The following is a 50,093-nucleotide window of genomic DNA, read 5'->3' on the forward strand; positions in this document are numbered from 1 at the left end:
ATTAAACACGTCCTTTTCCTAGTCTTCTTATTATAAGGAATTCCGTTTTGACGTGTACACTTTTTATACTAAGCCCATAGCCGGCATGAAATCGAGAATGCACCCAGCGAAATCGAGAATCGACACAACCAAATCTTGAATACCCCCAGCGAAATCGAGAATGACCGCCTTCAACATCACACCACCACAACAAAAAAGGATTGCCTCATCATAGAGACAATCCATTTTACGCATTACTCGATTTCTTTTTGTTCGCCTGTTTGGAACCATTCTTCGACGTTCCATACTTTTGTTGCTAATCCTTCATAGAAGTCGGGTTCATGGCTAACAAGGACGATGGTGCCTTTATATTCAGTCATCGCACGTTTTAATTCTTCTTTAGCGTGGATGTCTAAATGGTTAGTTGGCTCATCAAATAGTAACCAGTTGCTTTCTTCCATCATTAATTTGCAGAGTCGCACTTTCGCTTGTTCTCCACCACTAAGGCTGCTCATTGGACGTGAAATATGATCGTTTTTCAAGCCAGTACGTGCAAGTGCTGCACGAACTGCGCTTTGCTCCATACTCGGATACGTTTTCCATACTTCTTCGATCGGCGTTTCATTCCCAGCTTTCACTTCTTGCTCGAAGTAAGAAGTCACTAAGTAATCACCACGAATAACGCTGCCACCAAGAGCAGGGACTTTACCTAAAATGGTTTTTAGTAAGGTCGATTTACCCACACCGTTCATTCCAACTAGCGCGATTTTTTCGCCGCGTTCAATTGAAAACGAGAGTGGAGGAAGTAAAGGCTTATCATAGCCGATAACTAAATGATCGGCTTCCACTACGTAACGACTTGGACTACGTGTCTCTTTAAATCCAAACTGAGGTTTTGCAGCTGTTTCTGGACGGTCAATTCGTTCGATACGATCCAATTGTTTCTGACGAGATTTAGCACGACCAGTTGTCGAGTAACGTGCTTTGTTTTTGGCAATGAAATCTTCTTGTTTTTTAATAAAATCTTGTTGCTTTTCATATGCATCGATATGTTGGCGTTTATTAATTTCAGCAAGTTCTAAAAACTTCTCGTATGTTGCTGTGTAACGTGACAGCTTAGAGAATTCCAACTGAAAGATAACATCAACATTTCCGTTCATGAATTCCGTATCATGTGAAATCAATAGGAAAGCGTGTGGGTAGTTCTTTAAATAATTGGATAACCAATTAATATGCTCTTCATCTAAATAGTTAGTAGGCTCATCGAGTAACATAACTTTTGGTTTTTCTAAAAGCAGTTTTGCTAATAAAACCTTCGTACGTTGACCTCCTGAAAGAGCGGAAACTTCACGATCTAATCCAACAGCGTCTAAACCAAGACCACGTGCAATTTCTTCTACTTTCATATCAAGAGAATAGAAATCACCTGCATCTAATGCATCTTGAATATCAGCCATTTGTTCAAGCAATTCTTCTAATTCTTCAGGTGTGGCGTCACCCATTTTACTTGTGATAACATTCATTTCTTCTTCTTTTTTATAAAGAGGTAAGAACGCATCACGTAATGTATCGCGCATAGAGCGGCCTGGTTCTAAGCGAGTATGTTGGTCTAAATATCCATAATGCGTTCCGGGTAGCCATTCTACTCGACCTGAATCATGAATGATTTCTCCTGTAATAATGCTCATTAATGTTGATTTACCAACGCCGTTGGCACCAACTAAACCTACGTGTTCCCCTTCAACAAGGCGGAAAGAAACGTCTTTAAAAAGGGTGCGATCACCAAATGTGTGTCCTAAATTATCTACTGTTAATAATGCCATGTTTCCATTCCTCCAATAAAAAGCTCGCGGGCATGTTACAGCGCCGCGAGCTTGTTGTTTAGTTCTGCGAGTTGTACTTCCATATCTGCTAATCGTTGCTCGGCTTTTTCAAGCATGGCCGGATGTCCCGTAGACTCCAATTTTTCCATGTCGCCTTGCAATCGTATATAATCCATTTTAAGTTCTGCGATTTGTGCTTGAATTTCTGATGCATTCATTTAGGAGGAACTCCCCTTTTTTCTACATTGTATCACAATTTATGCGTTTCTTGTCACCTCTGAAGACCCTTCTTGAATGATTTTTTCAATTAAACGCAACATGTTTTGATTATTGCTACTTAACTTTAAGGAAAGCTGCTTTTTGACGGCTTTTCCACTTCGATTATGATGAAGGATAAATTCCATCACCGCTTGTTGCAAATGAGACTGTTTTAACTTTCGTCCCAATCCAAGATGGACAAATCCATTATGTTCACGAGGAAAACCGTGCAGTCCTTCTTTTTCGTTTTGTGCAATGACTATACATGGTTTTCCAATGACCGCCACGTAGTAAGGTGTATAGCGTGCATCGCAAATAACCATGTCGCACTCACTTATACTTTGCAAGAAATCATCCGTTTCGATAATGCGGGTCTGTTTTCGTCCGAGTGCCATCATTTTTAATTCATCTCGTTTATGGCGATAGTTAGAATGAAGTAAAACAGTAACAGCTAATGGGATTTGTAAATGCAGGAGATGTCGAAGTGTTCGGTAGGATAAATTGTCTTCATCTTCTTCTGTAAAGGCAACAACGATATGTGGCAACGGTAATGCCTGTGAAGGGCGTAAACCGAGTTGTGCGTAAGGCTCCAATTCATCTGGGACAATAAAACCACTATGACCTGTGACGTAATTAGAAGGCAATGCTTCGCGTTCCTCACGGTAAAGGGTTTGAATGACGCGAGAAGCTTCTTTTCCACCTTCGCCAAAATCATCAAAGTGAATGGTTGTTGGAATCACTTTTTTGAACGTTTTACTTTCTTCAAGATCCGTATCAAGTCCATCTGTAATCAACACATCTGCTTGAACATCTTCTAATAGTGATTCTAAATCGGAGTGCTTACTAAATAACAACGGTTCAATCCCTTTGAGACGTAAAGACTCGACTACCGAAGTGTGTTTTTGATTCACTAGGAAAAGTATATGATGAGATGCTAAAAATTTGGCAAGTTGAATACATCGACTTAAAGGGTAGCCAGAGTGACCTACATAAAAAAGAATTGTTATTCGTTGGAACGGTTTGTCCATTAAAATCCCACCTTTCATGTACTTCTTAAGGTATGGGAAGCTCGAGGGATGTATGAATAAATATTCAGAAATTGTCTCGGCATATGGTAAACTTTAATCATTCGTTTTGACTTGAAAGGGTGACTGAGTTGGAAAAAAGATCTGCTATTGTAATTGGAGCAACGGGGCTAACAGGTAGCCATTTAGTGAAGTGGTTGTGTGAAAGTGAAGCATACATAGCAGTTCATGTCATCGCAAGAAAGGCATTATCCTATGAGCATCCGAAATTAGATGTGCTCGTTAAAGATTTTGATACCATTGAAGAAAACGATCTTGAGGTTGCTCATGACTTTTTCTGTTGTTTAGGAACGACCATTAAAACAGCAGGTTCAAAGGAAGCGTTTGAAAAAGTGGATTTAACCTACCCAGTCCAATTAGCATGCATGGCTAAGAATAAAGGCGTTAGCCATTTCTTAGTTATTTCAGCGATGGGAGCAAATCCAAATTCAACTGTTTACTACAATCGAGTTAAAGGTGAGATGGAAAAACAGCTGATTGATTTAAAATTAAAGAAATTATCGATTTTCAGACCTTCTTTATTAACGGGAGACCGAAAAGAGTTTAGACTAGGGGAACGTATTGGTGAAAGTCTTATGCAAATCGTTAATCCACTGCTCTTCGGTCCTTTGAAGAAATACCGATCCATTGAATCTCAACAAGTAGCGTTTGCTATGATGCAAAAGGCGATATTCGGCAATAATAAACCGGTGTCCATTTATCAATCCGATGAAATTGCAGCAGTTAAAGCGATACTTCCAAAAGAAGAAAAACCCATTCCAAGGGAACAATTATTTAATTGGGAGAAACGTGAAGGTGTATTCGTTGAAGAGGATTTAATTACTGAAGTAGTGGATAAACCATTAAAAAATGAGGAGTGATTCCATGCTTGATTCGCTATTATTTGATTTAATGTTTGTCATCTTTTTAGGAATCGCTTCCCAGTGGGTCGCATGGCGAACTAGAATGCCGGCGATTGTTCTTATGTCGATTGCGGGTCTATTAGTAGGACCCGTGTTCGGATGGATAAATCCAGAGGCAAGTTTCGGCGAGTTATTCGGTCCGATCATTTCCTTAGCAGTTGCTATTATATTATTTGAAGGAAGTTTAAATTTAGATTTTCGTGAAGTAAGAGGGTTTAATAAACCGTTGTTGAGAATCGTTACGTTAGGTGCATTTATTGCCTGGATTGCAGGTTCGCTAGCAGCCCATTATTTAGCCGGTCTTTCACTTGCAGTTTCCTTTGTAATCGGTGGATTATTCATTGTAACGGGTCCTACCGTTATTTTACCGTTACTTAGACAAGCGAAGCTAAAGCCAAGACCAGCGGCGATTTTAAAATGGGAAGGTATCGTTGTCGATCCTTTTGGTGCATTATTAGCTGTTTTTGCATTTGAATTTATACAATTTATAAACAAAGATGTCACACTTCAAGCCTTGTTAACGTTCTTTGCCGCCTCCATTTTTGCTGCTTTACTTGGGGTACTCGCAGGTAAAGGATTAGGTTGGATGTTTGGAAAAGGAAATGTCCCAGAGTTCTTAAAGTCGCCGATGGTGTTTGCTGTCGTGCTATTTACGTTTGTCATATCGGATGAGATTATGCACGAAACGGGATTGCTCGCAGTAACCGCTATGGGGATGACGATGGCAAATTTACATATTGCCTCTATTCAAGACATGAGACATTTTAAAGAAAACATTACAGTTTTATTAGTATCGAGTATTTTTGTCATGTTGACAGCGTCTCTGCAACCAGAAACTCTACTCCGTATATTTGATTGGAGAATTATTTCATTTGTAGCAGCTATGTTGTTTGTTGTACGTCCTTTATCTATTTGGCTTTCAACGATTGGAACCGATCTCACCAATAAAGAAAAGGCATTGATTGGATGGATTGCTCCTAGAGGAATCGTTGCGCTTACAGTGTCTGGGTATTTTGCAAATGTTTTATTGGAAAAAGGCTATGAAGATGCTGAATTATTAACCGCACTTACTTTTGCACTTGTTTTCTCTACAGTTGTAGCACATGGTTTCACCATTGGATGGCTTGCGAAGAAATTAAATTTAGCTTCTTCGGAAAGTCCAGGTGTATTAATCGTTGGTGGAAATCGTTTTACAACTGAACTAGCTAAATCTTTAAAAGAACTAAATCATCAAGTGCTCATCATGGATAATTCATTTTTCCATTTAAGTGAAGCTAGAAAAGCTGGTATTCCTTCGCAAATGGGGGAAATTCTTTCTGAGCAAACCGAATACAATGTGGATTTAACTCCATATCCAATTTTAATTGCGGCGACAGAAGTGGATTCTTACAACGCATTAGTATGCTCAAACTTTGTTCCCGAACTTGGTCGCAATTCTTTATTCCAAACCGCATTACACAAAGGGGATGTAAGTGATATTAATCAATCACTTGGCGGTAGTATTTTATTTAATCCAAACGAAACCATTTATAAATTGAATGACCGAATTGAAAGAGGTCAAATTATTCGTAAGACCCCAATAACTGAGCAATATACGTATACACAATACTTAAAAGAACGAGAAGAAGATACGCTTCTTTTGTATTTGATGAGAGAAAATGGAACACTTGAATTTTATTCAGTCAATAATGAATTACAAGCAGGTCCTGGTGATACGGTTATTAGCTTAACGCGACCGACAAAAGAATTAGTCAAATTACAAGAGCGTATTGAAGCAGACCGTTCTAAACAGGCTCAGTCAAAAGAATGAACTTGGGTTGAATAACACGTCGTGCATAGGTCAACGTGGTTCGTTTTGATACAATAGAAGTAAGAACGACGTTTGACTAGGAGGATGCCAAATGAAAATTTTGCTTATTGATGGAACAATCATTGGTTCGAAAACGGGAGCTATACTCGAGCAAGTGAAAGTATATATCCAAGAATTGAATGGAGCGCTTGAACTAGAAGTGCTAAAACTAGCGGATTATAAACACCAATTTGTAGATGGCCGACCGCTTGGGGAATATAATGCGGATATGCAAAAGCTTGTCCATAAAATTGAGGAAGCGGATGGTTATATTTTAGCAACCCCAATATTCCAGGGGTCGATTCCTGGTGTTTTGAAAAATGCCTTTGACATGCTTCATCCGCGTGCGATGAGATACAAACCCGTATCGATTGTCGCAAATGGTGGAACATATCAACATCATTTGGTCATTGAAAATCAATTGAAACCAATATTAGATTATTTTAGATGCTTAGTGACACCAAATTACGTGTACACGCATACGAGTCATTTCGGTGAAGGCAATGTCATTGTGGATGAAGATGTGCACGATCGATTACGTGAGTTAGCGCGCGTTTTCGTTCACTATGCAGAAATGGGTAAAATCTTATCTAAAGAAACCATTGATCTTCCTTAATGGCAGTTTTAAAAACCACTTCGTTCATAAGAATGAAGTGGTTTTGTGTTTTAACAGCAATAAGGGGAAACTTAAAATCTTTCTTTTGAAAAACCTTTCTACCCTGGATTGATAGGCTATAGCTATTCTTCTTTGTAATATGTAATATGTAATTTAAAGTCTATTTATTAATCATTGGAGAACCTATGAATCCTTTTATCCCTAATACAACTTTTCGTTTAACTATGTATATCTTGGTTTTGAGTGTAGTCTGCGCAAGTTTCTTTATTTTCCCTACTTTTTTTACCGACTTATACAACCCTATCAGTCCGAGCCATACCAGTATACATTTGGTTATTGAAATAGTTTCTATTTTCATTGCGATGAGCATTGCCATTCATAGCTGGATTACATATAAAGAAGGAAAAATGCATTTCCCTATCATACTTGCTGCTGCTTTCTTCTCCGTTGGAATTTTGGATACCTTTCATGCTTTGACATTTCAAGGTATGCCATTGTTTGTAATTGAAAGCACTCCTATGACTTCCACTTGGCTGTGGATCTTCGCTCGACTAACAGAGAGTTCAATTTTGGCAGTTGTGGTCTTCATGCCAAAGTTGTTTATGCGTCTCGATCGAAATATAGCATTTTTGGTTTCCACCATATATTCCATATTATTAATAGGTATTGTCTTCTCTTTTTATAAGGAATTGCCGGTGCTTATTGTGAATGGTGCTCCGACATTAACAAAAATCATACTGGAAATTATTACTGCTTTACTCCATCTTCTGGTTATTTTTCACTTACTTAGAAATGCCAAAAAATCAAATGATATTCTTATTCGTTACTTTTATATCATTGGTGCTTCTTCAATTGTACTGTCATCCGTATTTTTCATTCAATACAAGTCGCTAGATACTTATTTACATACGGCAGGACACTTATATAAAATAATTGGGTATTCCATGTTTTTCATCGTCTTATTCATCGTCAGTGTTAAGGCACCGTTTCTCAATATTACTCGGTTACATGACCGAAACCGAATGATGTTCAATATGCTTGAACTCGGGATCATTGAAACAGACGCAAGAGGGGCCATTCAATATGTCAATTTATCTGCTAGGGAGTTATTACGGATACCTTCAAGTTTAGATGAGACATTAATGATGAATCAATTTGAAAGCAAAGCGACAAAAGGCCAAAAATATGAAGAAATTCAAACCTATACTGGTGAGGGAATCCCTGTTGAAATTGACCGCTTTCCTTTGATAGAAAACAAACAAATTATCGGCTATTTTTATACATTACGAGATTTACGTGAATCTATAGAAAATGAGCGTTTAGCAAAAGAGAAGTTAGTTACCGATTTTGAAATTGAAACAGCTGCTGCTGTTCAAAAGGATTTCAATTCCGAGATCTCCTCAGGTGAGCAAGTAGGTTTTGTTTCTTTCCCTTTCAAACGATTAAATGGTGATTTTTATAATATTTTAAAACAAGGAAGCAAAACGATGGTGACGATTGCCGATATTAGTGGGAAAGGCATTCCGGCTGCTATCCAAACATCCTTAATGATTGGTGCAATTGAACATGTGAATTTACATCAAGAAAAACCTGATCAATTTGTAGCCTTTATTAATCGAATGTTTTCTAAATATAGTAAGTCTGAACACTTTATGACTTTATTTACGATGATTTATGATGAAGACACACACGTTCTTCAATATTGCTCAGCAGGTCATGAACCTTCACTTGTTTACAATAAAGAACGAAATGAATTTGATTTCCTAGAAACAAAGGGAGCAGCAATTGGCTTCTTTCAAGATGCCGTGTATGAGACAAAGACGATTCAACTTTCAAAAGATGATATAGTCGTTCTTTATACAGATGGCTTAATAGAAGATCGTCGAAGACTTGAAGATGACTTATTCGAAGACTTGATGAATGCGATTCGCAATATAGACTTAACGTTACCTGCAGATACCATATCAAAACATTTGATTACTGAGGTAGAAAAAAATCGCCTAGGTGATATTCACGATGATCGCACAATTGTCGTGTTAAAATCATGAAATGTCGATAATGTAAATTTCAGTCCTATTGGAATCCTTTAGACCGAGCATATAGATTCAACCCTAAAAATCAGTCATTCACACATGGTGAATAGACTGATTTTTGTTTTATAACAGTGAATTAGTTTACGGAAGGTTTTCCGTCCTCTATATTTTAAGAGCCAGTCTCAACGGATTCTTGCGAACATTTTAGAATCAATCGAACTTCCGTTATAATGAAACACATAAGAAAGGGGCGGCCGTATGTCAAAGTCAGTCGTATTAGCAGAAAAACCTTCCGTAGCGAGAGATATTGCACGTGTGCTCGGATGCCATAAAAAAGGAAATGGATTTTTAGAAGGAAATCAATATATTGTAACTTGGGCACTAGGTCATTTAGTGACACACGCAGACCCTGAGCAATACAACAATAGCTTTAAAGAGTGGAAACTTGAGGATTTACCAATCATTCCTCAACCATTCAAACTCGTTCCAATCAAACAAACAATGAAACAATATAACGCTGTGAAATCTCAACTTTCAAGAGCGGATGTAAAAGAGGTTATTATCGCAACTGATGCTGGGAGAGAAGGCGAACTTGTTGCACGCTGGATTCTAGAGAAAGCTAAATGTCATAAACCAGTGAAGCGATTATGGATTTCTTCTGTAACGGACCAAGCGATTCAAAAAGGATTTAGAGAATTGAAAGATGGAAAAGCATATGAGCACTTATATCATGCAGCAGTTGCTCGAGCAGAAGCAGATTGGGTTGTAGGAATTAATGCCACTCGTGCTTTAACCGTTAAATACAATGCACAGCTTTCTACTGGACGTGTACAAACGCCAACACTTGCAATGATTGCTGAGCGTGAGAATCAAATCCGTGACTTTAAACCGAAAACCTATTATGGGCTACAAGCTCTAACCGGTGAAGCAACCTATACATGGGCGTTCGGACAAAACAACCAAACGCAGGTGTTTAATAAAGAACAAGTAGATCAGGTGTTTCAAAAACTGACAAATACACATGACGGTAAAATAATTGGGATTCAAACCACCCCCAAAAAACAACCAGCACCACCTTTATTCGATTTAACTGAACTCCAAAAAGAAGGACACCGAAGATTTGGTTGGTCAGCAAAAGAAACGTTAAATACATTGCAAGCACTATACGAACGTCATAAGGTCGTCACATATCCGCGAACAGATTCCAAACATCTATCAAGTGATATGAAGTCGACACTAAAAGAGCGGATAAAAGCAGTTGAAGTCCAACCATACCGTGCTGTCGTAAATTCCATATTGCGTTTACCTCAAATTGCTCCGCAAAAAGGAGTAATAGATGATGCACGTGTAAGTGATCATCACGCGATTATCCCAACTGAAGTGACACCTGTTCTTCAAAACTTATCGGACAAAGAACGCAAATTATACGATTTAATCGTAAAACGCTTTTTAGCTGTCTTTCTTGGTCCATTTAGCTATGATCAAACTGTCATTACATTAGAAGTGAATGGTGAAAAATTCACGGCAAAGGGTAAAACCGTGCGAGATGAAGGTTGGAAGCGGGTGTATCAACAGGAAGATGAAGAAGAAGTTGAAAGCACTTTACCCCCTGTTCAAAAAGGTGATTCAATTGAGATTCGTGCGATTACCATGACGCAGGGTGATACAAAACCCCCTGCTCGATTCAATGAAGGAACATTGTTAGCGGCGATGGAAAATCCGACTGCGTTTATGTCAGGCGAGTCAAAAGAAATCATTCAAGCTATTGGTGAAACGGGTGGGCTAGGAACCGTTGCAACGCGTGCTGATATCATTGAGAAGCTATTTAATTCTTTTGTTATTGAGAAAAAAGGCAAAGATATCTTTACCACTTCAAAAGGTAAACAATTATTGCAACTGGTTCCTGAAGACTTAAAATCACCTTCACTAACTGGTGAATGGGAACAGCGATTGACGAAAATTGCAAAAGGAACATTAAAGAAAGATGTGTTCGTGAAAGATATGATTACATTTTCCAAAACGGTAGTGGGTCAAATTAAACAAAGCGATCAAAAGTTTAAACATGATAATGTTACTGGCAAAACGTGTCCAGAATGCGGGAAGAACTTATTAGAAGTGAATGGGAAACGCGGAAAAATGCTTGTTTGCCAAGATCGTTCTTGTGGCTATAAAAAACAAGTAGCTGTTCAAACAAATGCACGATGCCCGGTTTGTCATAAACGCCTCGAAATGCGTGGCGAAGGCGAAGGAAAACTATTTGTTTGTAAATGCGGACACCGCGAAAAGCTCTCAGCTTTTGAAAAACGTCGTGAATCTTCTGGCGGTGCAAAAGCAAATAAACGTGACGTCCAAAAGTATTTAAAACAACAAGATGAGCCTGAAAATACAGCGATGGCTGAAGCCTTAAAGAAATTAATGCAAAAGAATGATTAATAAAGTTAACTTTTATTTTTTCTTAATTAGGTATAAAGACTCTGGTATATCACTTTTTGACTAAGGACTTAAGAATGTTTGAGAAGTCTGACAATGGTGGTATACTAACCCATAATATAACAGTGGAAACGGGGTGAATTGCATGAATTTAAGCGCAACCATAGGCTCTAGCATTATAGATCGAGATGTTGCAAATGATTACAGAAAAAAGTTGAATCTACGCCGCGAAGTTAGTGATACCTATAAAAAACATTCGGATTTTTATCAGTCTAAAACACCAACATTTTCAGAACTAGAAGATTTATTATTAGGGAAGATGGAATTAGACGGTGATACAGAAGAAGTAGCTGATGCTGTTCGTGTGTATCAAGAAATTGAACAACAACCGAAACATACACTAGCCTTTGGTAACGCGCCAATTCAAGCAATCTCGGGTGCCACTCCAGAAGAAACAATAGAATTATTAGAGCATGTGAAACGCGCTGCTCTAGCTTCTTCGGAACCTTCAGTGGAAGATTTACGTTTAGCAGCAAGTGCGTCAACTCGAATTCAAGAAGCTCAAGCGCAAGTGGAGTTAAATGAAATTGCAGAGTCTCAAATAGAATTCGAAGCACAAAGACAAACAGAAATTCAATATGAAGCAACAAATAAATCGATGCAAATTGATTTTCAAGAACCACAAAATACGTTAGTCGAACAACAAAAACATAAACAACTTCGATTGTTTGAAGAAGCGATTTCAAAATACTCATTCCATGTTCAAATGAAGCAACAAGGATTCCAAATCCAGCAACCAAGCTTTTACCGTATTGCTTAGGAGTTGAATAAAGATTGGCGAAAGCTAATAAAACAACAAAAACGAATGCTATCCGATTGTTAGATCAACAATCAGTTCCGTATTCGTTGCATGAATACAACGTAGTAGATGGTCAAATAGATGGCGTTTCAGTTGCAAATAAAATCGGACAACCTGTTGAAATGGTCTTCAAAACATTAGTAGCTTCGGCTGGACCTGGTAAGGTTTATGTATTCTTAATACCAGTAGATAAGGAATTAGATTTAAAAGCAGCTGCTAAGAGTGCAGGGGAAAAGAAAGTGGAACTAATACCGGTGAAGGATTTACTTGGATTGACTGGTTATATTCGTGGCGGATGCTCTCCTCTAGGAATGAAAAAATTATTCCCTACTTTCATCGATCAATCTGCAAAAAATTTAGATGAAATGATCGTGAGTGCCGGAAAAATTGGTATGCAAATTCAGTTGAAACCGACGGATTTAATTGCCAATACAAAAGGGGAATTTGCATTAATTTCCCGTTCTTTATAATAGCCTATCCAAAACTTTAATACTTGTTATAATAGATAAATGAGTAATGCCATTCATGTCATACATGGATGGTTTTTTTTACGGATAAATAATGGAAGAGCACTACAAGATCTCAGAAGAGACTTCAACTTACTCATCGTAAGTATAAGCTAGAAAGAAGGCAGTTCACATGAAAGTTATATATTGGAGGTGGCTATTTTTCATAGCCGGTCTAATCATTCTTGCATTTGGCATTTCATTAACTATCAAAGGACAACTTTTAGGAATTGGCCCATGGGATGTTTTGCACGTGGGACTTTATTTAAACGTAGGTTTAACAATAGGCTGTTGGTCCATTATTTCGGGATTAGTGATTGTTATTGGAACTGCGATAGGTACGAAGAGGTTCCCTAAAATAGGAACATGGCTCAATATGATTCTGATAGGATTGTTTATCGATTTCTTTAATTGGTTACTACCTGATTTGGCCAGTTATTTTGGACAAACCATCTTTTTTGTTGCAGGTGTTTTGATCATGGGATTAGGTGTAGGGATATATGTAGCACCCAATATGGGGGCAGGACCACGTGATAGTATCATGATCCTCATTGTTGAAAAGACCGGATGGACTGTAAAAAGAGTACGTACTGGAATTGAAATCGTAGTTGCGATTGTTGGTTGGATGTTAGGTGGTCCAATAGGATTCGGAACAGTAATCATCGCTATTACACTCGGACAAATTGTCCACATGACGTTACCGATGGCAAAAAGTTGGTTGTATCGATTCGCGAAGGAAATCGAAATTTAGATAGAAAAGTGTGCACACAGTGCATGCTTTTTTTCGTGGGATGAAATCATAGATTGTAGTGAGAGGAATATGGCAAGTGCAGTAGATTATATATATCGTGAGCGAGGGAAGGGTATGGAGCTAGCGGTAGAAAATTTGACGATAGAAAGCAATAATATGCGTAATGTAAAATCTGAACATGTTTTCGCCACCTCTTTCATATAGTAGAAACATCTGATATTAGAAAGGGTGGATACATTGAACGGAACAATCACACACCAATTTGGACGGGCTTATACCGGTCAAGGCGTCAAACACATTTATAATGAATTAATTGGAGAAGCTCGAAAAGTTTATTTTATAAAATCTCCACCTACATTTCGGTTGTCTGAACTATTTCGACAAGTAGGCTTTCATTATTTAAAAAGAGGTTATGATATCGAGTGGTTTCATGATCCTTTACATGCGGATGTTTTAGAAGCTGTATATGTTAAAGGAAACCGAACGCTATTTATACAAGCAGCACATCCTTTATCATTTGAACCCAAATATTACGGCAGCACCCATCAAGTGATTTCATTTTATGAATCTTATGATGATGCTAAGTTAAAAGAACATGGTGGGTTTTTAAGAGAAAAGACCATTCATAGTGAGCAATGGCTAGCTAAAATGTTGCAAACTATGACAAAAGCCAAGGAAATTCATGATGAATGGGAACAGCCATATATTGTAGGGATGGATTGGCAAGCATTCGATCAACAAGCAGAGGAACTATTTGAAAACGTCTTTTCGTCGTTTAATTTTAATAAAGAGGCTCTAAAAACGCATCGTTTAATGGGAACAATCACGCCTGAGGGAGCAAAAGATCATTTTGCCTCATTAACTAAGGGGGTAAAAAGACGCATATTCATCAAAGGCTATCCAGGTAGTGGTAAATCAACCATGATGAAGCGGTTTGCAGCAAAAGCAGAAAGTGTAGGTCTAAATACACAGTTAGGGTGGTGTGGTCTTGATTGTAACAGCATTGATTATGTGTATCTACCAGAGCTTCAGACCATCCTTTTTGATAGCACAAGTCCGCATGAATACGAGCCTGAACGTTCGGGTGACGAAATATTCGATGTTAGAAAGTTCCGTGAGTTGAATGAAGAAGAGCAGATATTTGTTAATCAAATAAAAGAGCGCTATCAGGAAGAAATAAGGGTTGCAACGGAGTATTTACAGGTATTTTCAACGGACGAAGAGACTATAAGAGAGACTATGGACATGTGTGTAAATAACTATAAATGGCGAGAAATAGAAGATTCTGTATATCAAATGATAGAGAATATTACCATATAAAAATGATAGATTTACCGCATTTTTCAGAATATTCTAAAGTGTTAAGCTTGAACCCGACGAAGATTTACTGTTTTAAAATCGGAGGGGGAAAATAAATTGAACAAGAAAAAAATTCTTTCTATTGTTTCAACTGGTGCACTTGCAGCTTCATTATTTGCACCTTTCGCATCTGCTCCTGCAGAAGCAGCAAGTCCATATTCAAACTTTAATACAGCCAAATACGGAGATCGTGTTGATATCGATCAGTATTTAAATGATTTATCAACAAGTGATAGCTTCCAAAAACAAGCAGACCAAATCATTAAAGCACAAGCTGATGAATTACCTGCTGCGGATGAGGAAGCTTCAGAAGAAAGTCCGTTTACGTTTGATGGAGGTACAAAATTATTCCTTGACCGTAACTTAAGCTTTAAAGAATTTACTTTACGAAGTGTAGGAGACAACGTTGAAATTTGGGTTGCTAAGGATTTGGCATACGGTCCAGATAATCCAAAACCAGCGGATATTGTTACACAGGAACAAGCTGATAAATTACGTGATGAATTTGATTCGAATATTTATCCTGTTGCCACTGATTTCTTTGGGACACCAGATGCATTAGATGGATCAAAATCACCTTTACCGGGAATGGTAGGTCTTCCGGAGGGTTATTATGAAGGATCAGACAAAATCATTATGCTAGTAGATAATGTTCAAGATGAAGGTTGGAACAATCCTGATTATCCATTCTTCGTAGCTGGATTCTTCTGGCAAACACTTGAAAACTATACAGACCGTAATATTGTAACGATTGATACAAATTCATGGGAGACTCGCTTAGAAAGCACATTCTTTGGTACAACAATCCATGAACTTCAACATTTAATTCAAGCCGATAATGATGGTTCTGAAGAAACTTGGTTAAATGAAGGAATGTCTACATTCTCTGAATTCTTAGGTGGATACGGACACGGAGAAGGCTCGATTAACTTCTATTTGGATCATCCAGAAAATTCATTAGTAAACTGGGATGAGCATGGATTAGCGGAAACTGGACCAGAAACGATTGCAGATTATGGGCAAGTATACTTGTTCACTCTTTATATGTATGACAAGTTCGGCAAAGATTTTATTCGTGAACTAGCAGTAGACGGTACATCTCAAGGTATGGCATCAGTAGACGAACATTTAAAATCATTCGGCACTGGTAAAACGTTTACAGATGTATACCAAAACTTCATGACTGCTCTTGCTTTAGACGATGACAAAGTAAGCAGTGATTACAAGTTTGATAGCATTGATCTTCGTGAAATGCCGATTAATGCTGCTGGAGACAAACGTGGGAAAACGGTTGATTTCGAGAAAGCATTAACATTTGAAAAAGAGGGCGTACCTGCATGGGGTGGCGACTTTAAAGAATTAGATTTCGGTAAAGATGTACGTGCGTTGAAATTTGATGGAGTAGATTTCTTACCGTTGCAATGGGCAACTGTTGCTAATCCATTAGATGCTTCTGAGCAAGTACTGCACGCAAATAATGGTGATGAAGCGGATCAAGCTTTAATCTTTGGTGCAACAGTTCCAACTGAAAATCCTACTTTAACATTCGATCATTACTATGATATTGAAGAGCAATGGGATTTCGCTACGGTTCAAGTTTCTACTGATAATGGCGAAACATGGACTTCTCTAGCTAATGAAAATACACGTTCAGATGTTGTTGAAGAAGGACATCCTACGATCAAAGAGAATTTACCTGGATTTACTGGACATAAATTAGATTGGTCTACAGAGTCATTCGACTTATCAGCTTATGCCGGTCAAGACGTTTTAGTATCATTCCGTAACTTAACGGACTGGGGCTACAATGATACTGGTTGGTTTATTAAAGATATTAACCTTGGAGATTTCTCTTCTGATGGTTCATCGACAGATGAGTTCCAATCATTAGGTCAACTTAAAGGTGAGTACGTTGATTTCACAGTGACGTTAATTCAAACACGTGCTAACGGTCAACAAAAAGTAATGCATATTGATCCATTCAATGTAACGGATAAAGAAGCGTTACAAGTACGTAACTTCTTAACACAAGGTAATGTGAAAATGATTACTTCATATGCAGCAGAACCTGGTCAAAATACAGCACAAGATTACACGTATGAAGTAGTTTTAAAATCAAACAATAAAAAGAAAAAATAGTTGATTGATTGTTATTGACTAAGAGCGGGCTCATTTCGAGCTCGCTCTTTTGTGCGTATAGATTCGTCGTATGTTAATATACTATGTATCACGACAATCGAAAGGAAGATGATTTTGTCTAACGTACTAGATGCTTTTTTACAAGAAAACTTACAAGAACTGCGTGACCAAGGTTTATATAACGAAGTGGATCCAGTAGAAGGTCCTAACGGAGCGAAAATTCAAATTCGAGGAAAAGAGTTAATCAATTTATCCTCAAACAATTACTTGGGCCTTGCAACAAACGAAGACTTAAAACGCATAGCGAAAGAAGCTATTGATAAATATGGCGTAGGTGCAGGTGCAGTACGCTCAATTAATGGAACACTTGACTTACATGTGAAATTAGAAGAAAAGTTAGCAGAGTTTAAAGGAACTGAAGCGGCTATTTCGTACCAATCTGGTTTCAACTGTAATATGGCAGCTATTTCTGCAGTTATGGATAAAAACGATGCGATTCTTTCGGATCAATTAAACCACGCTTCAATCATTGACGGCTGTCGTCTATCGAAAGCTAAAATTATTGCGTTCAAACATTCCGACATGGAAGATTTACGAGCGAAAGCAAAAGAAGCGCAAGAATCTGGTCTGTACAATAAAGTCATGGTCATCACTGACGGAGTATTTTCAATGGATGGGGATATTGCAAAACTTCCTGAAATCGTTGAAATTGCAAAAGAGTTTGATTTAATTACTTATGTTGATGATGCTCATGGTTCAGGTGTTACTGGTAAAGGTAAGGGAACCGTTAAACACTTCGGTTTAGAAAAAGATATCGACTTCCAAATGGGTACACTTTCAAAAGCTGTTGGAGTAGTCGGCGGTTACGTAGCTGGTAAACAATCGTTAATCGATTGGTTAAAAGTTCGCTCGCGTCCATTTTTATTCTCTACAGCAGTCCCACCAGGTGATGTAGCAGCGATTACAGCAGCTCTTCAGATGATTATTGATTCAACTGAGCTTCACGACAAACTTTGGGATAATGGAGATTATCTAAAAGCAGGACTTAAAAAGTTAGGTTTCGATATTGGGGCTTCTGAAACACCAATTACACCATGTATCATTGGTGACGAAAAATTAACTCAACAATTCTCGAAACGATTATTTGAAGAAGGTGTTTATGCGAAAGCCATCGTCTTCCCGACGGTTCAAAAAGGGACAGGCCGTGTTCGTAATATGCCAACTGCCGTTCACACGAAAGAAATGTTAGACGAAGCCATCGCGATTTACGAAAAAGTAGGAAAAGAACTAGGCGTAATTCAATAAAACCATTTCCAAAAGCATTAGGGAGTCTCTAAACGGTGACTCCTTGATGCTTTTTTGTATGTTTGAGGTTACGTGAGAAGCCTCAGTTAGAAATATTGGCATCTTGGTTAGAAGAATGGCAATCTCAGTTAGAAAAACAGCGAACTCAGTTCGAATTATCGCCATCTTAGTTGTAATTGTTATTCAAGGTGGCTCAGTGAACGTAGCTGCTCCCAACAAACAACGACTGCCAAGCACAGCGGGCAGTCCATATTAAGGTTTTGAATGGCCCCGCTCCGCGGGTGTTTCTGTTGGTGTGCAGACGCTCAGTTAGAAATATTGGGTTCTTGGTTAGAAGAATGGCAATCTCAGTTAGAAAAACAGCGATCTCAATTAGAATTATCGCCATCTCAGTTGTAATTGTTCTCACACCGAACAAAAAAAGCGATTAGCCATAATCAGCTAATCGCTTCTTAAAATGAATAGGATGAATCGTTGTAGCTGACACTTATATAATCAGATGCGCCCAACAGAATGGACGACAATAAACTTTTGGATCCCACGTGAATGGGTAATTGCCTGTTGTGCTTCTTTTTCAAATAATTCTTGTTGTCCTTTTTCCTTTGCATATAAGGCATGTAATGCATGAATCATCCATTCGACGCCTACATTTTCTTCGTGTCGTGCGGCTTCTTCGAAATTTCCTTGTTTAGCAGCAATCAGAGCAGCGTAATAGGATTTTAAGGGTTCAGAATCGATCCGTTGTGCATACGTATCTGCGGCATCTATATTTTTTAGATGCAATGCTAAAAGAGTTTTATATACATTTTGCATGTAAGGCTGTTTGTGCTTTTCGATTATGGCACGTAAACTTTCTTCGATTTCGACTTCATTGCCATGAGCCAATGCCAATGGGTAAGCAAAAATTGGTTTCTTTTTATTTGCTTGGATAAACTTCTCAATGCTTTTTAGATTGTTTGAGCGATAAATTGTATATAAGGTAGGGAGTAAATTGAATCCCAAGAAAAAAATGAAGACTGTCAGTATGATCACCGGTAGTGGGAATTGAAGCGAAAACAATAAAGTAGCTAAAATGAAAGTTAATACGAAAGTGACACTGGTTCTGTAAATGTTCATTTAATGTAACGCCCTTTTTAATTTTAAGTATAGCAAACCAGCAATAGAAAAGAATCGAGTTATTTTGAAAATTAATGAATCAGATAAATCGTTGTGTATTTACAATGAACACTTTATAATGAGTGGTGGTTAAAAGCTTTTATATCAACGTTTTATTGGAATAATATGTACTCTGTAAAAACACAAATGTTTTATTCACAAGGAGAGATTTCATTTGAAGAGAATTATGATAACTGGGGCTTTAGGACAAATTGGTTCGGAGCTAATCGTTAAACTACGTGACATTTATGGTACTGAAAATGTATTGGCTACTGATATTCGTAAGACAGATTCTCCTGTCGTAAATGACGGACCTTTTGAATTATTGGATGTAATGGATTTAGAAAATATGCGAAAACTTGCGAAGGATTTCGGTGCGGATACGATGATGCATATGGCTGCATTGTTATCTGCTACAGCTGAAGCGAAGCCTTTGCTAGCTTGGAACCTGAATATGGGGGGGCTTGTTAATGCGTTAGAAACATCTCGTGAACTTGGTCTTCAATTCTTTACTCCAAGCTCAATCGGTGCATTTGGTCCTTCTACGCCAAAAGATAATACACCTCAAGATACTTTGCAACGTCCAACAACGATGTACGGCGTTAATAAAGTAGCTGGAGAATTACTATGTGATTACTACTTCCAAAAATTTGGAGTGGATACACGTGGCGTTCGATTCCCTGGATTGATTTCCTACGTAACACCACCAGGTGGAGGAACGACGGATTACGCAGTGGATATTTACTACAAAGCGTTAGATGAAGGTAAATATACGTCATATATTGAAAAAGGTACATACATGGATATGATGTACATGCCGGATGCTCTTCAAGCGATAGTCGATTTAATGGAAGCGGATGCTAGCAAGCTTGAGCATCGAAATGCCTTCAACGTAACCGCGATGAGCTTCGAGCCTGAACAAATTGCGGCATCGATTCGCAAACATATACCTAATTTTGAAATGAATTATGAAGTGGACCCAATTCGCCAAACGATTGCCAATAGCTGGCCAGATTCCATTGATGCAAGTGCTGCAAAAGCTGAATGGGGATTTAAAGCGCAATATGACTTAGATGAAATGACGAAAGATATGCTAGAAAAATTAGCAGCAAAAATAAAGTAAGTATTACTAAGCAAAGCATGCACCTTGATGGAGCATGCTTTGTTTTTTTATTAAGCAGTAAATATTAACAGGTGGAGAAATTATAAAGTAGTCGTCTAGAAAGTTTTTGTTAAGATTATTGATCTTTACATGCTTTTGTCGATTGTAATGGAGGCGGCGACTCCAGCGGAATCAGCAAGAACTGAAGACCCTGGACTGAGCTTCGCGAGGGAAGCGGCTGAAGTCTTGCCCGCGGAAAGCGTCCGCAGCAATGAAAATCGACCATTACATTTTAGATAGAGAAAGAGGGTGTTCCAAGAGTCAACTTACATGACTCTTAGACACCCTCTTTTAACTTGTGGATGAAACAATAATTAAAACAATAAATGAGCAACACCAGCGATAATTGGTAATGCGATAACTGTACGTAGGATAAAAATAATCACTAAGTCAAAGAAATTAACGGGGATTTTAGATCCTAATAGCAATCCACCGACTTCAGACATGTAAATTAATTGTGTAACCGATACAGCTGCAATAACGAATCGAGTCAATTCTGATTCAATCATTTCGCTACCTAAAATGGCTGGAAGGAACATATCGGCAAACCCAACAACAATCGTTTGAGCTGCTTCAGCTGCTTCAGGAATTCCGAGTACCATTAATAATGGCTCAAACGGTTTTCCTAACCACACGAATACATCTGTGTAAGTAGCAAGGATAAGCGCAATTGTACCAAATGCCATAACGACAGGTGCAACACCCATCCACATGTCTAAAACATTTTTAAGACCATCTTTTACGAATTCAACAATTGAACGGTTTTTATTTGCCTTCGTTAAAGCATTTTCTAAACCATGAGATACCACATTGTAACCTTCAGGAAGTGCTTCTTCAGTCTCGTCGTATGGACGACCATCGATATATTCATCAGGCTTACGAGACAATGGGAAGATACGTGGCATAATAAATGCTAATACAATCCCCGCAAACACAACAGTAGCGTAGAACGGAAGGAAGTAACTTCCTAAACCAACTTCTTCAATAACAACGATTGAGAATGTGATCGACACAACGGAGAAGGTTGTTCCGATAATCGCTGCTTCTTTTTTTGTATAAAAGCCTTCTTCATACTGCTTGCTTGTTAATAAAACCCCAATTGTTCCGTCTCCAATCCATGAAGCTAATGCATCGATTGAAGAACGACCTGGTAATTTGAAAAGGGGACGCATGATTTTAACCATCATCGTACCGAAGAATTCAAGTAACCCAAAGTTTAATAACAGTGGTAAAAGTAATCCAGCGAACAAGAAGATTGTAAATAAGAATGATAGTAATCCAGTAGGTGATAATAATAAACCACCAGTATCTTCACTTCGAACCATTTCAGGACCAATATTTGCGACAACCATGACCGCAAAGACCGCGCCAATGATTCGAACAATTGTCCAGAACCAATTCACTTGAAATAGCTTTTCAAAGAATGTTTGATCTTCTGGATTTGCATCTTTTTTAAATAAATAAAGAATCGAGCCAAGTGCCGCAAGAATCATGACGATAGTTACTGTCCAAGGCATAATCGATTCAACTTTACCTGCAACCAAGTTCGCTAAAATGGCAACTGGAATCTTCCATTCACCATCATATTTGAATGGAATCATGAATAAGAATATTCCGATAATTGAAGGTACTAAGAATAATAACCATGTAGATAGTGAAAACTTCTTCAAATCTGACGCCTCCTAATATGTATAATTATTCAGTTTGTTAATTCTCAAATAATGATACTTGTCGAAATAGAAAATGTCCACACTTCTTTATAAACAGAATTTGGTGCATGAACAAGAAAAAACCTGAAAATACCATTAAAAAAGGTATTTTCAGGAGTTCATTAAAATTCACTTTCGAAATCATCGTGCCAACGATAGTTGAAAAATCGTTCGTACGTCAACCAGTTCTCAGCTTCAGGTTCTCCCTCAGCCAAGCGTTTCTCCATTTCAGCTAACATCCATGCCGTTTGTGAAATATGTGCACGCATAGCACCTAACTTTTGTTCACGTGTGTCCCTAATATCATGAATAACATCAGGTTCTCCTAAGTCATCCTTCGTATTGTTTGCAAAAGCGACTGCATATAATTTTGGACGATCGGCTTCTTTTATTCGACGTACAGCACGAACGACAGCACGAGCAGTTGCCTCGTGATCAGGGTGAACTGCATAATTCGGATAGAATGTAATGACTAAAGATGGGTTCGTTTCATCGATTAGCTTTGTCATCATTTGAACCATTTCCTCGTCATCTTCAAACTCAACCGTCTTATCTCGTAATCCCATCATACGTAAATCGGTCAAACCCATTGCTTTTGCTGCGTCGACTAATTCTTGTTTTCTAATATGAGGAAGTGATTCTCGTGTAGCAAATGGCGGATTTCCTAGATTACGGCCCATTTCACCAAGCGTTAGGCACGCATACGTTACTGGAATGCCTTGCTGTATATAATTAGCGATTGTCCCTGATACACCAAATGCTTCATCATCCGGGTGTGGGAAAACAACTAAAACATGTCTTTCGTGTGGAAGTGTCATTTTGGTTCCTCCTTCTTAATACGTAAATGGGGTTTCGCTAATTTGTAGAGCTACTGCTAATTTACCTGTAGAGTCATGACCAGCCATTAATAATCGACCATGCTCATCCAATTCGTAGTGAGTAATTCCTTGCGCGTACACCCATCCGTGAGGTAATTTAAGTCCCACTCGGTGAGGATTGTCTCCCACAACTTTTCCTAATTCATAACGAACGACAATATTGCGAATAAAAGCACCTGCATTAAAAACGGTTTCGTCAAAATGTGACGCATAAGCACCGTTTGTCGTTTCGAGGTGTATATAAACATCTTTATCAGCAAAGGAATTCAACAATTCCTGCAATTTTTCGACTTGTACAATTTCCATTAATAAATTCCTCCTACTCACTTTCAAAGTCCTAACACTAAGTATAGTAAATTCGAATGATGAAAGCGATTAGCTTGCTTGAGAAAATCAATTGGGAAATTTTTCGTAACTCGAAATGGAAATATGATATTATCGAACTATCAGATTTTTTCGAATTGATTAGTAGATACAGATTCAAATGAACTTCAGGAGGATACATATATGAAAGGTTTTCTAAAATGGGTGATTCAATTCATCGTTGCTCTCATCAGTATTTTACTGATCAGTGGGGCTCCATTATTAATTGCGGGCTTTCAAAAAGGAGAATTTCTTTGGAGGGAGTATTTTGAGGCATTAAAATTTCATGTCGTCACAATTATGAATATCCGTGAATTATCGATCGAATATTCAACGGGCCGAGTTTTTAAGGAAGTTGCTGTCTTTCCTAAAATTATTGAATACATAACGTATTCACTTCAACTCTTATTTTTGGCACTAGGAGCAGCTATCCTGATCGCTTTACTTGGAACATTTATTACGATGATGTTTAAAGAAAGAGCGAGATCTCGAGTGAAACTGATTTTTTATTTTTTAGAGTCGTTACCGGATATTTTAATTATCACATTGGCTCAATTAGTGGTCGTTATCATTTTTCAAAAGACCGGATTCCTTGTCTCAAAAATTGCCGTAATGGGTGACGAAAGAATCTATTGGCTACCCGTTTTATGTTTGATGATTTTACCGATGATTCAACTGTATCGGTTAAGCATGATTACTTTCGAGTCAGAAGAAAGACAGTCATATGTTGAACTTGCTAAGTCATTAGGATTTAGTAAATCATTTATCCTATTCATGCACATTTTCCGAAATGCGATTATCAGTGTCTTTTTCCAGTCGAAAAAGACGATGTGGTTCATGTTATCCAATCTCTTTATTCTCGAATTAATGTTTAATATCCCAGGAATTATGTTATTTATGTACGAAAATATAAGCGGAGTTCTTTTCCTCATTACTGTATTGAGTTTCTTTGTACCGATTTTCATTTTATACAGTATTGGTGAATGGTATTTCATACGCCGACTTAGAAGAGGGGAGGCAGTATGATGAAGTCAGTTTGGAGACAGCCTTTATTTATCCTTGGATTTGGCATCATCTCGTTCTTTTTAGTAGGTAGTTTTCTATTTGAATGGATTTTCGGATCCATTCCTAAACAAACCTTTTTTATCGAAGAAAATGGTCGTGCAGTAGAAGCACCACCAATCTCACCATATTGGAAGCATCCACTTGGCACTGACGAATTTGGCTATGACATGTTCGCGAAAATTATGATTGGTGCAAAGTATACGATTCTCGGTGCGATGGCCGTGGCCGCTTTACGCATGTTCATTGCCGTTCCACTTGGCTACATGATTGGAACGTATTTACAGCGTCAACGCTCTTGGATTAACGGAATCATTGATCCGATTCACTATGTTCCTATGACGATCTTTGCAGTCCTATTACTATCACCTGTTCTTTGGATGCCTATGGAGGGATTTACTACTACTGTTTTTGAACGTGTTGTTATCCAGGTGGTCATCATGGCAGTAATTACTGTGCCAATTGTCGCTTCGTTGATTGGGAATGAAGCCAACTTGTTGTATCAACAAGAATACATATTAGCAGCAAGAACGTTAGGGGCTAGTCGTCGCAGAATCATTATTCGCCACTTGGTACCCCAAATGCGTGAGAAAATGGCTGTTCTATATGGCCAACAAGTTGTGGAATCGCTCATTGTTTTTGCCCATTTAGGATTACTCAAGTTATTTTTAGGAGGAACATTGGTAAGTTATGATCCAATGTTCGCTGATCCGCCCAAGTCAATTGCTTATGAATGGGCAGGGCTTTTTGGAAATTCATTCCGCTATTTGCAAGGAGCTCCCTGGCTTCCATTATCACCTGCGATTAGTTTTGCGCTCGTCATACTCGCAATTGCCGCAATGATTGAAGGGTATACGAGAGCAACGAATGGTCAAGTCAACATTAAGAGACGGAAAAAAATGAAGTACGTTTCAGAAGAAGTGGTCGAATGGAACCAACAACAACTAAAAGAAAAATTAGTATTGCTTCAGTCGGATAAAAACAAATAGGGTAGGTAAAGAGGAAACCGAAGTTTGGTTTCCTTTTTTGACGGAGTGGTGAGGGCGGGAAATTGTATAACGCCATAAAAATGATCTTTTGCGCCAAATTAGTCAATCCTTGCGCTAAATTATAATTTCGAAACGAAGCTTCCAACGCCGTAAAAAAACACACCATCATTTTTGATGGTGTGTCTCATTCATTCTTCTATATTTCAGATGTTGTGATATCAGGTGCACCAAAACGATTTTTCGCTCCGTGCATAACTGGTCCAACATATTCGTTTAATTTCCAACCGTTTGCAATTGCAGCTGAAACGAATTTTTTCGCTTCTAATACGGATTCGTCAACTGCTAGTCCATTCGCTAGGTTCGCTGTAATAGCTGCAGCAAATGTACAACCCGCTCCATGGTTATAAGAAGTGTCCGTCTTTTCCGATTCTAACAATGTGAATGTTGAACCGTTGTAGAATAAGTCAACTGCTTTCTCATGCTTCAGTTGTTTTCCGCCTTTAATGACCACGTTTTTAGCACCAGCCGCATGAATTTTTTCAGCTGCACGCTTCATGTCATCAATTGTAGTTAAATTTCCTAGTCCAGAAAGTTGACCCGCTTCAAACAAGTTTGGAGTAACAACTAATGCTCTAGGTAAAAGAGTTTGAACCATCGCTTCTACGTTTTCAGGGAATAACGCTTCGTCTTCACCTTTACATACAAGAACCGGATCGATGACAACTTTTTCTAAACCTGAACGATCGATAGCATCTGCTGCCGCTTTAATAATCTCAACAGTAGGAAGCATGCCCGTTTTAATTGCGTCCACATTCGTAGATAACGCAGTCTTCAATTGAGCTTGTAAAGTTTCAACTGGAATAGGGTGGATACCATGACTCCAGCCTTTATCAGGATCCATTGTTACGATAACTGTAAGAGCATTCATTCCATATGTGCCATGCTCTTGGAATGTTTTTAAATCAGCTTGTATACCTGCACCACCAGATGTATCAGACCCAGCGATTGTTAGTGTTTTTTTCAAAGTCATTTTAGTCCCTCTTTTCATGTTAGTTCTAGTTCTATACTATCAAAAGTAGGCAGAATTTCAATTAAGGTAGCTTTTCCGCTTTTATTAATTTAAATACCATAAATCCGATTCCAACAACCAGTACGATGGAAACTGTACCGAACATCCATTGTCCTTGCGTGAATAATCCATAAGCAAAGAAAGCTAAAAATAAACTCATCAATATCATGCCTAGCGTGAAACAACCAAATCCAAGTGATTTTGCTCGCTCTGGAACTTGGCTTTCTTCTTTTGTCGATTGTTGCACATTCCTTACTTTCTCACGCCACTGATAATCCGACACGATTCTTCACCTCTTTTTGTATCCTATCACGCACGTCTGAGTTGTTCAATTTGAAACTTTCTATTATGGTAAACGTACTAGATTCATAGCGAATATAAGAGAATGGGGGAGAATCATGTCTAAAGAAAAGCAAATCGAAGAAATTGAATTCCTTCTTAAAGAACTGAAAGCGCAGGATGAATCTGCAGTGACTATCGACAGTGTAAGACCCCAGTCTTCGGGGTTTTGGAAAGTTGGCTCAATGTTATTGTCGATTTGGACACGCAAGTTTTTATGGATCGCTGCGATTTTACTGGCTTTAATCGTTAGTATTCCCTTCTTAACGATGTGGATGTTAAAAGGCAGTACATTCACGGAAAATAAAGGCGCATTCCTCGAACAAATACAATCATTAAATGAGCTTGCGACAGCTGAAGCTTATACAAAAGTAATCGTTGAACGACAAGATAATCAGTTGTTTGGACAAGAAATTGGAATTGACTTGCCTGGTACAAAACGTCAATTGCTGGTTGTCATTCCTGGGTCAATAAAAGCTGGGATCGACTTCTCTCAAGTAGAAGCGAATGATGTGACATTAAATGAGGAAGCAAAGACTGCTACCATTGTTCTACCGAAAGCTGAATTCCTTGGAGGACCCGAGATTTTATTTGACCAAGTTGAAGTCTTTTCATACGAAGGGGCGTTTCGACAAAAAGCAAATATCGAAGAAGCTTACGAGTTAGCTGAAGAAGCAGAAAAACTTATGATAGAAGAAACGTCTGCACAGGGAGTTCTGAAACTTGCTGAAGAAAATGCCGCAAGATCCGTGGCGGATATGTTTTCATTAGTAGATTATCAAGTAACAGTTGAGTTTGAGGAGTGAACAGCTTGTCTAAATTGATCTTTCAAAATGATTGGCAGGAAGTACTCGCTGATGAATTTGAAAAACCTTATTATCTAAATCTGCGGGAAGAGTTAAAAGATGAATATGAAAACGAAACTGTTTTTCCTGACATGGATCATATATGGAATGCCTTTCATCAAACGTCCTTTCAAGATGTAAAAGTTGTCATTTTGGGACAAGATCCTTATCACGGTAAGGGTCAAGCGCATGGGCTTAGTTTCTCGGTACAAAATGGAGTGAAACATCCACCAAGTTTACGAAACATCTTGAAAGAATTACATGATGACTTAGGATGTGAGATTCCACTACATGGCAATCTGACAAAGTGGGCAAATCAAGGGGTTTTATTATTAAACACGGTCTTAACCGTCCGACAAGGACAAGCCCATTCTCATAAAGGAATCGGATGGGAGACGTTCACGGACACAGTGATTCAAAGGTTGTCTGATCGAGAGGTCCCTGTGATTTTTGTGTTATGGGGAAGACCTGCTCAGAAAAAACAAGGACTTATTGACACCTCACGGCATGTCATTATCGAAAACGTCCACCCAAGCCCATTAAGTGCACATCGAGGATTTTTTGGAAGCAAACCTTTTTCGGCAATAAATGAACATTTAGTAAACTCGGGTTTAACCCCAATCGACTTTTGCTTAAATGAAAATTCATGGTAAAGTGATAAGAGAAAAAGGAGTGTGAGTTCACTTTGAGCGTGAATTGTTTTCAATGTCGTCATTTTTACGTCACGTGGGACACACGCCATCCTAGAGGTTGTCGAGCTTATCAATTTAAAACAAAAGAATTGCCGTCAATCGTTGTGAAGCGATCTTCTGGCATGGAATGTATGAATTTTCAACCGAAACCAAGGGAGGCAGGTAAGTCATGATCCCACTTAGTCGAATTATTTCTGAAATAGAAAAGCACGCTTCGTCAGCCAATAATCAAGACGACTCAGTTGCCCGAGAGGCTTTAGTCGCCATTCGAGCGTTATGTGATGTTGCATTAAGTGAAAGTCCTAAAGTAGTCCAATACCAATCGACTCGTCAAATAGATGTGCCTATGATTCGTCAAACTGAATCGCCATCACTTAGACCTGCGGAACCGTTAAAAGAAGACGGTGCAAACGGTGATTCGTTATTTGATTTTTAGTTGAAAGAAAGAAAGGAATGTAGTCATGCCATTTTTTATTATTGCTGGTGCTATAAATGCTTTTTTAGCAGTAGCGTTTGGAGCTTTTGGAGCTCATGCGTTAAAAGAAAAACTTTCCGAGAAGTACTTAGCCATTTGGGAAACAGCCGTTCAATATCAAATGTATCATGCGATTGGCTTAATCGTTATTGGGATTCTAATGAGTCCAAGCATTATCGGCCATGTATCACAACTTAGCTGGGCAGGATATTTAATGCTTGCTGGAATTGTGATTTTTTCTGGCTCTTTATATGTTTTGAGTTTAAGTGGAATCGGCATTTTAGGAGCGATTACGCCAATTGGTGGTGTAGCGTTTTTGATCGCGTGGGTTTTAGTTATTGTTGCTGTTGTTAAACATATGGGTTAATTAGGGGATGTTCTCATTTAGAGAGCATCTTTTTTTAATGCCGAAAATTACAGTAAAGCAAAAAGGAGAGATTGCGTTCGGAAATTGAACGGAATCTCTCCTTTATTCATTGGATGTATTTACGCCACTCTTAAACCTAAGATTTTCAGTAGACTCGTTAGGGTTTGACTTGAATTATAAGTAATTAATTTCCTCGTCGAATGTAACGTAATCTAAGTAAATCATCAGCATTAAGTATCGTTTGCCTGTTTTCGGATCGCTGACAATAACATGATCACGACCAGCAGCTTCGATAATGCCTGTAATAACTTTTGAATTCCACTCGCGGTTATTTTCAAAGGTGAAATATAAGGTCGCAAGCTTACCTTTATTCAGTCGAAGAATGTTCTCAATGTAAGATTCTTCCGCAGCAGCTTGTGGTGGTCTTCCTCCTGCAGGGATTTGTGGTGGGGTTTGCTGCATTTGTTGAGCATACGCCGGGTTCCAATAATATTGTACCAAGTGATCATCCTTTCAAATTTAAATTCTCGGGCAATCTTGAGCTGTTGGTGAATAGAAACAGTGTGCCTTAAAACGCCCAACATTCCATTGGTTATACCATTGTGGGGGACATTCGCCAGGGGGTTCAAAAAACCATAAAGATCGAGTACCAGGGTGGAAGCGTTCACCAGCAACAACCCTGCGTGCCAATGCTATATCAGTTTCCCGAGCGCGTTGATAGAAGTAGGGTTTGGTAGTGGCTTCAAAACCACCTGGACTTTGAAACACCATATCTTGAATGTCGCGTATAGCTTTAAAGTCCAAACAGTCCGATCGTACACGATTGACACCCACATTACCGACTAACAACATGCCTAACTTTCCTTCACCTTCCGCTTCAGCCCTCATTAGGCGGGCAAGTGTTTGAATGTCCTTTTCAGTTGCGCGAACAACTGCCACAGCACAACCTCCTCCATTTCAACATATGAAATACATTTAAAAATAGAACAAAAAAAAGACTACGCATGCGATGCGTAGCCCACTTGTTTAAACATTTAAAAATTCAGTTGTTTTATTCGAATCTAACAAAGTTCCAACGAAAAATGAACCGAATTCAGCAAAGCGAGCACTTACTTCATCAAAACGCATTTCGTAAATCAATTTTTTAAATTGAAGTACATCATCTGCGAATAAAGTAACGCCCCACTCAAAGTCATCAAATCCAATTGAACCACTGATTACTTGTTTTACTTTACCTGCATAACCGCGACCAATCATACCATGACTGCGCATCATTGACTTACGATCATCCATTGCAAGCATGTACCAGTTATCATCTCCGTCACGACGCTTGTCCATTGGGTAGAAACAAACATACTGCGTACGAGGAAGTTCTGGGTACAAACGTGAGCGAACATGAGGATTCTGATAAGGATCTTCATTTGATTCGCCAGCTAAGTAATTTGAAAGCTCAACTACTGACACATAAGAATAAGCAGGAATTGTATATTCTGCAATCGCCAACTTGTTGAATTTCGCTTCATGCTGCTGCAACTCATCCATTGTTTCACGTAAAGTCATCAACATGAAATCAGCTTTTTGACCAACGATCGAGTAAAAAGCATGGCTTCCTGTTTTTGCTTCATGCACAACATTTAATTCTTCAATAAATCCTAAAAACTCATTTATTGCGGCTGTACGTTCTTCAGTGGATATTTGCTTCCAAGACGTCCAATCCATTGTACGGAAATCATGTAACGCGTACCAACCATCTAAAGTTTGTGCTGCTTCATTCATGTATGGGACACTCCTTCTCAATAAAAAATCTCAAGACAAGTGTAGCATAAAACCCTTTGGGATTCCTACAATGTCACCATTCAGACATGACGAAGTATGACAAATTCGTGTATGCTTAAAGAAAAGCGGAAATCGCCGTTTTAGCCTGACACTGGCGCTGGAAGGTCCGATGCGAAAGCCTGCTTTCGTCTGAGGACCTGAAGCTTAAGTGCAGGCTGGCGATTGGAGCTAGACAATCAGAAAAGCGGAGAAGCCTAAGAAAGCTCGACACCGGCGCTGGAAGAAACGACTCGAAAGCTTGCTTTCGAACGAGTTTCTGAAGCTTAGGTGCGAGCTAGGCTTCGCAGCTAGACAATAAGAAAAGCGTAAAGCACCGTTTTAGCCTAACGCTGGCGCTGGAAGGTCCGATGCGAAAGCCTGCTTTCGAGAGAGAAGAAGGAAGGCTAAAATCGTGCCATCGTGGCACAACGCCTTCATGACCCACTTCCTGTGGGCCTAAGCTTAAGTGCAGGCTGGCGCTTGGAGCTAGACAATCAGAAAAGCGGAGAAGCCTAAGAAAGCTCGACACCGGCGCTGGAAGAAACGACTCGAAAGCTTGCTTTCGAACGAGACCTCGCTTATTAGACAATACTAAATCACAGCTAGTAATGAATATAAAAAAACCTAAAGATACTTCTTGAAAGGATAGATGCCACATGACAAACTTTATGGATGAAATTAAACAAGCCATTTCCAATAAAAAAGTGAAGATCGTTTTACCTGAAGGAACAGACGAGCGTGTATTAAAAGCTGCAAGGATGTTGCATGAAGAAGGCATCGTCACACCAATCTTAATTGGAGCAAAAGAACTTGTGGAAGTTGCTGCGAATCAAGCGGGTATAAATTTGGATGGAATAGAAATTATTGACCCCGTCCAATATGAGCAACTTGAAGAGTTAATAGAGAAATTCGTTGAACGTCGAAACGGCAAAGCAACTCATGCTCAGGCGAGAATTCAGCTAAAAGATGTGAATACGTTCGGTACAATGTTAGTTTACACGGGATATGCAGACGGATTAGTTAGTGGGGCTGCTCATACAACAGCTGAAACCGTCCGACCGGCTTTACAAATTATTAAAACAAAACCAGGCGTCTCTAAAACGAGTGGGGCATTCATCATGGTTCGAGGAGAAGAGAGATTGGTATTCGCGGATTGTGCCATAACTATCGCACCTACGAGTGAAGACTTAGCTGAAATTGCGGTTGAAAGTGCGAAGACAGCAAAAGCATTTGGAATGGAACCAAAAGTAGCGATGCTATCTTTTTCAACGAAGGGTTCAGCTGTTTCTGCTGAAACGAAAAAGGTAGAAGAGGCAACTAAACTCGCACAAGAGAAATCACCTGGATTGCAGATTGACGGTGAATTCCAATTTGATGCAGCGTATGTGCCTGAAATTGCCGGAAAAAAAGCACCAGGTTCTCCGATCCAAGGTGACGCCAATGTATTTGTATTTCCATCCCTAGAAGCAGGAAATATCGGATACAAATTAACCGAACGATTAGGCGGATTTGAAGCGCTTGGTCCGATATTACAAGGCTTAAATATGCCAGTTAATGATTTATCAAGAGGTTGTTCTGCAGATGACGTATATAAACTCGTCCTTATGACAGCAGCCCAAAGCATGATGTCAGGAGAGTAAATATGTCAGCGTTTGAGGATTTATTTGTTAATAAAGAATGGCGTTTTTGGGATCAATCGATGAGTGGCCAATCGAGCTCTGCACTTGAATCGTTTGCGGCTGACGACATGTTGTGTGAACTGGTTGGGAAGAATGAATCTTTGCCAACCATTCGGACATGGGTTCACGACCAAACCGTGGTATTAGGAATTCAAGACCATCGTCTTCCTCATATTGCAAAAGGCCGAGAAGTATTAGAACAACAAGGATACCAATCCATTGTTCGAAATTCAGGTGGACTAGCGGTTGTTTTAGATAAAGGTGTGTTAAATGTTTCGATTGTTTTATCTGAAAAGGAAAAAGCGTTAGATATCGGGGCAGGTTACGATATTATGGTCGAATTTATTCAACATATTTTTCCTGATTATGCCGAAAGAATAGAAGCTTATGAAATTGTCGGTTCGTATTGTCCAGGTTCCTATGATTTAAGTATTGATGGAAAGAAGTTTGCCGGCATTTCACAAAGACGTTTACGATCTGGAATCGCCGTTCAAATCTATTTATGTATAGAAGGAAGCGGGTCCAAAAGAGCAAATTTGATAAAAGATTTTTATGCTGCCGGACTGCAAGGAGAGCCAACAAAATTTATATATCCTCAAATTGTTCCAGAAGTGATGGCATCTCTCAGCGAAATTACAGGTGAAGAGATCACAGTTCAAGACACAGTGATCCATATTCAACGGTTTATGAACCATGTCATGCACAATGTTCATATGCAATCCATCCAACCGAGCGAAACGGATTTGTATCTTTATTACTTAACCCGAGTGGTTGAGCGAAATCAAAAAATGTTAAGTAAAATAGGATGATCCTATTAATTTAGTAGAAATATCCCTATACCTATCCGTAATCAGTACAAAGAAAAACCGCCAATCAATTGACTGGCGGTTCTTTTACGACTAAATTTCCGTTCTTCTCCATTTGAAAAACAGGTGAAACATTTTCACCATCATCATTTAACGTCACTAATCGTCTTGCGCGATTCATGATATGAACAAATTGCTCATAGTCTTCTCGAATGGTTGCATTTTCTTTTTCTAATCGTTCAACTTCACGCTCAAGCTGGCTCACTTTTTCTTGTGAATGAGAAAGTAGAGCTCGCCATCTGAACGATTCGCCTTCACCCGTTCCATTTTGTTGCAAGCGTAGTAAATAAGCAATGACCACATCTAGCGACAGAGCGGAAAGCGGAATTTGAACACGTTCTTCTTGTGATTCGGGTTCACGACCTACAAGAAAAAGAGATTGACCGCGACGTCGATATTCTTTTCCAAGTACACGCATTTTTTGCTTTCTGTCTTTTTTCGCTTCTTTTAAGTCTTTCTCGTATTCTCTTCTTACAACCGCATTCCAGCGAAATCCGCAAGCAGCAGCTGTTCGATTTAAAGCATCTCCAGCTTCTTCAAACGCATTTAACTGTGTACTGCCCTCGCGCACGTGGCGTAAGACAGTTTCTGCTAATAACTCATCGTTTTCATCCAGCCATGCATCTTGCCGCATTTTAACCATACTTTTCCCTCCTGAATAGTTCATAGTTTCGATGTTCTACTCCAAGCTTGTACAAGATTCACAGTATTTATTCACGCCAACCATTTGATAGGCTTGAATAATAAACAAAACTTACGGTACAATGACGAATAGAATTCGTAGACAAAAAGATGTGTAGAAGGGGTTGTTGACAAATGGCAAACGAATTTCGAGTTTGCGATGATTGTCAGGCCGTCCATTTAAAAACATTGATTCCAAAGTTAAATGAAATCGACCCGAACGCAACGATTGATATCGCATGTCAGTCTTACTGCGGTCCTGGCCGCAAAAAAACATTCGCCTTTGTGAACAATCGCCCAGTGGCAGCGCTGACAGAAGAAGAGCTAATGGAAAAAGTCCGTACTAAACTAAAAATAACAATCTAACACCGCCAAATTTGGTGGTGTTTCTTTTTTGAATGAAGATTGGTAGCTCAGTTAAAATTTTGGCGATCTCGGTTAGAAAAATAGCGAATTCAGTTAGAATAATCGCAGTCTCAGTTGTAATTGTTATATAAACTATTTTTTCCATTTTTCATTCACGGATAGTGTGGTCATTCAGACTTTACTTGTTATAATAAAATCAAGAAAAAAGTTGCCAGAGAAGAGGGATTCTTATGAGTTATGCAACGCAGAAAATGGCTGAAGAAAAAGTCTTTAAAGATCCCGTTCACCGATATATACATATACGTGATCAAGTCATATGGGACTTAATCGGCACAAAAGAATTTCAACGATTGCGTCGCATTAAACAATTAGGGACAACCTATTTAGTTTTTCATGGGGCGGAACATAGTCGGTTCCATCATTCGTTAGGGGTTTATGAAATTGTTAGACGAATTGTTGATGACATTTTTCAAGGGCGTCCAGAATGGGACGAGTCTGAACGATTGGTTGTGCTTTGTGCCGCATTATTACACGATTTAGGACATGGTCCATTTTCTCATGCATTTGAAAATGTGTTTGACCTTGATCATGAAAAATTCACACAAGAAATTTTAACTGGACCAACGGAAATTAATGCGATCTTAAGCAAAGTTTCTCCTCAATTCCCTCAAGATGTGTCGGATGTTGTAGCGAAAACTTATGCCAATAAACAAGCGGTTAGTCTCATATCAAGTCAAATTGATGCAGACCGAATGGATTATCTCCTGCGAGATGCGTATTTTACGGGTGTAAGTTATGGCCATTTTGATATGGAGAGAATTTTACGCGTTATGCGTCCGAGAGAAGAACAAGTTGTGATTAAATACAGTGGGATGCATGCTGTGGAAGACTATATTATGAGTCGCTACCAAATGTATTGGCAAGTGTATTTTCACCCCGTATCACGCAGTGCAGAAGTGATTTTAACAAAAGCACTGCATCGAGCAAAAGAATTAAGTCAAACGGATTATCAATTTAGTTTTGAACCTCATCACTTTAAAAGCTTTTTTAATCACAGCTTCAATTTAGAAGAATATTTAGCTTTAGATGAAGGAATTGTGATGACTTATTTCCAAGCTTGGATGAAAGAAGAAGATGAAATCTTAGCCGATTTATGTGATCGATTTGTTAATCGAAAGCTTTTCCAATACATCGAATTTGATCCTGCAAAAGATTATCGGAAATTGTCTGAGCTTGAGCAGCTATTTAAAAAAGCAGGAATTAATCCTGACTATTACTTAGTGTTTGATTCTTCTTCAGATTTGCCTTATGACTTTTACAGACCTGGTGAAGAAGGAGAACGAGTACCAATTCATTTGTTAATGCCGAATGATGAGCTCCGTGAATTGTCCAGATCCTCTGAAATTGTAGAAGCAATTTCAGGAAAACGCCGTTCGGATCACAAGCTTTATTTCCCTGAAGATTTAATAACACCAGATGGTAAAAAGAAAGCATTGAAAAAACAAATATTACAAGTACTCAAAGGATAAGCTGGAGGTGCCTTTTTTGTTAGAAGAACATGCAAAACTCGTAGAATTTATTCATCTTGCTGGTGAAGTAAGCGGAAGAAAAAAACTTCAAAAAATGGTGTACATTGCGAAAAAAATGAAAATGCCTTTCCACGAAAAATATGAATTTCATATATACGGTCCCTATTCAGAGGAACTGACATTGCGTGTTGAAGAATTATGCGGCATGGGTTTTTTAGCTGAGCAATTAGAAGACAAAGGTTCATATGTGAAATACACCTACGCTTGTACGGATGAGGGGCAACAATTTTTAACATCGATGAATCGTAGTCATGCAAAATTATCAGTATGTGTCGACCATTTAAACGAGAAAAGCTCAAGGTTTCTAGAACTCGTATCGACACTGCTTTACTTCGATCACCTCTCACGTGAACAACAAATTGAGAAAATTCATGTCGTGAAAGGGAAACTCAATTTCTCTGAAGAAGAAATCACGCAAGCGTTCACTTTCATTAACGAATTAGAAACGTGTTTGAATTAATTAGAAATGACATGAATAGTCTTCAAATAGTAAGTCAAAGTTCATTATTGAATCCTTCATAATTTCAAGATATGGAGCAAAAAAGCGAAGACTCCAGCGGGAATAGCGAAGTGCCGAAATCCACTCGGACGATTTGTCCGAGTTAGTTCGGCGCAAGCCCGCGGAAAGCGCAGCTGTTTTGCGGAATATCTTTAACAAAACTAATAAAAAAGGAACCGCAAAAACGGTTCCTTTTACATGTTATTTATCACTGAATAGTTTACCTGCTACAGCGTAGTGATTCTTTGGCATATCTTCAATGAATACCACAACATTTTCAATAGGTGCATTCGTAGTTTCGGCAACAGCCGCAGATACTTTTTCAACAAGCGCTCTTTTTTGATCGTCAGTGCGACCTTCTAACATTTTTACAGTTACATAAGGCATTGGAGGTCCTCCTCTTTCACAAAAGTTTGTATATTCGCTATAATAACAGAACGGAGGTGACATACGCATGACAAATGAAGAAAAGCCTAAACAAAAACTTGGATTCACCATCATAAAAAATGATCCTACCGACGGACATGGCGGTTTTGGAATTGGATCGCTTACACTTGAACATGTGTCACCTGTAATCATCGATGTCGAAGAAAAAACGGCAAAAGTTGAAATAGGTGCGATGCATGCACGAAGTGATACGGAGCGTGGAATTAAATTCACAACCAATCGCGAAGATTCTGCAGGGGGCAAACTATTTTGGCTTGTCTGGGTAACCATTGACCATAAAGCTGAAGGACCTTACTATGCTGGAGTTACCGGTTGTGAAATGGTTATTAACCGCGAAAAACGAAGAGGTTTCAAACTGTTAGCTGATCATGTGAATCGTATGGATAAATCGATGAAACGTCATATCATTGTTGAACATATGGACGATGAATCTAAAAAAATCTTGAAAGAGTTTCTTGTTTCACATAACCCTGAAATGTGGGAGAGAAGCGAAGAAAAACTTCACCAAGAATTAAATGTATAATAATTCCAAACAGTTGTACAAAATGTGACATTCTATACTTGATGGGATATATTGTTGAATCTCGTCACAAAAGCAAGTAAACTGAACGTATAGCTTATTTAATAGTGAGCTAGGACAATTGGAAACGCGTTTGTACATGAGAGTTGTGGGACATTTGTGACAACCCAAGCCGAATGCCCCATGTTTCTCATGTCGCGCTAACCAAAAAAGCTTTCTGTTCCATTCGGAGACATTTCCGTGGAAGAGAAAGCTTTTTTGATTGAATAAAGATGTTTGACGAGTAAATCGGTAAAGTTGACGAGTAAATCTCTAAAAGTGACGAGTAAATCATCAGAGTTGACGAGTAAATCCCCAAAAGTGACGAGTATCCTCATAAACCGGACGAGTATCCGCGCACAACTGCCTAATCATTCGTCAAACAATGAAAACGGGAAGATCGACCAGAAGTCAGAGTCCATATTCACTTCTCCGCTGCGTTCTTTAATTTCATCGACGAGCGAACGTTTCAATTTTGTATCCGTACATAATCGTTTTGGAACATCCTTTTCCTTCACATATAACAAGCGTTGTTTTGAACAAGATGAAACTGCGAGACCGCCAGTTTCAATATCCACAATAACTCCTCTGACACCTTTAGGTGGAAGGAAGGGTTCAGGATTTAACCCTTGGTGCGCTTTTTCCATGAAATCAATCCATATATTTTTGGTAGCTTGATGATCCTCAGCAAGTTTTAACTCAGTAGCTTGATCGTATCCATTCCAAACACCAGCCGTTAAAGTAGGAGAATACCCGATGATGACTTGGTCTGAGATCGTTGTTCCAGACTTAGCGGCATAAGGACGTGTTTGTTTACTGCGAATTGATAAACCAGTGGCAGGCGCATAATCGTTAAATACTGGATCGAACATGCCCGTCATTAAATGAGTCAAGATGAACGCATCATCTGCTTTCATGATTTGTTCTTCATCTTTACGTTCTTGTGGCTCTGCTTCAAAAATGGTTTTTCCATCACTGTCTTTGATTGATAAAATCGTTCGAGGTGGTTTTTTCAATCCGCCACTCGCTAGTTGGTTATAAGCGCCTGTTAAATCTTTCAAAGTTACTTCGGCTGTTCCAAGAGCCATCGAAGGTGTGTGCTGAATGGTAGCATCGACACCAAAACGTTTCATCATTTGCTCGAAAGGTTTATAGCCTATTTTTTCTAGTGTTTTCACTGCGTAAATATTATCCGAAATGGCTAAAGCTTGTGCTAATGAAATCGGATGTTCTGCAAACTCACCATTTACATTTTTCGGTTCATACTGCGATCGACCATCGTCATAGGTGAAAATGGTTTTCTCGCTTTCCATAAATGTTAGGGGAGAGAACCCTTCCTCTAAAGCTGCAGCATAGAGAATTGGCTTTATCGTCGATCCAGGCTGTCGTTTCGCTTGTGTGACACGATTATAAGGACTGTTTGTATAATTGCGGCCACCGATGAGAGCAGTAACATCTCCTGTATTCGGTTCCATACTAACAAATCCGACTTCTAATCCATTCGCTGGCATCCACGCAGCCACCGCTTCTTCCGCTGATTGTTGATGGTGTTGATTCAAAGTAGTTTCAATCGTCCATCCGCCTTCTGCTATGGCTCGACCTTCTTTTTTCAATAGTTTTTCAGCTTCTTGCCATGCAGCATCTAAAAAGAACGGGGCTACACTTTTCGTTGCAATCCATTCTTTATTCTTCAAAACAATCGGTTCTTCTTTCGCGCGTTTTTGTTGTTCCTCATTTATTATTCCTTGAGATTTCATCAATGAAAGAACCAATGCTTGTCGACCATAAGCCTTTTCTTCATTTACTAATGGAGAAAATGAGCTCGGTCCTTTTGGTATTGAAATGAGAAGAGCAGCTTGTGCGAGTGTGACATCCTTGCTTGGTATTCCAAAATAAAATCTACTAGCGGCTTCCACACCGTACATGCCATGACCAAAATAGACGGTGTTTAAATACCCTTCAAGCAACTCTTCTTTGTCGTAAAAAACCTCCATTCGATAAGCGTATAACGCTTCACGTGCTTTTCGAGTCCAGGTTTTGTCATGAGTCAAATATAAATTTCGGGCATACTGTTGCGTGATGGTACTAGCACCTTCGACTTTCCGCATCGCTTTTACATCTTTTAATAAAGCCGAGGCGATTCGGGTATAGTCAAACCCGTTATGTTCATAAAACTCTTGGTCTTCCGTAGCAATTATCGCCGATTTAATATAAGGTGACATTTCATCAAGGGACACCCAGTACCGTCGTTGTTCTGAAAAACGATCACCGATTGAATGACCGTTACGATCTAAAAACACAGTCGCTTTAGATACCGCAAGTGAAGGCGGTCCTTGTATTTGAGCATAAATACGAAGTGCTAAAAAAACCGTACAAATTGCGCTCACAACGACGATTGAAGCCCATATAATACTGCGGACTTTTTGGTGTCTCCGCATTTTTTTTTGATATTGGATCCGCCGCATTTGTTATCGCTCCGTTCACTGTAGCTTTTTGCTAGTATGTGAACAAATGGTTCATATTAAACGGATATAAGTGTGAAACAAATAGCGGATATTGGCGAATAAAATAGATGGATTTTCGAAAAATATGATCGAAAAAGGAAAAAATAGTTGCACTTTTGCTGAAAACATCTATACTTTTCCTGTATTTGTTTTTCGGCAGACCGCGTTCACTTTTCGCTACATGCCGGGAACGGATCCACTAACCTCGTAAGTAAAGGAGAATGCAATTATGGCTGGATTTTGGTTTACAGAAAAACAAACCGAGAATTTTGGCATTACGATGAAGGTGAACCGTACCTTGCATACGGAGCAAACGGATTTCCAATTGCTCGAAATGGCGGAAACGGCTGAATGGGGCAACATGTTATTCCTAGACGGCATGGTAATGACTTCTGAAAAAGATGAGTTTGTTTACCATGAAATGGTGGCACACGTGCCTTTATTCACACATCCAAACCCTGAAAACGTATTAGTAGTCGGCGGTGGTGATGGTGGGGTAATTCGTGAAATCATGAAACACCCACAAGTAAAAAAAGCGACACTTGTTGATATCGATGGCAAAGTTATTGAGTTCTCGAAGAAGTATTTACCAACGATCGCATCTGAACTTGATAACCCTCGTGTAGATGTTCAAGTTGGCGATGGCTTCATGCATATTGCAGAATCAGAAAACAAGTATGACGTGATTATGGTTGACTCAACAGAACCCGTTGGACCGGCAGTGAATTTATTCACAAAAGGCTTTTATGCAGGAATTTCAAAAGCGTTAAAAGAAGACGGGATTTTTGTCGCTCAATCGGACAATCCTTGGTTTACTCCTGACTTAATCAAACAAGTTCAAAAAGATGTGAAGGAAATTTTCCCGATCACTCGTTTATATACGGCTAACATCCCTACGTATCCATCAGGTTTATGGTGTTTCACTGTAGGTTCTAAAAAATATGATCCATTAGAAGTGGAAGATGCTCGTTTCCACGATATCGACACGAAGTATTACACCAAAGAATTGCACAAAGCTGCATTCGTTCTACCTAAGTTCGTAAAAGACTTGGCGGGGGAATAAAGAATGAGATTTGATGAAGCCTATTCAGGCAATGTGTTTATTAAAAGTCATCCAAATTATGATGAATCACAAGCCGTTATTTATGGAATGCCTATGGACTGGACAGTTAGTTACCGCCCAGGTTCTAGGTTCGGCCCACAACGTATTCGCGAAGTATCCATTGGTTTGGAAGAATACAGCCCATATTTAGATCGTGATTTAGAAGAAGTGAAATATTTTGATGCTGGAGATATTCCATTACCATTTGGTAACCCTCAAAAAAGCTTAGATGAAATTGAAACGTTCGTAACAAAATTATTAGCTGACGGAAAAGTGCCAGTTGGTATGGGTGGCGAACATTTAGTTTCTTGGCCGGTAATGAAAGCAGTTGCTGCAAAATATCCGGACCTAGCAATCATTCACATGGATGCACATACAGATTTACGTGAATCGTATGAAGGGGAAGCACTTTCCCATTCAACGCCAATTCGCAAAATCGCGCATCATATCGGACCGAAAAACGTCTATTCATTCGGAATTCGTTCTGGAATGAAAGAGGAGTTCGTTTGGGCGAAAGAGAATGGCATGCACATTTCAAAATTTGAAGTGTTAGAGCCATTAAAAGAAATATTGCCAACGCTTGCTGGACGTTCAGTCTATGTGACAATTGATATTGATGTTCTTGACCCAGCACATGCACCTGGAACAGGTACCGTGGATTGTGGCGGTATTACATCACGTGAATTATTAGCGTCGATTCATGCAATTGCAGGTTCTGACGTAAACGTAGTGGGCTTCGACTTAGTTGAAGTAGCGCCAATTTACGATTCATCAGAACAAACAGCTAACACTGCAAGCAAACTCATCCGTGAAATGCTACTTGGTTGGGTTAAATAAAATATAAAGAAGACCTTGAAACTGTTTAAAGTTTCAAGGTCTTTTGTATTCACTAGTTGTGTACGTGAATCTAGTAAATTATTTATCTAATCTAGTAAATCTAATGGTTATTCAAGTAATTTGGACAGCTAATCTAGTAATTTTGATGGCTAATCTAGTAAAAGTAGATTGAAAAGAAACATTTTCCATAGCAGCTCCTAGTAAACAAGAAAAGCGTGAAGCTTTCTTTTTCAAGAGAGCTTCACGCTTTTTTATTTGTATAATGAAAAACTCGATTACGGCCAATGGCTTTCGCTTCATACATAGCGCTATCTGCAGCTCCATACAACTCTTGGAGAGTGGAACCGTTGTCTGGATAAGAACTGACACCTACAGATACCGTGATGCCAATTTCATTATCCCCAGAAACAGGGAAATCTGCACGAGCAACCATCGATCGAATCTTTTCAGCTATATGAATGCCCATTGCAGGTGGTGCATTTGGAAGCAACACTGCAAATTGTTCCCCACCATTTCGCGCAACTATGCCTTCCTTAGGGGAAACTAAGTTTTTTAGACGCTTAGCTAATTCTTTTACGATTTCATCCCCAACAGGATGCCCGTATAAATCATTTACCTTTTTAAAGTGATCAATATCAATGGATATGAGTGAAAAAGGTTTTTGTTCCGGCGTTATACATGCTTTCGTTATTTGATGAAATTTCCGGTTGTTATATAGGCCAGTTAAATAATCAGTTTCAGATAATAATTCAATTCTACGGATTTGATCAAAGTGATTTTTCAGCTCATCCAAAATAATCATTAAGATAAAAAAGGAGAAAGTTGAAAATAAAATGAAATACAAGATATACATATAATTCGAGTAATTAAGGTAAAGCAGTGCACCAATTAATATGCTTGTCTGGATGGTTGCGTAAAAAAAGAAGTACTTCGCATTTTTAAAGTTCATTGGAAATTTAAAACTGAATCCGCCAATGACCAACCCTAGTGTGATCGCATTGACTCCAGCGACAATGGAAATTGGTGTCACATCGTACATAAGCATGCGTGATAGACCAATAATAATTCCACTTATAATCGGAGCAATCGGACCACCAAATAAACCGGCAATAACAATGATGACATGCCTAGAATCGACAATCATCGTATCAGTTATTTGAATGGAAGATTCCATTAAAATAAAACCAGTTATGCCAGCCATAAACCCAATCATGTATGGATGTGAATTAGGGAACGGCATTCTAAATCGAACTTGATCTTGAAAAGGCCAATAAGATAAAACGGCAAATGAAAATAAAATACAAAAGTTGACAATAAGTTCTAGAAGCATGACCTTTTTCCTCCTGGTATGTATGGTAGATTTAGTATATCATACCTAATTCGATCCATTACAAGTAAAGTGAGTATTGAAAAGTAAGGAAATGAACAAATATATTGTTTAATTGATATAAAGAGCTAAAATCGCTTATAATAAAAAGGTTATCAATAAAAAGGAGCTGGTGGAAACGTCATGAGTAAACAAGTAAAAGTGAAATTAAAGACGACCATTCAGCAGCCAAATGAAGAGCCTGAAATATATGAATTATGGTCTTCTGGAACCTTCATCGAAAAAGGTGAACATTCTTATTTAAAATACGAAGAAATTCAAGACCAACAAGTCATAAAAACGACTGTTAAAATGGGGTCAAGTCAAGGACTTATTTTTAGGAGCGGAGCCGTTAATATGCGTTTGCCATTTTTAATTGGGGCAGATCAAACAGGGAATTATGAAAGTGAATTTGGCACATTAAACGTGAAAACCAATACACGTCAAATGACGTTTGAATTAAATGACGACCAGGGACACTTTCTGGTTCAGTACGAACTAATCGTTGGTGGACAGCCAGTTGGCGAATACACCCTCGAATTTAATTACACGGAGGTATCGCCATGAACGCAGTAGAACAAGTACAACATGTTGTGAAGACGGCTATTCAACAAGCAGTAATAAAAGCAAAATTATCAGAAACAGAAAGTGTTCCCGCTATCCATTTGGAAACACCGAGAGACAAAACCAATGGTGATTACGCGACAAACATTGCGATGCAGTTAACGAAAATTGCCAAAATGCCACCACGTGCAATTGCAGAAGCTATTTTAGAAAATCTAGATACAACAAATACACCAATTGAAAAAATTGAAATTGCAGGTCCAGGATTTATGAATATCTCGCTACGTAAAGATTATTTAGCGGATGTCATTAAAGCGGTCATTGAGCAAGGGGCCAATTACGGACGATCACAAGCTGGCGCTAACGAAAAAATTCAAGTCGAGTTTGTTTCGGCCAATCCAACGGGCGACCTTCATCTTGGGCATGCGCGTGGAGCGTCTGTTGGGGATTCATTATGTAATGTCTTAGACTTCGCAGGCTATCAAGTATCTCGTGAATATTACATCAATGATGCTGGGAATCAAATCAATAACTTAGCGTTATCTCTAGAAGTTCGCTACAACGAAGCGTTAGGAAAAGACATGGAAATGCCGGAAGACGGATACCGTGGTCAAGATATCATTGATATCGCCAATGCACTCGTAGCTGAACATGGAGATGCTTTATTAGCAAAATCAGAAAAAGACCGTTTCGATTTCTTACGTGCACATGGACTGAAAATCGAATTAGCGAAGCTACAACAAGATTTAGCCGATTTCCGTGTCAACTTCGACAGCTGGTATTCAGAAACGTCGTTGTATGACGGTGGCAAAATCGAAGTCGCTTTGCATAAATTAAAAGCCAATGGACATGTGTTTGATGAAGAGGGAGCGACTTGGTTCCGTTCTACAACATTTGGCGACGACAAAGATCGTGTATTAATTAAAAACGACGGATCCTTTACGTATTTAACGCCAGATATCGCTTACCATGAAGACAAAATCTCTCGTGGATATGATCAGTTAATCAACATATGGGGAGCTGACCACCATGGTTACATCCCACGCATGAAAGCTGCAATCCAAGCGTTGGGTTATGACCGTGATACGTTAGAAGTCATGATTATTCAAATGGTTCAACTATATAAAGATGGCGAAAAAATGAAAATGAGTAAACGTACAGGTAAAGCCGTAACGATGCGTGAATTAGTGGAAGAAGTCGGCTTAGATGCAGTGCGTTATTTCTTCGCAATGCGTTCTGGCGATTCACATATGGACTTCGACTTAGATCTAGCTGTTTCTCAATCGAACGAAAACCCGGTTTACTATGCACAATATGCTCATGCGCGTATCAGTTCTATTTTACGACAAGCTGAGGAACAAGGCTTTACAGCTTCGACTGAGAACTTGAATTTATTGCAAGCTGAAAAAGAAATTGATGTACTGAAGAAAGTGGGAGACTTCCCACAAGTCGTAGCGGATGCAGCGAAAAATCGCTCACCACACCGTGTGGCTAATTACATCCAAGAAGTAGCGGCTACATTCCATAGCTTCTATAACGCAGAAAAAGTGTTGGATCCTTCAAATGAAGACATGACACGTGCACGTATCGCACTTATCACAGCAGTTCGCACAACAATTGCCAATGCACTTCGTTTAATTGGCGTTAGCGCACCTGAGAAAATGTAAATGAAATAAAATAGCCATTCCGTTAAATTAAAGCGGGATGGCTATTTTTATTGAAAAAATTAGGTTAACAAAGATGAGTTAAAGGTCTTCGCATGAAATTGCAAGATCTCTCTTTGAACGAGCAAGTTTATAAAATAGAAGTTCTTCTCAGAAGCGAAGCGTAAAAGAGCTAATTGGAGCTCCTGAAGCAGCCTTTGCTGTTGGAAACTCCTGGGCTTTCGCGCGTAGAAAACGAAATTGAGTGAAAGGTTAGCGTGTGAACGTGAAAGATCCCTCTATTAAAGTGAAAGGTAGGCACTTGAAAGTGAAAGCTTTACTCGATTCCTCCAAAAGCAATCTCAATCGCACAAAAATGCCTCTCGACACGCTCAACAAATCATGTATAATGAAAAATGAATTACATAGCTTTAACACGAAGGTGCTCTGCTTCAATCGCAGAGTTAAAAGGGAAGTCGGTTTAAATCCGACGCGGTCCCGCCACTGTATGTGTGAGGAACGTGCATCAAGTCACTGAAGTCGAACGACTTTGGGAAGACGCACAATCCGTTGACCACAAGCCAGGAGACCTGCCTACGTGCTAACACTCAGCAACCCTACGAGGATAGGAATGGTGTGAATCGACAGCAGTTACGCATAAGCGTGCTTGCTTTAATTCAACCTCCCATCCTCCGACATTGCGCGGAGGATTTTTTGTTCTTCAAAAACCACAAACATCTAGGAGGAAACCCAATGAAAAAGTTTTGGCAATTAGCACTAACATCATTAATGGCTCTATCTTTAGTAACCGCATGTGGACAAAATGACGCTCAACCGAAAGAAAACACAACGGATAACTCATCTGTTCAAGAAGAAAAAGCTGCTTCTTATCCAATGACACTCACTGACGTGACTGGAAATGAAGTCACACTTGAAGAAGCACCTAAAGCAATCGTATCCATGATTCCAAGTAACACAGAAATCTTGTACGCATTAGGCTTAAGTGAAGAAATTGTGGGTGTATCTGATTATGACAACTATCCTGAAGAAGCCGCTTCAAAAGAGAAAATCGGCGGGATGGAATTTAACGTCGAAAAAATCATTTCATTAAATCCTGACTTAGTACTTGCGCATGAATCAGCACTTGGAACATGGGATGCAGGGCTACAACAACTTCGTGACGCTGGTGTTCAGGTGTACACTGTGACAAATGCTGAAACGTTTGACGCAACTTACGAAACCATTCACGAAATTGGGGAAGCAACAGGCAAGACAAAAGAAGCGGCAAAAATCGTAGAAGACATGAAAGCGAAAATTAAAGAAGTGCAAGACAAAGTAGCTGAAGTCGATACGAAAAAGAAAGTCCTCGTGGAAGTATCACCGGAACCTGAAATTTACACACCTGCTGGAAACACAATCATGAACGAAATGTTAGACATGATTAATGCAGAAAATTTAGTAGCTGATCTAGACGGTTGGATTAAAATTGATCCAGAAGAAATCGTCAAACGAAACCCGGATGTCATTCTCACAACTTATGGCAATTACACACCTGACGCGGTAAATCTTGTGTTAAACCGAAATGGCTTTTCAGATGTAACGGCTGTGAAAAACAAAGCAGTTCATGACATGGATGCAGATTTGACAGGACGCATGGGCCCTCGCCTTGCAGACGGATTAGAACTTGTAGCGAAAAATGTTTACCCTGAGGCTTTTAATGAATAAAACCGGAATCGCTTATGCAGTTTCCATCTGCGTATTGATCGCGGCTGTGATTGCTGGTGTGACCATAGGAACCGTATCGATTCCAGTATCAACTCTCTGGAATCGACAAGCGGATCCTGCATTATTTAATATACTTTGGAACATTCGTATGCCGCGTGTTGTTTTAGCCGGCTTAGTAGGAGCTTCACTCGCAATTGCGGGTGCGGCATTCCAAGGTTTGCTTAAAAATCCACTAGCCGATCCGTACACATTAGGTGTGTCATCCGGCGCATCAGTTGGCGCAGTAATCATTTTGTTTTTTGGCATTTCCATTCCGTTCTTAGGCATCTTTACACTTCCCGTTTTCAGTATGGCAGGAGCTTTTATTACCATGTTAGCGGTCATTGGGTTTGCGAAACTTGTCGATCGATCCATGAAAATGGAAACAATCATTTTAACCGGAATTATTTTTAGTTCATTCTTAGGTTCCATCATTTCATTAATGATTGCCTTAACTGGCGAAGAACTTAGACAAATCATTGGCTGGATTTTAGGCAGTGTTTCGATGCGTGGGTGGGATTACGTGAATATGGCGTTGCCATTTATCATAATAGGAACGCTATTACTCTGGCTAAATCGAAGAGAGTTAAATGCATTAATCTTCGGCGAAGAACGTGCGAAACATCTAGGAGTCAACGTCAAAAATCGAAAAATGATGATCTTAGCTGGTGGCTCGATTTTAACGGGAGCAGCAGTCGCGGTATCAGGAACAATCGGCTTCATCGGGTTAGTAGTCCCACATATGATTCGACTTGTTTCAGGTGCAGACCATCGTCAATTACTCCCATTATCATTTTTAAATGGGGCATCATTGTTAGTTCTGTGTGATTTGCTTTCACGCACAATCATTGCACCAACTGAACTTCCAATCGGAGTCATTACCGCGTTTCTAGGCGCACCAGTGTTTGCCTTTATTTTCTTCAAACAACGACGAACGGGAGGTGCGTAATTTGCTACAGGTCGACCAAATATCTGGCGGTTATCAAGGCGCACCCGTTGTTAAAAATGTATCATTCACAGTCGCAAGAGGGGAAATGCTTGGAATCCTTGGACCAAATGGGAGTGGGAAATCGACTTTACTAAAAGTCATTAGCGGCATTCTCCCATCATTAACTGGAACGGTCCACATTGATGAGAAACCGCTCACTTCATTCCAATCGAAGCAACTCGCAAAGCAAATGGCCGTTTTGCCACAACTACATGCACATGCATTTACTTATACTGTTCGAGAAACGGTGTCACTTGGACGCTATCCCCATCAATCTGGATTATTTTCATCTTGGTCAGAGGAAGATGAATCGGCTGTCGTCGAAGCCATGCAGTTGACGGACATCACGCAATACGAAAACACGTACCTTGATGAGTTATCTGGCGGGGAACAACAACGCGTCTTTGTCGCACAAGCACTCGCGCAAAAAGCACCGATTTTACTGCTAGACGAGCCGACGAACCATTTGGACATCGCGCACCAAAAGCAATTACTCGACACCATTAAAACGCTCTGCTTAACAAAAGGACTAACCGTCGTCTCTGTTTTCCATGATATCAATCTCGCTTCTCTATATTGCGACCGACTATTGATGATGGACCGCGGAACAATTCAACACATAGGTGAACCACATGCCGTTTTAAAAGAAGAACAAATCATGGACGTCTACAAAGCGCGAGTCGTCAGCCATCCACATCCAGAACTACCCAAACCGCAAATCACGCTCTTGCCAAGTATCGAAAGTATAAAAACCATGCCTTTGGTTAATCAAACACACTTCCGCATCACATCAGACTTTGTGATTCTACAAACGGAAAATCCACTAAAAACCGTATCTTCCGCAGTAGTCAACGCAGGTTCCGGTTGGTATCGTAACTTTGTTAATCGACACGTCCCGCCTACCTATGAGCAAGAAAATAGTATGGAAGAAATGACTCAGTACCTACAAAGGCAAGGGTTGTCCGCCACCGACACCGTCGGAATGATGACAGCTATTCAACCAGAAAAAGTGGTCATTTCCGATTATTATGGGGACTTTGGACAAATCACAATAGCTGTAACTGCAGGAATTGGCAACGCAATTGATGTATCAAAATCATACGAATACACGAGACAAGCACCGGTTGGAACAATCAACACCTGGATTATCATTAACGGAAAACTCTCAGAAGAAGCTTTTATCCAAGCGATGATTACAGCAACAGAAGCAAAAACAAAAGCCCTCCAACATATGCATGTGTTAGATCCCTACAGTGGAACACTTGCAACAGGGACACCAACCGACAGCCTACTAGTAGCCGCAACACAAATCGGCGCAGACATTCCTTATGCAGGACCCGTAACCGATTTAGGCAAACTAATCGGACGAGGCATCTTCGAATGCACCATAAAAGCAATCAACAAAACCCAATCGTGAAAATGCGATTGGGTTTTGTTTTTGTGTTAAAGATTATAAGTAAAAGTTTTCTTATATTGAGGATTGGAAGTATGAGGCGAAAAAAATCTTTCGTTATAGCACTACCATGTTAGCTTCGAAGTAAGAATAGCGGTGTTCAATAAGTATTAAGTGAGAACTGCTGATAAGAGGATCGAAAATTCACTACTAATTTTATATCATAGCGTGTTTTCATGAATCAGGTAATGATATGTAAGCTTCTACTAATTAATCTTCAATGAAGTTTAATATATTAAGGGAAAATATTCGCATTGCTTTTGAAGATTGAAATGTAGGTGGCGACTCCAGCGGCATCAGCACGAGGGCACTGAAAAACCCCCTGTTAACATAAAGACATTCTTAGGATTTCTTAAGGATGTCTTTTTGTTT

49 protein-coding genes and 1 riboswitch are annotated in these 50,093 nt (G+C 39.2%); of the genes, 33 read left to right on the forward strand and 16 right to left on the reverse strand.

Annotated features, from left to right (window positions below):
- Positions 1-233 precede the first annotated feature (233 nt).
- From ACHUE4_RS15585 to ACHUE4_RS15595, 3 genes are read right to left on the reverse strand one after another with little or no spacing between them, the layout of a single operon-like run.
- Positions 234-1,802 (reverse strand): ABC-F family ATP-binding cassette domain-containing protein, encoded by a 1,569-nt coding sequence (locus tag ACHUE4_RS15585; RefSeq protein ID WP_394191699.1) that lies wholly within the window; start codon positions 1,800-1,802, stop codon positions 234-236.
- Between the two features lie 35 nt (positions 1,803-1,837).
- Positions 1,838-2,020, reverse strand: coding sequence for an SE1832 family protein (locus ACHUE4_RS15590; protein ID WP_394191701.1), 183 nt, complete (start codon positions 2,018-2,020; stop codon positions 1,838-1,840).
- Positions 2,021-2,059: 39 nt separating this feature from the next.
- Positions 2,060-3,088 (reverse strand): hypothetical protein, encoded by a 1,029-nt coding sequence (locus tag ACHUE4_RS15595; RefSeq protein ID WP_394191703.1) that lies wholly within the window; start codon positions 3,086-3,088, stop codon positions 2,060-2,062.
- Positions 3,089-3,216: 128 nt separating this feature from the next.
- Between ACHUE4_RS15595 and ACHUE4_RS15600 the strand changes: the two genes are divergently transcribed.
- The 12 genes from ACHUE4_RS15600 (at position 3,217) to ACHUE4_RS15655 (ending at position 18,150) form a co-directional block, all read left to right on the forward strand.
- Positions 3,217-4,005: an oxidoreductase gene (locus ACHUE4_RS15600; RefSeq protein ID WP_394191705.1), complete on the forward strand. Its 789-nt coding sequence runs from the start codon at positions 3,217-3,219 to the stop codon at positions 4,003-4,005.
- A 4-nt stretch (positions 4,006-4,009) separates the two neighbouring features.
- Positions 4,010-5,857, forward strand: coding sequence for a cation:proton antiporter (locus ACHUE4_RS15605; protein ID WP_394191707.1), 1,848 nt, complete (start codon positions 4,010-4,012; stop codon positions 5,855-5,857).
- 91 nt (positions 5,858-5,948) lie between these two features.
- Positions 5,949-6,512 carry an NADPH-dependent FMN reductase gene (locus ACHUE4_RS15610; protein WP_394191709.1) on the forward strand — a complete coding sequence of 188 codons (564 nt, stop codon included), beginning with the start codon at positions 5,949-5,951 and terminating at the stop codon, positions 6,510-6,512.
- A 224-nt stretch (positions 6,513-6,736) separates the two neighbouring features.
- The gene (locus tag ACHUE4_RS15615; protein WP_394191794.1) at positions 6,737-8,560 is read left to right on the forward strand and encodes a SpoIIE family protein phosphatase; all 1,824 of its coding nucleotides are present in this window, start codon (positions 6,737-6,739) and stop codon (positions 8,558-8,560) included.
- A gap of 243 nt (positions 8,561-8,803) precedes the next feature.
- Positions 8,804-10,978: a DNA topoisomerase III gene (locus ACHUE4_RS15620; RefSeq protein ID WP_394191711.1), complete on the forward strand. Its 2,175-nt coding sequence runs from the start codon at positions 8,804-8,806 to the stop codon at positions 10,976-10,978.
- 142 nt (positions 10,979-11,120) lie between these two features.
- Entirely contained in the window at positions 11,121-11,795 is a 675-nt protein-coding gene (locus tag ACHUE4_RS15625; protein WP_394191713.1) for a hypothetical protein, read from the forward strand.
- 14 nt (positions 11,796-11,809) lie between these two features.
- The gene (gene ybaK, locus ACHUE4_RS15630) at positions 11,810-12,304 is read left to right on the forward strand and encodes a Cys-tRNA(Pro) deacylase (RefSeq protein WP_394191715.1); all 495 of its coding nucleotides are present in this window, start codon (positions 11,810-11,812) and stop codon (positions 12,302-12,304) included.
- A gap of 169 nt (positions 12,305-12,473) precedes the next feature.
- Complete coding sequence (locus ACHUE4_RS15635) at positions 12,474-13,091, forward strand: YczE/YyaS/YitT family protein (protein ID WP_394191717.1); 618 nt, start codon at positions 12,474-12,476, stop codon at positions 13,089-13,091.
- A gap of 237 nt (positions 13,092-13,328) precedes the next feature.
- Positions 13,329-14,411: a hypothetical protein gene (locus ACHUE4_RS15640; RefSeq protein ID WP_394191719.1), complete on the forward strand. Its 1,083-nt coding sequence runs from the start codon at positions 13,329-13,331 to the stop codon at positions 14,409-14,411.
- Positions 14,412-14,507: 96 nt separating this feature from the next.
- Positions 14,508-16,589 (forward strand): peptidase M6, encoded by a 2,082-nt coding sequence (locus ACHUE4_RS15645; RefSeq protein ID WP_394191721.1) that lies wholly within the window; start codon positions 14,508-14,510, stop codon positions 16,587-16,589.
- Positions 16,590-16,697: 108 nt separating this feature from the next.
- Positions 16,698-17,894, forward strand: a complete 1,197-nt coding sequence (locus tag ACHUE4_RS15650) for a glycine C-acetyltransferase (RefSeq protein WP_394191723.1) — start codon at positions 16,698-16,700, stop codon at positions 17,892-17,894.
- 115 nt (positions 17,895-18,009) lie between these two features.
- Positions 18,010-18,150, forward strand: a complete 141-nt coding sequence (locus ACHUE4_RS15655) for a hypothetical protein (protein WP_394191725.1) — start codon at positions 18,010-18,012, stop codon at positions 18,148-18,150.
- Positions 18,151-18,389: 239 nt separating this feature from the next.
- Here the strand turns inward: ACHUE4_RS15655 and ACHUE4_RS15660 are convergent, their stop codons facing one another.
- Complete coding sequence (locus ACHUE4_RS15660) at positions 18,390-19,010, reverse strand: YfgM family protein (RefSeq protein ID WP_394191727.1); 621 nt, start codon at positions 19,008-19,010, stop codon at positions 18,390-18,392.
- Positions 19,011-19,224: 214 nt separating this feature from the next.
- On the opposite strand from ACHUE4_RS15660, the gene ACHUE4_RS15665 reads away from it, so the two are divergent.
- Entirely contained in the window at positions 19,225-20,172 is a 948-nt protein-coding gene (locus tag ACHUE4_RS15665) for an L-threonine 3-dehydrogenase (RefSeq protein ID WP_394191729.1), read from the forward strand.
- A 353-nt stretch (positions 20,173-20,525) separates the two neighbouring features.
- On the opposite strand, the gene ACHUE4_RS15670 is transcribed toward ACHUE4_RS15665, so the two are convergent.
- The 3 genes from ACHUE4_RS15670 to ACHUE4_RS15680 all read right to left on the reverse strand — a co-directional run bounded on the left by ACHUE4_RS15670 (position 20,526) and on the right by ACHUE4_RS15680 (position 23,104).
- Entirely contained in the window at positions 20,526-21,881 is a 1,356-nt protein-coding gene (locus ACHUE4_RS15670) for a YjiH family protein (protein WP_394191731.1), read from the reverse strand.
- A 161-nt stretch (positions 21,882-22,042) separates the two neighbouring features.
- Entirely contained in the window at positions 22,043-22,738 is a 696-nt protein-coding gene (bshB2, locus tag ACHUE4_RS15675; RefSeq protein WP_394191733.1) for a bacillithiol biosynthesis deacetylase BshB2, read from the reverse strand.
- A gap of 15 nt (positions 22,739-22,753) precedes the next feature.
- Positions 22,754-23,104 (reverse strand): YojF family protein, encoded by a 351-nt coding sequence (locus tag ACHUE4_RS15680; protein ID WP_394191735.1) that lies wholly within the window; start codon positions 23,102-23,104, stop codon positions 22,754-22,756.
- Between the two features lie 201 nt (positions 23,105-23,305).
- Between ACHUE4_RS15680 and ACHUE4_RS15685 the strand changes: the two genes are divergently transcribed.
- Entirely contained in the window at positions 23,306-24,187 is an 882-nt protein-coding gene (locus tag ACHUE4_RS15685; RefSeq protein ID WP_394191737.1) for an ABC transporter permease subunit, read from the forward strand.
- Positions 24,187-25,212: an ABC transporter permease gene (locus ACHUE4_RS15690; protein WP_394191739.1), complete on the forward strand. Its 1,026-nt coding sequence runs from the start codon at positions 24,187-24,189 to the stop codon at positions 25,210-25,212. The genes ACHUE4_RS15685 and ACHUE4_RS15690 overlap by 1 nt, the downstream gene beginning before the upstream one ends.
- A 196-nt stretch (positions 25,213-25,408) precedes the next feature.
- Here the strand turns inward: ACHUE4_RS15690 and pdxK are convergent, their stop codons facing one another.
- Positions 25,409-26,242 (reverse strand): pyridoxine/pyridoxal/pyridoxamine kinase, encoded by an 834-nt coding sequence (pdxK, locus tag ACHUE4_RS15695; protein ID WP_394191741.1) that lies wholly within the window; start codon positions 26,240-26,242, stop codon positions 25,409-25,411.
- 61 nt (positions 26,243-26,303) lie between these two features.
- Positions 26,304-26,564, reverse strand: coding sequence for a hypothetical protein (locus tag ACHUE4_RS15700; RefSeq protein ID WP_394191743.1), 261 nt, complete (start codon positions 26,562-26,564; stop codon positions 26,304-26,306).
- A gap of 115 nt (positions 26,565-26,679) precedes the next feature.
- On the opposite strand from ACHUE4_RS15700, the gene ACHUE4_RS15705 reads away from it, so the two are divergent.
- Genes ACHUE4_RS15705 through ACHUE4_RS15725 form a run of 5 tightly spaced genes read left to right on the forward strand, consistent with a single transcriptional unit; the run spans position 26,680 to position 28,999 of the window.
- Positions 26,680-27,426 carry a DUF4230 domain-containing protein gene (locus tag ACHUE4_RS15705; protein WP_394191745.1) on the forward strand — a complete coding sequence of 249 codons (747 nt, stop codon included), beginning with the start codon at positions 26,680-26,682 and terminating at the stop codon, positions 27,424-27,426.
- Positions 27,427-27,431: 5 nt separating this feature from the next.
- Entirely contained in the window at positions 27,432-28,118 is a 687-nt protein-coding gene (locus ACHUE4_RS15710) for a uracil-DNA glycosylase (RefSeq protein WP_394191747.1), read from the forward strand.
- A gap of 32 nt (positions 28,119-28,150) precedes the next feature.
- Complete coding sequence (locus tag ACHUE4_RS15715) at positions 28,151-28,330, forward strand: uracil-DNA glycosylase (protein WP_394191749.1); 180 nt, start codon at positions 28,151-28,153, stop codon at positions 28,328-28,330.
- Positions 28,327-28,593, forward strand: a complete 267-nt coding sequence (locus ACHUE4_RS15720; RefSeq protein WP_394191750.1) for a YwdI family protein — start codon at positions 28,327-28,329, stop codon at positions 28,591-28,593. Before ACHUE4_RS15715 ends, ACHUE4_RS15720 begins: the two co-directional genes overlap by 4 nt.
- Positions 28,594-28,618: 25 nt before the next feature.
- The gene (locus ACHUE4_RS15725) at positions 28,619-28,999 is read left to right on the forward strand and encodes a DUF423 domain-containing protein (RefSeq protein WP_394191752.1); all 381 of its coding nucleotides are present in this window, start codon (positions 28,619-28,621) and stop codon (positions 28,997-28,999) included.
- A 174-nt stretch (positions 29,000-29,173) separates the two neighbouring features.
- Here the strand turns inward: ACHUE4_RS15725 and gerQ are convergent, their stop codons facing one another.
- From gerQ to hemQ, 3 genes are all read right to left on the reverse strand, one after another.
- Positions 29,174-29,500, reverse strand: a complete 327-nt coding sequence (gerQ, locus tag ACHUE4_RS15730; protein WP_394191754.1) for a spore coat protein GerQ — start codon at positions 29,498-29,500, stop codon at positions 29,174-29,176.
- An 18-nt stretch (positions 29,501-29,518) separates the two neighbouring features.
- Positions 29,519-29,938 carry a cell wall hydrolase gene (locus ACHUE4_RS15735; RefSeq protein WP_394191756.1) on the reverse strand — a complete coding sequence of 140 codons (420 nt, stop codon included), beginning with the start codon at positions 29,936-29,938 and terminating at the stop codon, positions 29,519-29,521.
- A gap of 87 nt (positions 29,939-30,025) precedes the next feature.
- Positions 30,026-30,775, reverse strand: coding sequence for a hydrogen peroxide-dependent heme synthase (hemQ, locus tag ACHUE4_RS15740; RefSeq protein ID WP_394191758.1), 750 nt, complete (start codon positions 30,773-30,775; stop codon positions 30,026-30,028).
- A gap of 695 nt (positions 30,776-31,470) precedes the next feature.
- Between hemQ and pta the strand changes: the two genes are divergently transcribed.
- Together pta and lipL are read left to right on the forward strand one after the other, a co-directional pair.
- The gene (gene pta, locus ACHUE4_RS15745; protein WP_394191760.1) at positions 31,471-32,454 is read left to right on the forward strand and encodes a phosphate acetyltransferase; all 984 of its coding nucleotides are present in this window, start codon (positions 31,471-31,473) and stop codon (positions 32,452-32,454) included.
- Between the two features lie 2 nt (positions 32,455-32,456).
- Positions 32,457-33,302 (forward strand): octanoyl-[GcvH]:protein N-octanoyltransferase, encoded by an 846-nt coding sequence (gene lipL, locus ACHUE4_RS15750; protein ID WP_394191762.1) that lies wholly within the window; start codon positions 32,457-32,459, stop codon positions 33,300-33,302.
- 64 nt (positions 33,303-33,366) lie between these two features.
- Here the strand turns inward: lipL and ACHUE4_RS15755 are convergent, their stop codons facing one another.
- Positions 33,367-34,002, reverse strand: a complete 636-nt coding sequence (locus ACHUE4_RS15755; protein WP_394191764.1) for an RsfA family transcriptional regulator — start codon at positions 34,000-34,002, stop codon at positions 33,367-33,369.
- A 173-nt stretch (positions 34,003-34,175) separates the two neighbouring features.
- Here ACHUE4_RS15755 and ACHUE4_RS15760 point away from each other — a divergent pair, with 173 nt between their 5' ends.
- The 3 genes from ACHUE4_RS15760 (at position 34,176) to ACHUE4_RS15770 (ending at position 36,455) form a co-directional block, all read left to right on the forward strand.
- Positions 34,176-34,406, forward strand: a complete 231-nt coding sequence (locus ACHUE4_RS15760) for a YuzB family protein (RefSeq protein ID WP_394191766.1) — start codon at positions 34,176-34,178, stop codon at positions 34,404-34,406.
- A gap of 230 nt (positions 34,407-34,636) precedes the next feature.
- Positions 34,637-35,935, forward strand: coding sequence for an HD domain-containing protein (locus ACHUE4_RS15765; protein WP_394191768.1), 1,299 nt, complete (start codon positions 34,637-34,639; stop codon positions 35,933-35,935).
- 16 nt (positions 35,936-35,951) lie between these two features.
- Positions 35,952-36,455: a YwgA family protein gene (locus tag ACHUE4_RS15770; RefSeq protein WP_394191770.1), complete on the forward strand. Its 504-nt coding sequence runs from the start codon at positions 35,952-35,954 to the stop codon at positions 36,453-36,455.
- A gap of 240 nt (positions 36,456-36,695) precedes the next feature.
- Here the strand turns inward: ACHUE4_RS15770 and ACHUE4_RS15775 are convergent, their stop codons facing one another.
- Positions 36,696-36,881 carry a 2-hydroxymuconate tautomerase gene (locus ACHUE4_RS15775; RefSeq protein WP_394191772.1) on the reverse strand — a complete coding sequence of 62 codons (186 nt, stop codon included), beginning with the start codon at positions 36,879-36,881 and terminating at the stop codon, positions 36,696-36,698.
- 67 nt (positions 36,882-36,948) lie between these two features.
- Here ACHUE4_RS15775 and ACHUE4_RS15780 point away from each other — a divergent pair, with 67 nt between their 5' ends.
- Positions 36,949-37,464, forward strand: a complete 516-nt coding sequence (locus ACHUE4_RS15780) for a YwhD family protein (protein WP_394191774.1) — start codon at positions 36,949-36,951, stop codon at positions 37,462-37,464.
- A gap of 407 nt (positions 37,465-37,871) precedes the next feature.
- Here the strand turns inward: ACHUE4_RS15780 and ACHUE4_RS15785 are convergent, their stop codons facing one another.
- The gene (locus tag ACHUE4_RS15785; protein ID WP_394191776.1) at positions 37,872-39,965 is read right to left on the reverse strand and encodes a transglycosylase domain-containing protein; all 2,094 of its coding nucleotides are present in this window, start codon (positions 39,963-39,965) and stop codon (positions 37,872-37,874) included.
- Between the two features lie 268 nt (positions 39,966-40,233).
- Between ACHUE4_RS15785 and speE the strand changes: the two genes are divergently transcribed.
- Positions 40,234-41,067 carry a spermidine synthase gene (gene speE / locus ACHUE4_RS15790; RefSeq protein WP_394191778.1) on the forward strand — a complete coding sequence of 278 codons (834 nt, stop codon included), beginning with the start codon at positions 40,234-40,236 and terminating at the stop codon, positions 41,065-41,067.
- A 3-nt stretch (positions 41,068-41,070) separates the two neighbouring features.
- Positions 41,071-41,943 (forward strand): agmatinase, encoded by an 873-nt coding sequence (gene speB, locus ACHUE4_RS15795; protein ID WP_394191780.1) that lies wholly within the window; start codon positions 41,071-41,073, stop codon positions 41,941-41,943.
- A gap of 241 nt (positions 41,944-42,184) precedes the next feature.
- Here speB and ACHUE4_RS15800 read toward each other — a convergent pair whose 3' ends face one another.
- Positions 42,185-43,273: a GGDEF domain-containing protein gene (locus ACHUE4_RS15800; RefSeq protein WP_394191782.1), complete on the reverse strand. Its 1,089-nt coding sequence runs from the start codon at positions 43,271-43,273 to the stop codon at positions 42,185-42,187.
- 180 nt (positions 43,274-43,453) lie between these two features.
- Between ACHUE4_RS15800 and ACHUE4_RS15805 the strand changes: the two genes are divergently transcribed.
- The 5 genes from ACHUE4_RS15805 to ACHUE4_RS15825 all read left to right on the forward strand — a co-directional run bounded on the left by ACHUE4_RS15805 (position 43,454) and on the right by ACHUE4_RS15825 (position 49,685).
- The gene (locus ACHUE4_RS15805; RefSeq protein WP_394191784.1) at positions 43,454-43,876 is read left to right on the forward strand and encodes a YwiB family protein; all 423 of its coding nucleotides are present in this window, start codon (positions 43,454-43,456) and stop codon (positions 43,874-43,876) included.
- Positions 43,873-45,540, forward strand: a complete 1,668-nt coding sequence (gene argS, locus ACHUE4_RS15810; RefSeq protein ID WP_394191786.1) for an arginine--tRNA ligase — start codon at positions 43,873-43,875, stop codon at positions 45,538-45,540. Before ACHUE4_RS15805 ends, argS begins: the two co-directional genes overlap by 4 nt.
- Positions 45,541-45,939: 399 nt before the next feature.
- Positions 45,940-46,128: riboswitch (cobalamin riboswitch) on the forward strand.
- 141 nt (positions 46,129-46,269) lie between these two features.
- Positions 46,270-47,241 (forward strand): ABC transporter substrate-binding protein, encoded by a 972-nt coding sequence (locus ACHUE4_RS15815; protein WP_394191788.1) that lies wholly within the window; start codon positions 46,270-46,272, stop codon positions 47,239-47,241.
- On the forward strand, positions 47,234-48,229 hold the full coding sequence (locus ACHUE4_RS15820) for a FecCD family ABC transporter permease (RefSeq protein WP_394191790.1): 996 nt from the start codon (positions 47,234-47,236) through the stop codon (positions 48,227-48,229). Before ACHUE4_RS15815 ends, ACHUE4_RS15820 begins: the two co-directional genes overlap by 8 nt.
- A 1-nt stretch (position 48,230) precedes the next feature.
- Complete coding sequence (locus ACHUE4_RS15825) at positions 48,231-49,685, forward strand: adenosylcobinamide amidohydrolase (RefSeq protein WP_394191792.1); 1,455 nt, start codon at positions 48,231-48,233, stop codon at positions 49,683-49,685.
- The last annotated feature ends 408 nt before the right edge of the window (positions 49,686-50,093 follow it).

The organism is Paenisporosarcina quisquiliarum, from assembly GCF_043641925.1.
In the GTDB taxonomy this organism is placed as follows: domain Bacteria; phylum Bacillota; class Bacilli; order Bacillales_A; family Planococcaceae; genus Paenisporosarcina; species Paenisporosarcina quisquiliarum_A.

Excerpts from the sequence above, each read along its gene's own strand:
- ACHUE4_RS15685 (WP_394191737.1), top strand. The coding sequence starts at position 23,306 with ATGAAAGGTTTTCTAAAATGGGTGATTCAATTCATCGTTGCTCTCATC.
- ACHUE4_RS15805 (WP_394191784.1), top strand. The coding sequence starts at position 43,454 with ATGAGTAAACAAGTAAAAGTGAAATTAAAGACGACCATTCAGCAGCCA.
- ACHUE4_RS15800 (WP_394191782.1), bottom strand. The coding sequence starts at position 43,273 with ATGCTTCTAGAACTTATTGTCAACTTTTGTATTTTATTTTCATTTGCC.
- ACHUE4_RS15605 (WP_394191707.1), top strand. The coding sequence starts at position 4,010 with ATGCTTGATTCGCTATTATTTGATTTAATGTTTGTCATCTTTTTAGGA.
- ACHUE4_RS15655 (WP_394191725.1), top strand. The coding sequence starts at position 18,010 with ATGGCAATCTCAGTTAGAAAAACAGCGAACTCAGTTCGAATTATCGCC.
- ACHUE4_RS15625 (WP_394191713.1), top strand. The coding sequence starts at position 11,121 with ATGAATTTAAGCGCAACCATAGGCTCTAGCATTATAGATCGAGATGTT.
- lipL (WP_394191762.1), top strand. The coding sequence starts at position 32,457 with ATGTCAGCGTTTGAGGATTTATTTGTTAATAAAGAATGGCGTTTTTGG.
- ACHUE4_RS15680 (WP_394191735.1), bottom strand. The coding sequence starts at position 23,104 with ATGGAAATTGTACAAGTCGAAAAATTGCAGGAATTGTTGAATTCCTTT.
- ACHUE4_RS15585 (WP_394191699.1), bottom strand. The coding sequence starts at position 1,802 with ATGGCATTATTAACAGTAGATAATTTAGGACACACATTTGGTGATCGC.
- ACHUE4_RS15620 (WP_394191711.1), top strand. The coding sequence starts at position 8,804 with ATGTCAAAGTCAGTCGTATTAGCAGAAAAACCTTCCGTAGCGAGAGAT.
- ACHUE4_RS15610 (WP_394191709.1), top strand. The coding sequence starts at position 5,949 with ATGAAAATTTTGCTTATTGATGGAACAATCATTGGTTCGAAAACGGGA.
- ACHUE4_RS15660 (WP_394191727.1), bottom strand. The coding sequence starts at position 19,010 with ATGAACATTTACAGAACCAGTGTCACTTTCGTATTAACTTTCATTTTA.
- pdxK (WP_394191741.1), bottom strand. The coding sequence starts at position 26,242 with ATGACTTTGAAAAAAACACTAACAATCGCTGGGTCTGATACATCTGGT.
- ACHUE4_RS15775 (WP_394191772.1), bottom strand. The coding sequence starts at position 36,881 with ATGCCTTATGTAACTGTAAAAATGTTAGAAGGTCGCACTGACGATCAA.
- ACHUE4_RS15720 (WP_394191750.1), top strand. The coding sequence starts at position 28,327 with ATGATCCCACTTAGTCGAATTATTTCTGAAATAGAAAAGCACGCTTCG.
- ACHUE4_RS15780 (WP_394191774.1), top strand. The coding sequence starts at position 36,949 with ATGACAAATGAAGAAAAGCCTAAACAAAAACTTGGATTCACCATCATA.
- ACHUE4_RS15755 (WP_394191764.1), bottom strand. The coding sequence starts at position 34,002 with ATGGTTAAAATGCGGCAAGATGCATGGCTGGATGAAAACGATGAGTTA.
- ACHUE4_RS15590 (WP_394191701.1), bottom strand. The coding sequence starts at position 2,020 with ATGAATGCATCAGAAATTCAAGCACAAATCGCAGAACTTAAAATGGAT.
- ACHUE4_RS15725 (WP_394191752.1), top strand. The coding sequence starts at position 28,619 with ATGCCATTTTTTATTATTGCTGGTGCTATAAATGCTTTTTTAGCAGTA.
- speB (WP_394191780.1), top strand. The coding sequence starts at position 41,071 with ATGAGATTTGATGAAGCCTATTCAGGCAATGTGTTTATTAAAAGTCAT.
- ACHUE4_RS15595 (WP_394191703.1), bottom strand. The coding sequence starts at position 3,088 with ATGGACAAACCGTTCCAACGAATAACAATTCTTTTTTATGTAGGTCAC.
- ACHUE4_RS15705 (WP_394191745.1), top strand. The coding sequence starts at position 26,680 with ATGTCTAAAGAAAAGCAAATCGAAGAAATTGAATTCCTTCTTAAAGAA.
- pta (WP_394191760.1), top strand. The coding sequence starts at position 31,471 with ATGACAAACTTTATGGATGAAATTAAACAAGCCATTTCCAATAAAAAA.
- ACHUE4_RS15635 (WP_394191717.1), top strand. The coding sequence starts at position 12,474 with ATGAAAGTTATATATTGGAGGTGGCTATTTTTCATAGCCGGTCTAATC.
- speE (WP_394191778.1), top strand. The coding sequence starts at position 40,234 with ATGGCTGGATTTTGGTTTACAGAAAAACAAACCGAGAATTTTGGCATT.
- ACHUE4_RS15760 (WP_394191766.1), top strand. The coding sequence starts at position 34,176 with ATGGCAAACGAATTTCGAGTTTGCGATGATTGTCAGGCCGTCCATTTA.
- ACHUE4_RS15785 (WP_394191776.1), bottom strand. The coding sequence starts at position 39,965 with ATGCGGCGGATCCAATATCAAAAAAAAATGCGGAGACACCAAAAAGTC.
- ACHUE4_RS15820 (WP_394191790.1), top strand. The coding sequence starts at position 47,234 with ATGAATAAAACCGGAATCGCTTATGCAGTTTCCATCTGCGTATTGATC.
- ACHUE4_RS15615 (WP_394191794.1), top strand. The coding sequence starts at position 6,737 with ATGTATATCTTGGTTTTGAGTGTAGTCTGCGCAAGTTTCTTTATTTTC.
- ACHUE4_RS15765 (WP_394191768.1), top strand. The coding sequence starts at position 34,637 with ATGAGTTATGCAACGCAGAAAATGGCTGAAGAAAAAGTCTTTAAAGAT.
- ACHUE4_RS15650 (WP_394191723.1), top strand. The coding sequence starts at position 16,698 with ATGATTTTGTCTAACGTACTAGATGCTTTTTTACAAGAAAACTTACAA.
- argS (WP_394191786.1), top strand. The coding sequence starts at position 43,873 with ATGAACGCAGTAGAACAAGTACAACATGTTGTGAAGACGGCTATTCAA.
- hemQ (WP_394191758.1), bottom strand. The coding sequence starts at position 30,775 with ATGAATGAAGCAGCACAAACTTTAGATGGTTGGTACGCGTTACATGAT.
- ACHUE4_RS15690 (WP_394191739.1), top strand. The coding sequence starts at position 24,187 with ATGAAGTCAGTTTGGAGACAGCCTTTATTTATCCTTGGATTTGGCATC.
- bshB2 (WP_394191733.1), bottom strand. The coding sequence starts at position 22,738 with ATGACACTTCCACACGAAAGACATGTTTTAGTTGTTTTCCCACACCCG.
- ACHUE4_RS15815 (WP_394191788.1), top strand. The coding sequence starts at position 46,270 with ATGAAAAAGTTTTGGCAATTAGCACTAACATCATTAATGGCTCTATCT.